The sequence below is a fragment of the Roseateles toxinivorans genome, from assembly GCF_004362525.1.
Classification (GTDB): Bacteria; Pseudomonadota; Gammaproteobacteria; order Burkholderiales; family Burkholderiaceae_C; genus Paucibacter; species Paucibacter toxinivorans.
The window spans coordinates 1-56233 of record NZ_SNXS01000016.1 but is presented as its reverse complement, the minus strand read 5'-3'; the positions used below and the strand labels follow the sequence as shown (position 1 = coordinate 56233).

Genomic DNA, 56233 nt, shown 5'->3' with positions numbered 1-56233 from the left:
AGCAAACGCCCGTAACTCGACTGCGCCGCCCTGGCTATGGGTCTATGGCCTAGTGGTGCTTTGCGCCGTCGTGGTGTTGGGCATCGCCGCCAGTTATCTAGTGACGCTGTTGGTGCAGCCATTGCGTGTCGACTTGAAACTCACCGATTCGCATATCGGTCAACTGCAAGGCTCGGTGATCGCGGTGGCCGCCGCACTGGCTGCGTTTCCGATCGGTTGGCTGTCCGACAGGCTGGACCGGCGCTGGGTGCTGGCCGGCTGCGTGGTGGTGTGGTCCGCAGCGACCTGTGCCGCGGGCCTGGCACCCAACTTCGATGCCCTGATGTGGGCGATGGTCGTGCTTTCGGTGGGCGAAGCCGCGCTGATTCCCATCATCTACGCTGTCACGCCGCGGGTGGTGCCGGCGCGTCGGCTGGCGATGGCCAACCTATTGGTCTACTCGTCGATCGTGTTGAGCGGCGGTGCCGCCCTGGCACTGGGCGGCGCACTCTACGAATGGGTATCTGCCAACCGGGCTGCGCTGCCCTGGCGCGATGCCGGTGAATCGTGGCGCTTGATCTTTTTCATCGCCGGGCTGGCCGGGCCCGTCGTGGCGGTGATGCTGCTGCTGGTCAGGCTGCGCCCGATTGCCGCAGTCGCGACGTTGGCAACTTCGCCATCGACCCCCGCTTCACCGATCGCCGCCCCACAGACCTACGTCGACTTCCTGCGCTCCCACGGCGGATCCATCGTGTTGATCTTTACCGCCCTCGGAGCCATGAACATGGGTTGGTTCACCTTGGTGATCTGGATCCCGGCCGTGCTCAGCCGCAGCTTCGGCACCGAGGTCGGCGCCGCCGGTGTGGCCTTCGGCAGCGCGAGTATGGCCGCCACCGCCGTGGGCGTCGCAGCGGGTCTGTGGTGGGCGGCCCGCACCAAGGGGCCACCCGATCCCGTGGCTGGCCTTCGCATGGTTCGCAACGGCTCCCTGGCGGTGATCCCCGTGATCGTGCTGATGGCCTGGGCGCCGAACCAGACCGTCCTGCTGGCATTGACGGCGATAGCCATTGCCGTCCTCGTCGTGGCCGCGGCCCAGGCGCCCACCATGATGCAGGGCATCGCGCCGATGTCGTTCGTCGGCCGCACGATCGCACTCTTTGTGATCGTGATCCTTCCGGTGCGAGCCGGAGCGCCTGTCGCCGTGGGCATGCTGTCAGACCACTTCGGCGCCGACACGCCTACCGGCTTGCTGCATGCCGTGGTGCTGGTGAGCTTGGCGATGCTTCTGTTGGCTGTCTTGCTGCTCTTCATCAGCGAACGCCACTACGCGCGGCTGGTGGAGTCGAATCGTCGAGCCGATGGCCTGGACCCGTCGCCTGCAGTTGCAGCACCTTGAAGGGCTTGAATGACATGCGCAACCGCAACCACCAAGACTCGATTCGCGACAGTGGCACTGCAGTGAGCCCTGACCTGGCCCAATTCATCGACGAGGCGCTGTCGCGCAGCCGTGCGCCCGTGGACCCGTCGGACGCAGTGCTGGACATCGCGCCCTTGATGATGGAGTTGAGTGCGCGCGCCAACGAGATGCTGCAGAAGGCGCACTTGCGCAGCGATCCAGCGCACTACACCCGCAACCTGGTCTACTGCGCGCCGGACAGTTGCCTGTCGCTCTACGCCCTGGTGTGGCTGCCCGGCCAGTGGACGCCGGTGCACGACCACGGCAGTTGGGGCGTCGTCGGCGTGGTCGAAGGCGTGCTCGAGGAGCGCAGCTTTGTGCGCCAGTCGGCCGACGATGGTCGCGACGAGGGCATCGCGCTGGCGCGCGGCGGCGTCGTTCTGCTGCCGCCGCGCGCCGTGAGCACCTTTGTGCCCAACCCGGACCACATCCACATCACCGGCGTACCTGCCGGGCGGCCGCGTGCGGTCAGCCTGCATCTGTACGGCCGCACGATGAGCGACTTCAACCTCTACGACGTCGAAGCCGGCACGCGCCGGCGCATCGCCGTCGCTCACAACGAAAGCTGAACCCATGAGTCTTCCAATCACGATGCGCGCCGCTGTTGTGCGGGCCCACGGCGGCCCCGAGGCCACCGCCTTCGAGCCCACGTACCCGCGGCCATCGGTCAGGCCAGGCCACGTGCTGCTCCGCGTGCGCGCCTGCTCGCTGAACTACCACGACATCTTTACCCGCCGCAGCATGCCTGGCATCAAGGTGCCGCTGCCGATCATCATCGGCTCGGACATCGCGGGCGAGATTGCCGAAATCGGCACCGGCGTTAGCGGTTTTTCGGTCGGCGAGCGCGTGATGGTCGATCCGCTGCCGCTCTCGGGCGAAGGCGCCCCCAAAGGCATGATCGGCGAGATGTACGACGGCGGCCGCGCAGAGTACTGCGTGGTCTACGCGCCGCAGTTGGTGAAGCTGCCCAACGATGTGAGCTTCGAAGTCGCCGCCAGCCTGCCCTTGGCCTATGCAACGGCGCACCGAATGATGGTCACCATCGGCCAGGTCAAGGCCGGCGAGACCGTGCTCGTGCTCGGCGCCTCCGGCGGTGTCGGCACGGCCTGCGTATTGCTGGCCAAGCTGGCTGGCGCCACCGTGATTGCCTGTGCCGGCTCCGACGAAAAAGCCGCGCGGCTCAAGGGTCTCGGTGCTGACCACGTCATCAACTACCGAACGGCCAAGCTGATGGAGGCCACCCACGCCCTGGTCGGCAAGCCGCGCATCAGCGGCAGCGGTGGCGTGGACGTGGTGGTCAACTTTACCGGCGGCAACTCCTGGCAGGAGGGCATCCGCTGCCTGAAGGTGGGCGGCCGGCTGCTGACCTGCGGCGCCACAGCGGGCTACGACGAACACATCGACGTGCGCTATGTCTGGACCTTCGAGCTGAAGCTGATGGGCAGCAACGGCTGGCGCCGCGACGACATCACGGCCTTGATCGAACTCGCGCGCAGCCATCGCATGCAACCGGTGGTCGACAAGGTGCTGCCGTTGGAGCAGATTCGCGAGGCCGAGCGCCTAATGGAAGAGCGCGAGGTGTTTGGGAAGATCGTGGTGACGCCATGAGTGCCGACCAGGATCTTGTAGCCGCACTTCAGGCGCAGTGCGACGCCTCGCCCTTCATCAAGTTCGCGGGCGTGCATGTGACGGCTCTGGACCGCGAGGCGATGCGGGTGAGCTTTCGCATGCCCTTCAAGCCCGAGTTCGAACGTGGTGCCGGCACGGGCCAATGGCATGGTGGGCCGATCGCGTCGCTGATTGACACGGCGGGCTGCATGGCGCTCATCGCCGTCGCCGGGCGCGGCGCCGGAACGATCGACTTCCGCACCGACTACCTGCGCCCTGCTGGCGGCCCATTCCTCGATGCGGTGGGCATGGTGCGTCGCACTGGACGCACCATGGGTGTGGCCGACGTGGACGTGTTCGACAGCGCCGGCAAGCTGGTGGCCACTGGCCGCGGCAGCTTTTTCGTGGAGGCGGGGAAGTGATGAGCGAGATACCGCTGGACCAGCGCACCGACTTGCCCGCCAACCTGGGCCTTACGCTCGATGGGTCGCGCGACCCACAGGCCACCGCGCTGATCGATCTGCGCGACCCCGCTGAACCACGCAGCTGGAGCTACGGCGAACTCGATGCACTGTGCAACGCCGTGGCGCGCGGCCTGCTGGCAGCCGGCCTGCAACGCGGCGCCAGCGTCGGCGTGATGGCGGCCAACTCCGCGCACGCCCTGGCCGTGATGCTGGGCACGATGCGCGCCGGTTTGGTGAGCGTGCCGCTGAACCCGCGCGCGGGCGGCGAGACCCTGGCCTACATGGTTGCCAACTCGGCCGTGAAGTTGATGTTTGCCGACGCGGCCGCGATGCCGGTGGCCACGGGCCTGCCGGGGCTTGACCGCGTGGTGGCCTTGCACGGCTCTGACTTCACGGCCTTCACCAGCCCGGGTCCCTTCACATCGGTTGTGCCGGCGGCCGACGAGACGGCACTCGTGCTCTACACCTCGGGCTCCACCGGGCGGCCCAAGGGTGTGCTGCTGTCGCACCGCAGCCAGGTGCTGATCGCGGCGGGTTATGCCACGCCGTTCATGGCCGAATGCCTTGCCAGCGGGCCGACTATCGTCGCCGCGCCACTGTTCCACATGAATGCCACCGTCAACACGACGCATGTCTTCATGCTACAGGGCGCCATCGTGTTGATGCCGCGCTTCGAGGTGCGTGGCTTCATCGACGCCGTGTCGCGTTATCGCGTCAGCGTGCTGTCCGGCGTGCCAACGATGACGGCGATGATGGCGCAGGAGCAGACCGCGCTGGCCGCGGCCGACTTCAGCAATGTGAAGCTGGTGGTCATCGGCTCGGCGCCGCTGTCGGCCACGGTGCTGGCGCAGGTGCAGCAGTTGTTTGCGAAGGCTGCCGTCATCAACAGTTACGGCACGACCGAGACTGGGGCGGGCTACTTCGGCGCGCATCCGCGAGGCAAACCGCGCCCGTTCATGTCGGTCGGCCACGCACAGCCGCACGCCAGGCTCCGGCTCGTGAACGGCCATGGCCAGGACGTCGACGAGCAGGGCGTGCTCGAAGTGCACTGCGCCACGCGCATGAGCGGCTACCAGAACCTGCCCGATCTCACCGCCGAGCGGTTGCGCGATGGCTGGATCCACACCGGCGACATCATGCGGCGCGACGCCGATGGCTGGTACTACTTCATCGGCCGAGACGACGACATGTTCGTCTGCGCCGGCGAGAACATCTATCCCGGCCAAGTCGAACGCCTGCTCGAGCGCCACCCCGATGTGCTGGAGGTCTGCGTCGTGCCGCTGGCCGACGAGCTCCGCGGGCACATGCCGGTGGCCTTTGTGGTGCCCCGGCCCGGTTCGGCGCCTACCGAGCAAGAACTGAAGGACCATGTGCTGGTGCTGGCCGCGCCCTACATGCACCCGCGCCGGGTTTGGTTCATCGAGCAGATGCCGCTGGCCGGCACCAACAAGATCGATCGGCATTCGCTGAAAGCGCGTGCTGTGCAGATGGCTGCGGCGATCTGAGTCGATCAGGCTTCGCCCCGACCCCAACGCTCGGACACCGACGATGCTTGCTTTGACACCGTCGCCCCTCCTCACCTGTCGTCACCACTGCCCATGACCACATCCCCTCCCCTGGCCATCGAACACACCCGAGTGGCCACGCTGCGCGGCAACGAGGTCCTGCACGACCACACGGTGCTCGTGCGCAACGGTCGCATCGAACGACTGGGCCCGAGCGCGCTGCTGCCGGCACCAGCCGACGCGACACGCATCGACGGCAGCGCTTGTACGCTGTTGCCTGGCCTGTGCGACATGCATGTCCACCTGCTGCCGAGCGGCATCGACCCGACCGAAGGCGTTCCCGACGAAGCCAGTGCCTGGGCGCAGGCCGAGGCTTACCTGAAGCGTCTGCTCGACGCCGGACTGACGACGGTGCGCAACATGGCCGGCACACCGTGGCATCTGAGGGTGCGCGACGCAGTCAACGCCGGCCGCATCCCCGGGCCGCGCATCGTCACCGCGGGGCCGATCCTCGAGACGCGCTTCAGCTTCGCCGCCATGGCGGCCTTCGGTAAGCTCGTCACGAGCGTCGAGCAAGGCCGTGCCGAAGTACACGCCCAGGCCGCTGCCGGCTACGACTTCATCAAGGTCTACAACGACCTCGACCCCGACATCTACGACGCAATCGTGGCCACCGCCCGCGAGCTGGGTCTGCCGGTGGCCGGGCATGTGCCTTTCGGCAAAGGCCTGTTCGGGGCACTGGCGGCGCGCCAGGACTCGATTGAGCACTTCCGCTCCTACGACTTCGCGCTCGATGTGCGTGAACCCGCGGGCAAGGAGCGTTTCGTCGGCTGGCTGCACAGCACGCCGGCGCGCATGCGCGAGCTGGCCGAGCGCACCGCCGAGGCGGGTAGTTGGAACGTACCCACGCTGGTGATTGAAGAAGCCTTGGCGCGCAGCATCAAGGGTGACAGCGCCGATGCGCCGTGGATTGAGGCGACGACCGATCAGACCGACTTGCGTTCGGTCTTCAGCCCGGCCGCTTTGGCAGCGATCGCTGAAGGCCTTCCGTTGCGCCAGCAGTTGCTCGCGGCGATGGATCACAGTGGCGCGCGGCTGCTTGCCGGCAGCGACTGCCCTGGCTGCGGACTGATCCCCGGCCAGTCCCTGCACCGCGAACTGCAGTTGATGGTGCAGGCTGGCCTGTCACCGTTGCGCGCGCTCCAGACGGCCACTGCCAATGCGGCCGAGTACCTTGGGCTGCGCGGGCAGCAGGGCCAGATCATTGAGGGCCAGCGCGCCGACCTGCTGTTGATCGAGGGCAACGCGACGAGCGATTTGGCGGCGCTTTCGAACGTACGTGGCGTCGCGACCGCTGGAACTTGGCACACCCCCGCAGGAGAAAGCTCATGAACCCAGACTCGGACAACAAGGTCTTTCGCGCTCGCGTGCGGTACGCCGAGTGCGATGCCCATGGCGAGTTGTCCATGGCGAGTTGCATGAACTACTTCAGCGAGGCCGCAGCAGCCGCCTTGCGCAGCGTCGATATCGATCTGCGAGCGATGACGGCCAAGGGCGGCCCATTGCGCGAGTGCGCCGTCACGACCCAGCTGCACCGGGCGCTGGGCTATGACGACGAGATCGAGGTGTCGGTACGCCTCGAAGATCAGAAGCCACAGGAGTTCACGCTCGCTTTTGAGATGAGTCTGCTGCGCGAGCAGCGGATGGTGGCGGAGGGGCGAATGCGGTACGTCGCGCGGCCTTCGCCATCAGGAGATGCCCGCGCGCTCGCGGACGACCTGCTGGCGCGACTTCCGCTTCTGAAGCATCAGACAACTTCTCTCGGTTGAGAACGTAGGCACCTGCCCTCGATTCGCAATCCGTCGTTCACGATCCGATGGAAACGCTATGACCAATCCGAGTTCGCCTGCAAAGACTCTGGGGTTAAAGGCGCTTGTCGCCGCGCTCATGCTTGCCGCTGGCGTGTGGTACTGGCTTGCCTTGAGCACGCCGCCAGCAGCGCAGACCCGCAATGAGGGTTGCGTGCCTGGGCACGAGGTACTGATTCCCAATGGCATGGCCGCGGCACAATTCGCGTACACCGGGACCGTGGGCTGCGAGCCCTTGCCCCCGATGGCGGTGAGTTGGGCTCAGGCCTTCCAAGCCGGCTTCCGATGACGGGCGGCAACAACCTGCATGTGCGGACCACCGACGCACCCGAAACGCCAGTTTTTGCCAGGCGATTCGTCGCGCTCTTCGTGGATGACGACGCTGTCTGGACGCTGATTGTCAAGGAGGCTGTGCGTCACAACACGGCTATCCAGCTGCGCGTGGCACGATCCGTGGCGGAGGCCGAAGCGTCGCTGAGGGATGTCATACCCGACGTGGTCCTTCTCGACATGCACTTGGGCGACGGCTACGGCATGGAAGCCTTCGGTCGTTTCAAGGCGATCCCGGGCATGAGCGCTGTGCCCATCATTGCGTTGACCGCAGACACAGTTGCTGAACGTAGCACCCAGGCCAAGGCGCTGGGCTTTGCCGAATACTGGTCCAAGCCGATCGACGTCTTGCGGATTGCCGATGACCTCGTTCGCGCGGCTGGCCTTTCACCTCACCGGAGTGCCCCATGAAGAAGCTTTTCGTTAGCGCCGACATCGAAGGCGTAGCCTGCATCAGCGCACCGGTCGAAGTCGACAAGGCCCATCAGGCGGAGTACACGCCATTTCGCGACCAGATGACGGCCGAGGTGGCAGCGGCTTGCAGCGGCGCCTATGCAGCGGGTGTTGAGGCCATCGTGGTCAAGGATGCCCACTGGACTGCACGCAACATCGATCCGCACAAGCTCTCGGCCCCATTGGGCAAAAGCCTGCAATTGATCCGCGGCTGGAGCGGGCACCCGTTCGCCATGGTTCAAGGCATCGACAAGACCTTCGATGGCGCGGCCTTCATCGGCTACCACTCGGCGGGGGGGGGCGGCGGCAACCCGCTGGCCCACACCGTCTCGAGCCGCGCCTTTGCTCGCGTCGAACTCAATGGGGCGGTCGCCTCTGAGTTCCTGATCTACGCCTACGCCGCCGCCAGCCTGGGCGTGCCGCTGGTCTTCCTGTCGGGCGACAAGCAGCTCTGCGACGAGGCCTCGCGAACCATCGATGGCTTGCAGACCGTCGCCACGCTGGAGGGCTTTGGCGCCTCGGTGCTCTCGCTGCTGCCGGCTGATGCGGTCCGCCTCATCGAGGCCGGCGTGCAACGTGCAGTCAGCGGCCCGGCCCCGGCGCCCTTGAAGTTGCCGAGCGACTTCGCCTTTAAGCTGACATTCAACAAGGCCAACGACGCATACGCCAAGTCCTTCTTCCCACAAGCCAGGATGGAATCCGACACCGAACTGCTGCTGGAAACGCGCAACTACTTCGACGTGCTCACCTTCCTCTGGTTTGCTGCGCAGTGAGGGTTGTCGTCGTCGGCGCCGGCCTGATCGGCCTGACCAGCGCCTACTACCTGCAACGGCAAGGCGCACAGGTCACGGTGCTGGAGCGCGAAGCGGGGCCGGGGTTGGGCACGAGCTTTGCGAACGGTGCTTTGCTCCACCCGAGCCTGGTCGATCCTTGGAATGCGCCCGGCGTGCTCGGGTTCCTGTTGCGCAACCTGGGTCGCGATGACTCGCCGATGCTGCTGCGCGCGCGTGCCCTGCCGTCGTTGGTGGGTTGGGGACTGCGCTTCGTGCGCGAGTCGCGCCCGCGGCGCTTCACCCGCAACACCCAGCGCAACTTGGTACTGGCGCGCCACAGCCTGGCGCAGATGGCGAAGCTGCGTGAGGACACCGGGCTGGAGTACCACCAGTACTTTCGCGGCTCGCTGTCGATCTACCGTGACGAAGCAGCGGCGGCCGCCGCACGCACCGCGGCCCAGGGCCACGGCATTGCATTCGAGTGGCTTGATCGCGACAAGCTGGTCGCGGCGGAACCCATGCTGGCCGACGTGGCCTCGCAACTGGCCGGTGGATTGCACTACCGCGAAGACGAAGGCGGCGATGCCCACGCGTTCTGCAACGCGTTAACCGAGGTGCTGCGCCAGCGAGGTGTGGGGATTGAACTGGGCTGCACGGTGACTGATTTCGAAACGGCTGGGGCCAACGTGCGCGCTGTTGTCGCGGCGGAGCGCAGGTTCGACGCGGATGTGGCGGTGCTTTGCGCAGGCGTGTGGTCAACCGCCTTGGCGCGGCGATTGCAACTGAGGTTGCCAGTCAGGCCTGCGAAGGGCTATTCGATCACGTTGCCTTTGGGCTTGGGCCCGGCCCCGCGCATGCCCTTGGTGGATCACGGCCTGCATGCTGCGGTAGTTCCGGTGGGCACCGACCGCCTGCGCGTTGCCGGCACGGCCGAGTTCACCGGCATGAATTTGGCGATTTCACCGGCGCGCGTGGCTAACCTCGAGTCTCTGCTGCGCCGCATCTACCCGGCGGTGGCGGCGCGCACTGCTCCTGCCGACATCCACGCATGGGCCGGCCTACGGCCGATGTGTGCCGATGGCGTGCCGCTCATTGGAGGTACACATTGGGAAAACCTGTTCATCAACACCGGGCACGGGCATCTCGGATGGACGCTCGCGGCAGGGTCGGGGCAACTCATCGCAGACATGGTGACCGGCCGCAGTGGCTCGATCGACGCGCGGGACTACGCGCCTGACCGCTTCTGAGACGAGTCGCTCCCACGAACGACGTCGACAACCAGCCTGGGCAGATCGACTGTCGGCTGTCCGGGAGCACGGGATGTCAGCGCGTGAAGGCGGACTCCCGGGTTGATGCGATCGCGCGCGTCCACAGTGGACAAGCCACCCACCCACAGCCGTTCATGCATGTAGTTACGATCACCTCGCATGGGAAGTCCTCAGGGTAGCTTCGATGACATCAGGACGAGCCGCTGGCGCAGTTGCTCCTGTGCTGCCGGGCTCGAGATGCCCACCTCACCGTCAAGCAGTAGCAGTTTGTCCCTGCACCAAGCTGGCCAACGATCGCCGTCATCATCAAGCGCAAGCCAGTCCAGCGGCTGCCGGCGCAGCACGTCCGCCCATATCTGCTCGCCTCGTGGGGTGTTTGCAAAGACCCACTCGGTTCCAGGATCGCTGCCGTGAATCCTTCGATGAAACGTCCCGCCCACAAATCGATGGCGCAGCTCTTTAGGCAGACGCTCCAGGGTGCGAGCGTAGCCGGGGCGCCGGCACCAACTCGAGCTCAGCACCAGCTGGATGTCTGGATACGGGTCCAGGAGCTCTACCAGTATGTCGACCCACTCGAATAGCACCCGGCCCGGGGCCTGCGACGGGTCGATGTAGATGCCTCGGGAAGGGGACACGTAAACGGCCTCGTGATGCACGACCCCGTCGAGGTCGACATAGACAAGCAATTGGCCATGGCCCCGTGTCATCGCCGGCCTCCCGCAATGCTGAAGACGCTGCGGCGGACTCGAACGCTGTAGCGCCCGGCTCCGCGCGGCCCGCGAGGGATTGGAGTGATCTCGATGGAGCCACTGACGACTTGGACAAAGACTCGTCGTCCCAGCCGCCACCATGCCGGCATCGCGTGACCTGGCTGCACGACCATTTCGAGATCGCCAGTGGTGCGCCGCTTGATGCGGCTGCCCAGCCTGGAATTCGTCACGCGTGACGAGGAGTGCGAGCTACGTCCTTTCAAAACGCATCCTCCGCATTGCACCGCATATTGCCGGCACATGCGCTGGCAGCGATCCGATCAAGAGGCCACCGGAATGTAGGGTCGGCCCGATCATTGGTTCGAACCTTTCGCGCCACGGGCACCAGCGGCCTCAGCGATTGCCTTCTCCACCTCCGCAGACACCTCGATGGGATCCTGCACGCGGAACAACTGCTGCCAACGAGCCCAGACGTATTGCGCATCCCCGTTCCAGCCCGCCGGCCCCCGCAGCGCATACACGCGCCCCGATTGCGTTTTGCAGCTCCGGGTCGCCGCATCGAAGGCCACGATCCGGCTGGTGACCCGGCCTTCCTGCTGATCCTCGCACCAGCCCACCAGATGCCGGTCGCCGTTGTCTAGCTGATGCACCTGCCAGTCATGCAGCACCGCATGGGGTTGCTCCCGCACCGGCGCCGCTCGCCACAGGCCGCCGGGGGTTACCACCAGGCGCAGCCCGTCAAAGCCTTCGTCGTGTTCTTCCATCTTTTCGATTCCTTTTCGTTGTTCCTGCTTCATGAGTCGCTGAGCACGTTTCGCTCAGTGGCCCTCAATGCAGCCGCGGCCCGTCGGGGTCGAGCGCAAGCGCAGCCCACACGTCCGATTCCGTCACTTCGGTGCGCTGGTCCCGCAGTGCCGCAGCAATCAGTCGCTCGGCCATGCGGTGCATCCGGCGCGGGCTCAGCCGGGCCAGCACGTACGCGCAGCGCCGATCGAACCCCATGCGGTCCTGGAGTCCCAGACGCTGCAACACCGCTTGAATCACCTGGCCCGCCACCTGGACCGCGTCACGCGCATCAGGCGGGCCGATGTCGAACACTTCGAAGCGGCTCACCAGTGGTGAGCCCATCCCCTGAATGGAGTTGGCCGTCGCGATGTAGGTGACCAGGCTGGCGTCGAACTCGATGTCGACCGAGATGTCCGTGATGCAGCGCGCTGTTTGCGGCTCCAGCACCCCGTGAAGCTGACTCAGCGGATCGATCTCCCGCCTGTTGCTCCCCAGGCAGCTCTTGTCCAGCTCGTCCAGCAGGATCACCGGATTGGCCGCCTCGCCCAGGCAGATCAGGTTGAACAGCAGCCCAGTCTCGGTGTTGCTCCAGAACTTGTCCGAGCCGCGCAGCTGACTGCCCGCGGACGGCTGATCGAAGGCAATGCTGGCGTGCGGCGCGCCCAACAGCTCAGCCACCCGGTGACTGAAATACGTCTTGCCCACCCCGGGCGGCCCCAGCAGCAGCATCGGCGGGATCCGCACCGAAGTACTCGCCGCATCGGCCAGCGCCAGCGTATCGCGCAGCAACTCGATGGGCGCCCGGAAGTTGGGCAAGGCCTGCTCCAGCTCGTCCATCGCCGCAGGCCAGTTGGCTGGGCGGGCGATCATCCGGTCCGGCCCACGCTGCAGCAGCTGACGCTGAATCTGATCCAGGCGCAATCGAACCTCTATGTCAGATGTCTTGCTGTTCAGGTCCTTGTTGGCCCGGGCGTCCTCCAGCTCGGCATATCGCGGCAACACACGGTGAAAACCTGGAGCCGCTTGTTCGGCCCGCCCCGGGGTTAGGGGAGGTGCCGGCGTGGCGTCGATCGTCTGCGCCGGCCCCTGTGCGTCTTCCGCTTGGCGTTGTGCAAGCTGCTCGTCAACCTTGCGTTGCCGAGCCAGCTCCAACGCGGCCTCCGCTTCCACGGCAACCGCGTGGGGCACCACCAGCAAGGCATGTTTCCCCACCCGAAAATACGCATAGCCATTCGGCAGACTGTCAGACATCGCAGGCCTCCAACGTCCAGGACTGCTTCACCGCGGCGTGCACAGCCCGTGTGACCCGATCAAGAGGCGCGGGCAGTGCGGCGACGTTGAGCTCGGACGCATTGAGCAGCAGCCGCAGCTCCTCGGCCATCGTGGCGTTCAGGCGCTCAATGCGTTGCAGCGGGCGCAGGAGTCGGTGGGTGCTCAGCCGGTGCGCCGTCAGGCCGGCGATGGCACGCGATCCGTCCCGGCTCAGCACCGGATCGAAGGTCTTTCCCAGGTCGAAGAACAGGGCCAGCAAGACGGCCAAACCGCGCTCTCGCTCGGTGGCTTGCGGATTGCCCTCCAGCGTGCCAAAGGCAAGCTCGGCCGCCCGCACGCTCTGATCGAACAGCCCACCCGGGTAGGTATGGTGGTCGGCCGCCGCCACGCGCCAGAAGAAGCGCCGCTGCAGTTGCGGGTCGGCCATGGCGATCATGAAGGCCGCCTGGACCTCCGGTTCAAGGCGCAGGAGCAGGCAGCGCAATGCCTGCATATGGGCGCCGCGGTGGTACAGCGAGCTCGGCACCCAAGCCATCTTGACGCCGGGCTCGGCGCGCTTGATGCTCAGCGGGCTGGGCGTCTCCTTGCCATGCGTTTGCAGCAGCCGCAGCTTGAGCCACTGGCCGGGCTTGACATCCTCTGGCAGCTGCTCGCGGTTGGTCTCGACACTCAGCGTGCCGATCGACAGCTGCAGCTGGCAGGTCCGGCGTCCGGCCCAGCCGTGTTCAACGCGCAGCACTTGGCCGAGCACCGAGGTGACTGTGCCGCGTCCGAGTACGCAGGCGACTTCACGGCTCGTGTCCAGCGTCTTGAATGGGAAATCTTTGGGCGAGATGTTCATGCGCGGCTCCCTTCGAGCGAGGTTTGAGTGCTGGTCTGGGCAGAGGGGGAGGGGATGGCGGAGATGGGGGACACGGTGGCCTTGCCCTCTTCGAGCGCCCGGCAGCACAGCATTTGCCAGTGCCAGGTCCCTCCATCGGTGTCCCGGCGCACGCGCAGCAGCACGACCTGGACCTGCGCGCTGCGATGCAGCTCGGGCAGGTGAACCATGGCGGCCGAGCTCAGCACGGTCAGCCGGCCCGTTGGCGTTTGCAAGATGCAGGAGACATGGCCCGAGGGCAGCAGCGTCAACGAGCGCACCGTGGCGGTTGCGGTCAGCAGACGTGAGGCGTTCTGATCGGGGCGGGGAAACTCTTGGCGGCGAGCCGAAGTGGTGAGTCGATTCATCGTGTGTCCTTGAAACGGTGTGTTGAGGCGTGGGTCGCCCTGCCATGCCACTGGGTGGCATTTGCATCTCGGGCGCGCAGTCCATTCAAGAAACTGCGGGCAAAGCGATCCCTGAGGCGGCTGCAGCGGGGCTGGCAGCCTCCTTGGATTCGGAAGAGGGGGTAGGGCGGGCCTAGTGCATCAGCACTGGCTGCACTGAGGGCGCGGGCGGAGGCTGCGCCGGGGGCGGCACCTCTGCGCCGTCAGGGCGGGCTGTGGGGCGCGGTGCCGAGTCTGCGGAGCCCTGCTCATGCGCGGGCACCTGGATCTGCCCGCTGCTGAAGCGAGAGGCCAGCAGGCGCTCGAACGCCGAGCCGTCGCGCCGAGTCAGGTTGGGTACATAGCGGCTGTAGACCCGGAACAGCATCTCGGTGCTGCTGTGGCCCAGCTGGCGCGCAATCCACTCCGGCGCCTCGCCGGCGGCAAGCCAGAGCGTGGCAGCCGTATGGCGCATCTGATAGGGCCGGCGCACCTTGAGGCCCAGGTGGCGCAGCAAGGGGTTCCACACCCGGTCGGTGAAGTTCTGGTTGTCCAGGCTGTTGCCCACCGTGTTGCAGAACACGTACTCGCTCACCCCGCTGGTGGCGGCATGCTGGCGCTGCAAGGCTTCGAACACCACCTGGCTCATCTGGATCTCGCGCTGCGAGCCGTCCGTCTTGGTGTATTCGTCCTCGCCGAGCACGACGGTTTCGCGGATCAGGATCAGGCGGCTGGCGAAGTCGACATACTTCCATTTGAGGCCATGGGCCTCACCGGTGCGCATGCCGGTCAGGAAGCGCACGGTGAAGTAGTCGCGGTAGTCGGCGCGCGCCGTTTTGAGGATCGCCTGCACCTCGTCCAGCGTGAACGGCTCGACGTCGGTCTTGCGGATCTTGAGCGGCTTGAGCGTGGTCATTGGCGACATGAAGCTGTGTTCCTCGGCGGCCTCGTTGAGGATCTGACGCAGCGGCGTCAAGATGCCGTTGATGCGCCGGTTGGACAGGCCCGCCTTGCCGGCACGGCCGGGCAGGGTGGCCAGTTGGCGGCGCAGTTCCAGAACCTGGTTGCGGGTGATCGTGTGCACCTGCTGGTCGCCGAAGAAGCCGCACAGGTGAGTCTCGACTGTCGACTGCATGGTCTCGCGATAGGAGCGGCGCCATTCGACTTCGTGGGCTTTGAGCCAGTGGGTGGCAGTGTCTCGGAAGCCTGGGGTGCTGCGAGAAGCGGACGCCGGACCGGATACCGAAGGCTGACCGTCCGCGGTTGCCATCGCGGCCGTACTGTGGGGCGGCGCTGCGGAGGCCACCTTTGGGGCGGCGCTGGATGGGAAGTAGGTTGCGTAGACAAACGTGCCGGCTGCGATCTCAGACTCGATGGCCAACAAGACTTTCTCGACACGCTTGCGGTTGGCAGGTGTGTCCACCAGTGCCGTGTATTCGCGGCATCGCTTGCCTGCGTACCGAAAGTCCAGAAACAGAGTGCCTCGGCTTGCGAGGGTTCGGACGCTACCCATGGAGCACGCCTCCATTTGCCATCGGAATGGCGGTCTTGGCCGATGCCGAAGCCAGAGCCATGTCCCGGCTGATCGCAGACCAGATGTACAGAATCTTCCTCCCACCAAACGGGCGGATGTAGTGAATGCCCTCAATGAGAACGCTGTCCTTGAGCCGTTCCCGAATCGTTCGCACGTCGTACTTGATTCGGCCGGACAACTCTTCCGTCGTTAGCAGTTCAGAATCCATCAGATCTCCTTGTCACTTTGTCACTCTGATAGACGATATTCTATAGACTGCTAGACATGTTGTCAACATGTCTAGCAGTCTATCTGCTGTGTGTGGGTACAATCGCCAGGTCTACGAGGTGCCCCGTGTCCAGAAATCAACTGAACGTTCGCGTGAGCGACGAGCTCGAGAAGCTCATCGACAAGAAGCGTATTCAGCTCAGCGAAGAGCTGGGTGCTATCCCGTCGCGGTCGGACGTCGTGCGCATTGCACTGGAGAGCTATCTCGGCGTTGACCTGAGCGACACCGATGCAGATCGCCGGAAGACGGATAGCAAGAAGTAGGCCTTTGGCAATTGGGCCGCCGCTTTCTTCGCTGCAACGCCTCCCACAGCGGCTTGGCCTGCATCTGCCGCATGGCCAAGCGTTCATCGGCTCCCATGCCGGAGAGTTCTCGTTCGACGCGGTAAATCTCCGCGAAGCGCCTGAGTGCCTTGGGCGCGGTGCCGCTGGCCTTGGCCTTCACCAGTTCGTCGAACTTCCTGCGGGCATGCGCGGCACATCCGGCTGCGATGCGCCCAGGATGTGCCTTGGCGTCGAGGACGCTATCGTAGGCGACGTATTCGTCGCGCACGAGCGTGCCCTGCCATTCGCGCACGCCCTCGCGTGGCGGCCCGAGGAACCTGATGGGGTACTGCGAGCCGCGCCCAGCGCAGAACTCGTACACGACACCTGGCGTGGGATCGAACGCACCCCGCGCGCAAGCCCACACGTAGGCCTTCTTCGTCTTTCCCGCACCCGGGTCCAGTACCGCCACCGGCGTCTCGTCGGCGTGCAGCACGCTACTTTCGAGCACGAAGCGCTTGTGCGCGTCGTACAGGGGCTGCAAACCAGCGCCGGCACGCCCTGACCATTGCGCCAGGGTCGAGCGCGGTATGTACACGCCGGAGCGGGAGTTGATGGCATCTTGTCGGTAGTACGGCAGGCGGTCGACGACGCGGCTGATCAGCGTGCGCGCCACCAGCCCGGAGGCCGGAATGCCGCCGTCGATGATCCGCGGCGCCACCGGCTCCTGAACGAGGCCCTGGCAACACCGGCAAACCCATTTGCCAGACACGTGGCGATGCACGAAGAACTCGGCCGGCACGATGTCCAGCCTCTCGCTGATGTCTTCGCCCACTCGAACCATTGGCCGCCCGCAGTCGGGCGTCGGACAGGTGGTGTCATCGGGTTCGTGTCGGTGTTCGACGCGGCGCAGATGCTCGGGCAAGGCCTGGCGCTTCGGGCGCTGGCGTTGATCCCTGGGCGGCTTGTCGTTCGTGCCCTGCAGTTGCGCCAGTTGCGCGAGCAGGCTCGCGTCGTCCTCGGTGAAGGTCTCTTCGAACAGGCGCCGCTGCTCAGCGCTCATGGCTTCGCTCTTGGCGCTGAACTTCCAGGCCTTCAGCCGAGCGAGCTCGAAGTTGACCTTCTCCAGCTTGGCGGTCTTGAACTGCAGCTCAGCGTCCTTGCGCTCGATCTCGCGGGCTTGGCTGGCGATGTGCTCGTCTCGCAGCTTCAGGTGGTGCTGCTGCGACCTGAGGTGGCGCTGCATCTGCCGAGCCAGCGTCGCGATGGCCTGGGGGCTCAAACCCGCAAGGTTGGCATCCACGATCTCGGTGATGTCGAGCATGGACCCAGATCGTGCGCCAAGCCGCGCACGGCGTCATCGGGACATCTGCCGATTGCCGCGCGGTGAGCGCCGAAGTGCCTGCTTCACAGCCGAGCTCAGACCCGCGTGATGACGCTCATCTGATCCAGGCGCTGCCAGGGCAGGCTCAGTACGAGGGCGTCGAATTGTGCTCGTGTCAGCGCTGCCGGCAGCGTGCCTGCTGCACTGGCGCTGGGCCACATGAAGCGCCCCTGGTTCAGACGCCGAGCAGCGCACCACAGGCCGAAGCCATCGTGCATGATCAGCTTCAGTCGCGTGCCCTTGGCGTTGGCGAACAAGTAGCCATGATGCGACTGCGCCGCTCCGAACACCTCGACCACGCGGGCCAGCAGCGTGTTCGAGCCCGCACGCATGTCCACCGGATTAACGGCCAACCACATCGCGTCGATCCGGATCACCGCAACCACTCCCGCAGCCAGGCTGCGCACTCGCTGGCGGCCTGACCGGGCCAGGTGATGTTCAACGTGGTGGCGCCACGGCGCAGTTCGATGCGGATGTCCTGCACTGGGGCCGCCGGCGCCGCCATCAGCGGCAGCGCGATGAACTCTGGGGCCGCAGCCGACGATCCGCTGACGTCCTGCGGCGTGCGCTTGTCGCGCTCTTGCCTGCGCCACGCATGGACCAAGTTTGCGTTGAGCCCGTGCTGCTGAGCAACCCCAGCCACCGAGGCACCGGGCCGCGCGCATTCGCTCAGTACCTGCTCGCGCAATTGCGCCGGGTGCTGCCGAACCTTCTTCCGTGTCGCGTGTTCCATCGCGTCCATGACAGAGTTGTCGTGGACACGAGACTCACCTGACAGCCGGCGATATTCAAGATGGGATCACCAGCCGCTTAGTGCGCCAGGAGACTGGCAGAGAGTAGTCGATGAAAGTTCGATACAGGAAAGGTATAGCGAACCACCCTGACCCCAACATGTTGTCGAAAGCGGGCACAGGACGGATGTGCTGGTAGGCACCCCGCAAGGGGTAGTGATCTCGCCGCTACTGGCGAACATCTACCTGCACTACGTCTTCGACCTGTGGGTGCAAGGCTGGCGGCGCCGCGACGCCAACGGTGACGGATCGTTGTGCGGTATGCCGACGACAGCGTGGCCGGGTTTGGGCGCAAGGCCGATGTCCACCGATTCCTTGAGGCGTTCAAGGAGCGACGCGCAAAGTTCGGGTTGGCGCTGAACGAGGAAAAGACGCGTGTGCTGGAATTCGGTCGCTTTGCGATCCAACACAGTGCACAGCGCGGCCTGCGAAGGCCAAAGACGTTCGACTTCCTGGGATTCACGCATATTTGTGCGACCAAGCGGGCGAATGGTCGATTCACTGTGAAGCGGCTGACCATTGCAAAGCGAATGTGCGCCACCCTCAAGGAGTTGCGACAGACGTTGAACCGCCGAAAGCACGAGTCGATCCCTGTGATCGGCAAGTGGTTGCGGAGCGTGGTTCAGGGATACTTCAACTACCACGCCGTACCTGGCAACGACCGACGCCTGAGCGCACTCCGAAGGGATGTTGCTCGGGTTTGGCTGCATGCTCTGCGACGGCGTGGCCAGCATGGACGAATGCCCTGGGTCCGGTTTCGGCGAATCGTCGCGCGCTACCTTCCACTCGTTTGGGTGCTTCACCCGTACCCGAGCGAGCGCTTCGCGTCATGACTCAAGGCAGGAGCCGTATGCGGTAGTTCCGCACGTACGGATCTGTGCGGGGGGCGAGGAGCAAGCCTAGTCCCTACCTCGACCATTCCAGGTGCAGTCGAAGGGTTTGTCGTAGTTGGCGCATGTGAATCCTGGGGGTGGGCATGAGGGACCGATAAATCGATCAGCACGCCCACGGCTCAGCTCACTTGCGCGCGCCCGGGGTGTCCGGGATCAGATTGAAACGCTGTCCGCGTTCCGCTGAAATGGGTGGCTTTGCGAACATAGGAACGCTTTGAAAGCACCCACAGGACAGAACAATGGAGAGGAGCCAGGGGAACGCTTGCGCCGCTTTGCTCGCTTGCGCGATGCAATCGCGCAGCGGTCTCAGGCACGCGGGGATTCGGGCACAGACCTTTCCCGCATCTTGGACATGTCGCGCGTCATTGGTAGCTTCGTCGAGCGGCTGCCGAACATTTATCCGACCGATGGGGGTAGCGATGGGGGAGTCGTGGGTGATGCTGTCCCTTTTGCTTGGGCTGCTGAACGTCAGGGGAGCGCAAAAGTGCTGGCTGGCGAGTTGGCTCCGCAGTGTCAGTGCAGTTGCAAGGACACGGAAAACGTCGAGCCCATGACGTGCCTTTGAGGCGGTTCAGTTATGCCCATCCATGTTGGGTGCCTTCGCGCCAATTGATGGTCTGGAATGCCTGCGCCGGCAGCGACACGGCCAGTGCCTTGACGCTCATCGGTTGACGCTTGGCCGTGGGCCGTGGCATCACAGGCGAGCGACCCGTGCCGCCATAGATGCCGGGCGCTGACGTGCATCGGAACAGCCCTCGCCGCGAACGTTCTCTCGCACCCATCGTTCCTCATGGGAAGCAAAGAGGCGCGTACAGAGCCATGATCTTATTGCCCCACAGTAGACTAGATTGATTCCAACCCGTTCAGCAGCAGCTTGGTCGTCAGCTCGGCGACATTGTCCAGCGACAGCGGCCCGTCAGCGTCGAACCAAGTGTAGGTCCAGTTGACGGCGCCGAAGGCAATCATCGTCAGAGCCATCGTCTGATGGCGGCCGCGGTCGATGCCCGGGTTCACCGCCAGCACCAAATCCCGCAGCACATGCGCGTAGGCGCGTTCCAGCACGCGAATCTCGGCGCGCTGATCGGGCGGCAGCAGGTTGATGTCCGAGAACAGCACCGCGTAGTTGATGCGGTACTCGGCATAGATTCTTAGGCACTCCAGCACGAAGGCGTGCAGGCGGTCGCGCGCACCGTCGCGTAGCGCAATGGCCTCGCGCACGCGAGTGCCGGCCAGCTCCAGAAAGTCGCGTAACAGCGTGAACAGCACCGCTTCCTTGTTCGGGAAGTAGTGGTAGATCCAGGCCTTGGACGAGGCGTTGCATGCCAAGGCGATCTCCGAGATCGACGTGCGATGGAATCCCTGCCTGGCGAACAGCTCGGCCGAGCGGTCCAGGATCAGCCGGCGCTTGTCTTCATGGTCTTTCGCACGCATCCCCACCATGTGCGGACTCCTTATTCGGTGCCGTGATTATCGACGATGATTTAAACGATCGTTCAAGGGGATACGCTGCCCCTTGGCGGGTTTCCCTTCGCCGTCCGTTGAAAGGGCAATGAACGAAGATCTCCCTGGCCGACACGAACCGCTGCATCGCGAGCGGCGCGGCCCGGTTTTGTGGCTGACCGGATGCAACGGCCCCGTGAATGCGCTGTCGCAGCCGGTGCGCCGGGGCTTGGCCGAGGGCGTGACCGCGGGTGACGCAGACCCGGCTGTCGAGGCCATTGTCGTGCACTGCGAAGGCCGCAGCTTCTTCGCCGGCGCCGATCTGGCCGAACTCGAGCTCGGGCTGCGCGCACCGGGTCTGCTGGAATTCGTCACCGCATGTGAGGACGCGCGCAAGCCGGTCATTGCGGCCGTGCACGGCACGGTGTTCGGCGGCGGGGTCGTGGTGGCGTATGCCTGCGACTACCGCATCGCGGCGGCCGGGACACGCTTTGCGATGCCCGAGGTCGGGCTGGGCCTATTGCCGGCCTTCGGCGGCACCCAGTACCTGCCACGCCTGCTGGGGGTCGAGGCGGCGCTGCAGTTGATCATCGATGGCGACCAGTGGGATGCGCAGCGCGCGCGGCAGGCCGGACTGGTGGACGAGATCGTGCCGGCGCCGGAGCTGCTTGCCACCGCCGCAGCATGGGCCAGGCGCCATCTGCCCAAGCGCCGGGTGCGCGACGCCACCGCACATCTGGCCGACGTGCCGGCCACCACGACCGCGTTCACCAAACGGCGCCAGACGATGGCGTCCCGCGCACCGGACTTCGAGGCGCCGCACATCTGTCTGCAGGTGATGGAGGCCGGCCTGCAGATGCCATTGGCCCAAGCCCTACTCTGCGAGCACGAGGCCTTCCTGTACTTGCTGCAGTCGCCTCAGTCGCGTCGTCTGCGGCAGCTGTTCTTCGCCGAGCGCAGGCTGCGGCGGGGCGGCTTCGACCGCGGGGCGATCGAGCAGCGGCTCCGCCTGGCAGGCCCCGCGCCGGACGATCTGCTGCGGGTCTCGCGCCGCTTGCTGCATGAAGGCGCGGTGCCCGACGTGGCCACGCTGGATGCCTTGCTGGTTGAGGTCACTGGTGCCCCGCGCCACGCGCCCAGCCTCATCGAAACCTTGCTAGGAGCGCCGCCTTGAACTTCGACATCCCCGACGACTGCCAGGCCATCGCCGCTGAGGTGCGCCGCGTGCTGGCGCAGACCTGTCCGATGGACGAGGTGCGCCGCTGCCTTGACGAGGCCGCCCCGAGCGCGGCCACCTGGCGCGCGCTGGCCGATCTGGGCGTGCTCGGCAGTGCGGTGCCCGAGCGCTGGGGCGGTAGCGGCGGCAGCGGCGGCAGCGCGCTGGCCCTGGCGGCTTGCGCCGCAGAGATCGGCTGGGCCTGCGCGCCGGTGCCGATGCTGGCCAGCGTCTACCTGGCCACCGAGGCCCTGCTGATGGCCGACGACGACGCGCTGCGCGAGCGCTGGCTGCCGGGCCTGGCCGGTGGCGACCTTGTCGGCAGCGTCGCGCTCGCGCCTGCGGCCCTGCACTGCCGCGACGGACGGCTGTCCGGCGCGTTGCCACTGGTGCCAGCGGGCGCGACGGCGGCTTTCGTGATCGTCGCCTGTGACGGCGTGCTGTGGTGCGTGGACCTTGATCACGTCGGCGTCGTGCGCCGGCCACTGCGCGTGCTGGACCCTGGCAGTCCTCTGGCGCAGATCGACCTCGACGGCGTGCCGGCCCTGGTGCTGGGCGAGGCGGCGCTGGAGGACACGCTGCACGACCGCGCCGCGGCGCTGCTGTCGATGGAGCAACTCGGTGGCGCCGATCGTGCGCTGGAGATGGCGCGCGCCTACGCACTGGAACGCCGCACCTTCGGCCGCGTCGTCGCGTCGTACCAGGCCATCAAGCACAAGCTGGCCGACATCTGGGTGAAGAACGAGATCGCGCGCGGCCACGCCTGGCATGCGGCCTGGGCCCTGGCCTGGAGCCCGCCCGCGCTGCCGCTGGCGGCCGCCAGCGCGCGCCTGGCCGCAAGTGCGGCCTACAGCTTCGCGGCCCAGGAAAACCTGCAGGTGCACGGCGGCATCGGCTTCACCTGGGAGGCCGATTGCCACCCGCTGTACAAGCGCGCGCGGTCCAGCTCGCTGGTCCTGGGTGCGCCCGCGGTGTGGCAGCGGCACCTCGTCAGCCGACTGGTCTCGACACGAGGAGGTAGCGATGAACTTTGACGACACGCCCGCCGAGGCCGCCTTCCGCTCCGAGGTGCGCACCTGGCTGGAAGCGAACGCCGAGCCCAAGCGGCATACGCGCGACTTCGTCGGCGACGGCCTGCCCCCGGCCGAGCGTCTGGCCGCCGCACGCGCCTGGCAGGCGAAGAAGGCAGCGGCAGGCTACGCCGCGGTGACCTGGCCGCGCGAGTTCGGCGGCCTGGGTGCGACGGTATTGCAGCAGCTCATCGTTCGCCAGGAGGAGAGCCGGTTTCGCAGCACCTTCGGCATCTTCGAGATCGGCCTGGGCATGTGCCTGCCGACCTTGATGGCCTATGGCAGCGAGGCCCACAAGGCAAGCCGCATCCGACCCGGACTGTACGGCCAGGAGATTTGGTGTCAGATGTTCAGTGAACCGGCTGCGGGCTCCGATGTCGCCGGCGTGCTGACGCGTGCACGGCGTGACGGCGACGGCGATGAATGGATCGTCAACGGCCAGAAGGTCTGGACCACCGGCGCGCAGTTCTCAGACTACGGCCTGCTGCTCGCCCGAACCGACCCCACGCTGCCCAAGCACGCCGGACTGACGATGTTCTTCGTCGACATGAAGAGCGCCGGCATCGAGGTGCGCCCGATCCGCCAGATGGCTGGCGAGAGCGAGTTCAACGAGGTGTTCTTCACCGACCTGCGCGTTCCCGACCACCAGCGCCTGGGCGCCGTGGGCGCCGGCTGGAAGGTGGCGCTGACGACGCTGATGCACGAGCGCCTGTCGGTCGGAGCCGAGATCGGCCTGCTGAACTTCGACGCGCTGTGGAGCGTGGTGCAGGACGCCGGTCAACTGCAGAACCCGCTGGCCATCGAGCAACTGGCCCAGGCCTGGGTGGCCGAGGAAGGCCTGCGCCTGCACCAGTGCCGCACGCTGACTGCGATGTCACGCGGCGGCGTGCCGGGGCCCGAGCAGTCGATCGCCAAACTGGTGAAGGCAACGCTCGCCCAGCGCATGGCCAACTTCGCGATTGAGCTGCAGGGCGAGGCCGGTCAGCTGGGCTGCGACGACCCCACTTCCAGCGGCCAGGCGGTCGAGCGCGCCTGGGCCTGGTCGGCCGCGATGCGCATCGCCGGCGGCACCGACGAGATCCTGCGCAACATCATTGCCGAGCGTGTGCTCGGCCTGCCTGAGGAGGCCCGGCAGGACAAGGGCATTCCGTTCAACGAGGTGCCACGATGAGAGTCTTCCTGTCCGCCGACATCGAGGGTGTGGCCGGCATCGCGCATTACCCGTCCACCGGTCCGGGCCGCTTCGACTTCGAGGCCGGCCGGCGCTGGATGACGCAGGAGGTGGCAGCCGCCTGCGACGCCGCGATCGAGGCCGGCGCCACCGAGGTGCTGGTCACCGACGGCCATGGCAGCGCGCACAACATCCTGTTCGACGAACTGCCCGACGCGGCGCGCTTGGTGCGCTCGTGGCCGCGGCCGCTGGTGCAGATGCAGGGCATAGACGACGGCCACTTCGACGCCGTCGTCTTCGTTGGCCACCACGCCAACGCGCCGAGCTGGGCTGGCATCCTGTCGCACACCTTCGTGCTGGCCTTCCGCGACGTGCGGCTTAATGGCGTATCGCAGTCCGAGACCTCGATGAACGCGCTGCTCGCCGCGCACTTTGGCGTGCCGGTTGTGTTCTCTTCGGGCGACGACGCCTACATCGCGCACTGCCGCGAACTGCTGCCCGAGATCGAGACCGTGGTCACCAAGAAGGTCTGCGGGCTGACCTCGATCGACAGCCTCAAGCCCGCCGTCGCGCAGCGGCTGATCCGCGAAGGCGTGAGCCGCGCGCTGGCGCGGCTGCCGTCGTTCAAGCCTCTGCCCCTTCCTGAGGCCTTCGAACTGGAGATCGATTTCGCCGAGCGCAGCCAGCCCGAGATGTGGCAATGGCTGCCCTGGTGCGAGCGCGTTGCGCCGTTCACGGTGCGCTGGCGGCTGCGCGACATGCCCGAGGTGATGCGCGTGATCGCCTTCGCGTCGTTCTACCAGAGCCACGGGGTGCCGCGCTATGGCGAAGGCAAGCCCTGACGGGCCTGCCGCCGCTGCCAACTACTGCGCCGAGATCGCCTGCAGCAGCAGGCGCTGGAAGTGCAGCACGCCGCCTTCCCAGTACGGCGAGAAGCGCGTGTCGATGCCCGCGGCGTCGCGGCTGGCTGCGACGCGCTGCACGTGCTGGACGAAACGGTCGTCCTGCCGCACGACCGTCTGCAGTCGCTCAGCACGGGCTGCGCGCCAGGCATCTTGCGCTGGTGTGCCGAAGGCCTGCGGCGAGGCGTACAAGCGGAACTCCAGGCGCGTGCGCAGCGGACCGTCCGGCGTGAACAGCGCCAGCAGCAGGCCAGATGCATTGAGCAGCACGATGCCGGTCGGAAACGTGTTCAGCACGTACGAGCAGCCCCGGTGCGCCTCGGTCATCGTCAGGCCCGGCGTCGCTGACAGGCCGGCCGGCGGCGGGGGCGGCGAGCTCCATTCGGGCTGACCGACGGTGCCGGCGTAGCAGCTTCCGGCGACCGTGCGCGCCGGGCGCTTGCCGATGCCGTCGAATAGCTACGGGTGCGCCAGCGGCAGGTGGTAGTCCTCGATGCCGCCTTCGACGGCCAGTCTTCAGTTGCCGGGGTAGTGGTGTTGCCAGGCGGCGATCAGTCGCAGGCCCTCGAGCTCGATGCCGTCGAGCAGGTCACAGAGCGGCGCGATGTGCTCGCGCAGCGGCGGTGCGCGGCCGTCGAGGTTGACGAGCACGAAGTCGTTCCAGCGCGCACTGCGCACTTCGACCAGGCCGAGTTCGCTGGCCTCGAACCCGGGACAGCGGTACTGCCCCTCGCCGACGACGTGGGTGGTGTGGCGCAGCGCGCCGTCCAGCGCATACGACCAGCCGTGCCGCGGACAGGTGATGCTGCGCAGCGCCTGGCGCGGTTCGGTGGCCAGCGCCATGCCGCGGTGCCGGCATACGTTGTGAAAGACGCGCAGGCTGCCGTCGGCCTGGCGCACCATTGGCAGCGCAGCGGCGTGCCGGCCAGTTCGGTGGGGACGAAATCACCAGGGTTCGGCACATCGCAGCCGAAGCCGATGGCGGCCCAAGTGCGCGGAAACAACTGCGACTGTTCCAGCGCGAAAAAGCCTTCGCTGTAGACGCGGCCGGGCAGGCCGCGGGCACTTTCGATGCGCTCGGCCAAGGCGCGGCGCTGGTGGTCGTCGATCCACGCGTCGAGTTCGGTGTCCGTGGTCTTCAGTCCCTTGTTTCGGTAGCAGTCAGCCGTTGCGGCGACAAGGCCCTGGCATCGAGGCTCAGGTTCTCGGGCCAGGGCACCCCGGCCACCAGCGCCTCGGTAGCCGCCGCCATCGCGGGCGCGGTCTGCAGCCCGTAGCCGCCTTGTCCGGCGAGCCAGAAGAACCCCGGCGCGTCCGCTGCGAAGCCGGCCACCGGCACACGGTCGGCCGCGAAGGTGCGCAGGCCGGCCCACTTGTGCAGCACCTGGCGCACGGTCATCGTCGTCACTTCTTCGATGCGCCAGGCAGCCAGTGCGATCTCGTACTCGTCGGGCTGCGCATCGCAGGGAAGCGAGGGCGTCTCGTCGGCCGGCGAGGCTAGCAGGTGGCCGGTCTCGGGCAGGAAGTAGAACTCGTTGGCCAGCGAGCGCACAAATGGCCAACCGCGCACGTCCACGCCTGGGGGTGGGTCGAAGGCGATGATGGTGCGCCTGAGCGGGGCCAGTCCCAGCGGCGCTACGCCGGCCCGGACGGCGATCTCGTCGGCCCAGGCACCGGCCGCGTTCACCAGCACCGGCGCTGCGTACTTGCCTTGCGCTGTGCCCACCTGCCAGGCATTGCCTACCCGTTCGATGGCCAGCACCTCGGCCCCCGTGACGAGTTGCCCACCCCGAGCGCGCAGCCCACGCAGGTATGCCGTCATCAGAGCATGGCCGTCCAGGCGCGCTGCGGCCGGGTCGAGCAGGCCGCGCGTGATACCCTCGCCACCGAGGCGCAGCACGGGCACGCGCGCTCGCATCTCAGCATGGCCGATCTCGTGCGCCGTGCCAGTGATGGCGGCCATCTCCAGCAGGTTCTGTTCGAACAGTGCGTCCTGCCCTTCACGCACCACCATCAGGGCCGGTGCCGGCGTGGCCAGTGGGACGTCGGTGAAGCCTGGTGGCGGGTCGGCGAAGAAGCTGCCGCTGGCCCGTGTAAGCATGCGCACCCGCAGGTTGCCGATGCCGAAGTGGTAGTAGGTGGCCGAGCGGCCTGACGAGTGGTAGCCGGTGACGCTCTCGCGTTCGAGCAAGATCACTCGACCATGGCCCGCCAGCCGCCAGGCCGCCGAGAGGCCGGCGATGCCGCCGCCGATGACCAGGATGTCGGCGCCTGTCGTGCCAATGCGTCCCGGGTCGATGCCCGACGTGCCAACCCCCGTCATGTCGGCGTCCCGCCAGCGCGCTGCATCAGCGCCTGCAGCTTGCGCAGCGGCAGCTCGTGTACCGTCGTCCCGCGCACACCACTCATCGTGGCGGCCATGGTCATCGAGTTGACGATGGCTTCCTCGGCCGCTTCGGCCGCCGCCGGCAGCAGCGGGTTCATGTCCTCGCCGGCCAGCATCGTCAAGCCCTGCACGATGCCGGTCTGTTCGAAGGGCAGCACGTTGGCGGTGGAGAAGGCCAGTGCGAAGTCGCCGCTCCGGTTATTGCCGAAGCCGCCGACGCGCGACAAGCCGGCATTGGCACGGCGTGCCAGCCGGTTGAGCTGCGGCGGCAGCAGCGGCGCGTCGGTGGCCACGACGATGACGATCGAACCCTTGGTCTCGTTCGCCTCGCCGTCGTCGCGCCGCTGCGGGCTCGGCGTAACGTCATAGCCCAGCTCGCGGCCTACCGGCACGCCGTCCACCGTCAGGTGGCGGCGGTTGCCGAAGTTCGACTGCACCAGCACGCCGACGGTGAAGGACTGCCCGGCGGCGCGCACGCACCGTGACGCGGTGCCGATGCCCGACTTGAACTCGAAGCTCATCATCCCCGTGCCGCCGCCGACCGCGCCTTCGGCCACCGGCCCGGTGGCGGCAGTGGCAATGGCGGCTTCGATGTGTTCGCGGCGCACCGGCGCGGCCAGGCCGTCGTTGAGCACGCCGTCGTAGGTCTCCGCCGCACAGGGCTGGTGCCAGCGCTCTGGCACGCCGTGACGGAAGGGCAGCGCCAGCAGCGTGTCGCGCGCCACACCGATCGAGAAGGCGGAGGTCAGCACAATCGGCGACGACAGCAGTCCTGCCTCGGAGATCCAGTGCGTGCCGGTGACCTCGCCGAAGCCGTTGTAGCGGTCGAAGCCGGCAAAGCAGCCGGACTTCCAGAGCTGGCCCAGCATTGGCACGATGGCGGTCACGCCACTGCGGATCACATGCGGCTGATCCTCGATCAGCGTGACATGGCCGACGCCGACACCCGCCACATCGGTGATCGCATTGAGGGGTCCGCAGGGCAGCGTGCCGACGGCTAGGCCGAGATCGCGGAGGCGAGCGCGCCCGAGAGGCTGAAGTGGATCCATGCAAGAAACTCCGTAGTTGCCTGTTTCAACGTCTGCCGGCACCCCAGACCGACACGCGTTGTCGGGGTTCGCACCCGGGCGCCGTTGATCCGTTGAGCCGCTGGGAGCCCACACCATGTCCGACCTGATCCGCCGCCGTCCATTGCTCACGTTCTACGTGCTGGCCTTCGTGCTGGGCGCGATCGTGACTTCGATCCGTCTGCTGGACCCTGGCGCGATGGGCGCGATGTTCAAGGACATGCGCACCAATCCCTGGCACCCGAACATGATCAGCGTGTTCCCCAAGGTGCTCGAGAGCCCGATCCTGTGGACCGGCTACCTCTTCCCGTTTGCACCGACGGCTGCGGCGCTCATCATCGTGGCCCTGGGTTGGGGCCGCAAGGGTCTGCGCGAGCTGTTTGACCGGTTCCGCTTCTGGCGCGATGGCGTCACCTGGCGGCAAGGCATGATGGTTTATGCGACGCTGTTTGCCGTTTACCTGGCAGCGGTCGCTTTTCTTCTGATCGTGCTTGTGCTGCGCGAGCCCAACTCGGGCTTGATTCCCATGCTGCAGCGCTATGGAAGCATGCCCTTTGCCATCTTCGGGTTCATGATCGTCGCACCGTTTCTTGGGCCGGGCGGGTTGCTGGAGGAATTGGGCTGGCGGGGTTTCATGTTTCCCCTGCTCGTGGAGAAACTTGCCAACCCGTTGCTGGCCTGCGTCGTCATCGGCGTGTTGTGGGGGCTGTGGCATTTCCCCCGCGAGATACCGTCCATCGTCTCGGGCAACCCAGCCATGCTCAAGGGCGGCAGCTGGGGTGGATTTGCGCTGAACCAGTTGCAGTTCCTGGCTGGCACCATCGTTGCCAGCATCCTCATCGCCTATGTCTACTTCAAGACCGGTGGCAGCGTCTGGGCAGCCATCCTCACCCACAACATCGGCAATGAATTCGCGGTCGGCCTGACGATCTTCACGAAGTCTCAGTTGCAGATCGCCGGGGTGGCGATGGACGTCGAAACCCCGTTCAAGGTGGCCATTGCCGTGCTCATCGTGGCCACCACGGGTACGCAGCTGGGGCGGCGGCGTGAAGGCACCTGAAGACATTGTGCAGGCCCAAATCGAGGCCTACAACGCTCAAGACATCGAGGCCTTCCTCGCCTGCTACCACCCCGAGTGCGAGTTCGTGCCCTGGAACGGCGAGGTGGATCTGCGCGGGCACGCTGCATTTCGCGAGGCCTACTCGCAGCTGTGGCGCCGCTCGCCCCGGCTGCAGGCGCGCATCCTGCAGCGCATCGTGGTGGGCCGCCACGTGATCGATCTGGAGCTGATGCTGCACCACGTGGCTGGCCCACGCGACCCCTTGGTGGTGATCTACGAGACCGAAGGCGTGTACATCCGCCGCGTGCACGTGCTGACGCACAAGGACTGAAGCAAGTCGCAGAACAGCGCCCTCCGCGCATCAGCACGGCCGCTGTTCGGGACATGCGCGCGTGGTTACCGGTCGCCGTTGCCGCGGCAGCGGCGGGCCTTCACAGGTGGTAGCGCCGCAGCACCCACGCGCCCGCCACAACAAGAGCCGCCGGTACGAGCGAAAACGCCAGCCCGGTGCCGACCAGCGCCGAAGGGGGCTGCAGGGCCATGCCATCGGCAGATGGCACGAATCCCGACACACTCAAGACGGCCGCCGTGATCAGGGGCCCCAGTGCAAGACCAGCCTTTTCGCCGGCGATGAAAAGGCCCGTGAAGCTGCCCTCGCACCGCAGGCCACTGTGCTGCGCATCGCGCTCGATGACGTCGGTGAGCATCGAGAAGGGCAGCAACTGTGTGCCGGCAAAGCCGACGCCCGCCACGGCGCATAGCGCATAGAACAGTTGTGACGGCGAGGTGCGGTCGATCACTGCCATCAGGGCCACTCCCGCGCCGAACACCAGCGCCGCGGCGATGGCGCAGCCGGGCTTGCCGAAGCGGCGGGCCGCCGCCACCCATATCGGCATGGCCGCGATCGCCGCCAGCAACAGGCAGCCGAAAGCCAGACCCACCGTGTCAGGCTTGCCGCCCAACACGTGAACGCAGAAGTAAGGTGCGGCGGCGGCCATGGCGCCATTGCCAGCCAGCACAAGGACATAGGCCAGCAACAGCACGAAGTAGGGCCTGTTGGCCAGCGTCAGGCGCAACTGCTCGCCAGCGGGCATGGTGTGGGCGCTGGCAGGACGCAGCGGGAAACTGCGTGCGCTGATTGCGGTGGTCAGCATCGCCAGCGCGATCAGCACCGCGAGCGCCGTGCCCATCGTGCGGTAACCCTCGCGGCCGCCGCCGGCGGCCTGCACCACCATCGGTCCGGCCACGGCGCCGGCGATGGTGCCTAGCAGCACGAATCCCATGCGTCAGGACATGATCACGGTGCGCTCGTGCGGGTCGTCGCTCATCTCGGCCGGCATGGCGGCATAGGGCACGGCGAAGAGTGTGTACGCGCTCATGCCGACGAAGAAGACGACGCCCACCCAAAGCGCGCGTGCTTGGGCCGAGCCCAGGTCAGGCACGCTGAGCAGGGCAAAGAAGGCAATCGCCGAGAGTGTGCCGTCTACCAGCAGGTAGGGCTGGCGGCGGCCCTAGCGGCTGTGGGTGCGGTCGGAGGCGACACCGACCATGGGGTCGAATACCACGTCCCAGAACTTCGGGATGAACAGCACCACACCGGCCATAGCAGCTGCAATGCCCAGCGTGTCGGTCATGAAGGAGAGCAGCAGGACGCCGGTGACCGACGAGAACAGAGCCGTTCCCACCGACCCCGCGGCGTACAGCAGCAGCGTCCCGCGCTTCAGCGTCGTGCCTCTGGGGACAGCGTGGCCAGCGCGGCGTCCAGCCCGGCCGCCAGCTTGTCGACGATCTCGCCCACCTGCGCGTCGTCGATGATGAAGGGCGGCGCCAGCAGGATGTGGTCGCCGTTCATGCCGTCGGCGGTGCCGCCCATCGGGTAGCAGATGAGTCCGCGGTCCATGGCCTCGCGCTGGACGCTGCCCCACAGCATCAGTTGCGGGTCGAAGGTGGCCTTGGTTTCGCGGTCGCGCACCAGTTCCAGGCCCAGCAGCAAGCCGCGGCCGCGGATGTCGCCGACATGCGGATGGTTGGCGAATCGCTCGGCCAGGGCAGCGCGCAGCCGCTGACCCATCGTTTGCACGCGTTCGAGCAGGTGACGTTCGCGGATGGCCGTGATGACGGCCAGGGCCGCGGCACAGGGTGTGGCGCTGGCGTTGTAGGTGTGTCCGTGTATGAAGTAGCCGCGCTTGTCGGCAATGGTGTCGAAGACACGGCCCGAAACGACGATGGCCGAGATGGGCTGGTAGCCCGCGCCCAGGCCCTTGGCCAGCGTGACGATGTCGGGCGTGACGCAATCCTGCTCGATGGACAGGTAGGTGCCCGTGCGGCCGGCACCGGTCAGAATTTCGTCGGCGATGAACAGAATGCCGTAGCGGTCGAGCACGGCCTTCACGGCCTTGAAGTAGCCGGGCAACGCGGGCACGGCGCCATTCGTGGCACCGACCACGGGCTCGGCAATGAAAGCAGCCACCGTGTGGGGCCCGACACGCTGGATGGTGGCCTCGAGCTCTTGCGCCAGGCGCGCCACATAGGCTGCGTCGGTCTCGCCGGCTTGCTGGTCACGGTAGGCGTAGCAGGGCGACACGAAATCGGCCGGCATCAGCACGTCCTCGAACAGCATGCGCCGAACCACGTTGCCTGAAACCGCCAGTCCGCCCATCGCGCAGCCGTGATAGCTCTGGCGGCGGGCGATGAAGCGGCGGCGCGCGTTCTGGCCGTTGTCCAGGTGGAACTGCAACGCCATCTTCAGCGCGCCGTCCATCGACTCGCTGCCACCCGAGCCGAAGAAGACCCAGTCGAGCCCCTTGGGCGTCATCTCGACCAGTGCGTCAGCCAGGCGTTCCGACGCCTCGGTGGTGAAGTAGGCGTTATAGACGTAGGCCAGCTCATGCGCCTGCTTCGCGATGGCATCAGCCACACCGGTGTCGCTGTAGCCAAGGCTGGAAACACCGGCGCCACTGGCAGCGTCGAGGTAGCGTTTGCCGCTGCTGTCGACGATGTAAGGCCCATCGCCGCGCACGGCCACCGGGTAGGGCTTGCGCATGTAGCGCTGGAAAACGTGGCTCATGTTGCAGCCTTCATTTGCAGCCTCAGGGTCTTCTTGTCCAGCTTGCCCAGCGGCGTCATGGGCAGCGACTCGACAAAGCGCACCAACTTGGGCGCCTGCATCGCGCCCTTGCGCTCTCGCACCGCTGCTATCAGCGCCTGGGCGTCCAGCGCCACACCGGGTTTCGGTACGACCAGCGCGGTGACGGCCTCGCCCCAACTCTCGTCCGGCAAGCCGACGACGGCGACCTGGGCGACACCTGGCATGGCAGCGATGACGTCTTCGAGTTCACGCGGAAAGACGTTGAGTCCCCCGCTGATGATCATGTCCTTCTTGCGGTCGACGATGTAGAGATAACCGTCGGCATCAAAGCGTCCCATGTCACCGGTGTGCAGCCAGCCGCCTGCAAGGGCCGCATCGGTTTCCTCGGGCCGCTTCCAATAGCCGGCCATCACATGCGGGCCTCGGACGCAGATCTCGCCCACTTCTGCGCTGGGTACGGGCTGCAGTTGTTCGTCCAGCAGGGCCACTTCGATGTCGGCAAAGGGCACGCCGCAGGACGCCAGCCGCTCGGGGTGTCGCAGGTCGTGTTGCTGTTTGCCCAGCCACGCAATGCAGGTTGGGGCCTCGCTCTGTCCATAGAGCTGCATGAAGACCGGCCCAAAGGTGTCCAGCCCCTCGGCCAGACGCGATGGCAGCATTGGCGCCGCACCATAGAAGATGGTCTTCAGCGAGGACAGATCGCGTGGCTTGGTTCGGGCGGCTTCGATCAGGCGGTAGATCATCACCGGCACCAGAAAGGTGGCGCTGATGCGCTCGCGCTCGACATAGCCGAGAAGCGCGTCGGCATCGAAACCCCCCAGCATGTGGAAACTGCCGCCGCGCAGCGCCACGGGCAGCGCCATGACGCCAGCGGCATGCGACACCGGGGTGGCGGCCAGCATGCGCAGATCGTCGGGCCATTCCCACTCCGCGGCCATCATCGTCACCGAGGCCAGCAGCGTGGCATGCGTGTGCACCACGCCCTTGGGCCGCCCCGTGGTGCCGCCGGTGTAGCCGATGACGGCGATGTCCTGCGGCCGGGCACGGACGTCCAGCGGGGCCGGTGCGGCCACGGCGGCGGCCGCCATGACGTCGAAGGCACCCTCCAGCGGCCCCAGCGAGAGCAGGTGCTTCAGTGTGGGCACACGTTCACGCATGGCCCGGCCGCGCTCGGCGAACAGCTTGTCGTCGACCAGCAGCGCGTCTATCTCGGCATCGGCCAGCATGAAGGCCAGGTCGTCTTCCGACGTGAGCGCCGAAAGTGGTGTCAGCCGCAGACCGGCGATGTAGGCCGCGTAGGAGGCCGACAGCACGTCGATCCTGTTGCGCGACAACAGTGCCAGGCTGCTGCCCGGCACCAGGCCCAAGGACTGCAGCACCGTGACCATGCGCGCGGTGCGGTCGGCCATCTGGGTGTAGCTCAGGCGTTCGCCATCGCCCACCAGCATCTCCGCGTCGCCACGACGCTGGAAGGCCCGCGCCAGCAAGTGGCCGATGGTGCCTCCTCGGCGCAGGGTGTTTTCTGTGCTGTCGCTCATGGTCTGGCAGTTTTTTTGCTGGTGACTACTCAACGGCGCGGGCCGTGCGTTCCCGACATCTGTCGGGTTCAACCCCTGCCGCCCGTTTCAAGCGTTCAGGACAGCCTGAAAGTGAGGAGATGCGATGTTACATTTTGATGGCAAGGTGGCGTTGATCACAGGCGCAGGGCGGGGCCTGGGTCGTGCCCATGCGCTGCTGCTCGCGTCGCGCGGCGCCCGGGTGGTGGTGAATGACCTGGGAACCAGCGGTGCCGGCACGGGCGCCGATGCATCCCCCGCGCAGAGCGTGGTGGACGAGATCCGTGCTGCCGGTGGCGAAGCAGTGGTCAACGGTGATTCGGTGGTTGACGGCGGACGCATCGTGGAGGCGGCGCTTGACCACTTCGGCCGCATCGACCTGGTTGTGAACAATGCGGGCTTCCTGCGCGACGTGGCCTTCCACAAGATGACCGCAGCCGACTGGGACGACCTGTACCAGGTGCACCTGCTCGGTGCCTTCCGCATCGTGCACGCGGCCTGGCCGCGCATGCGCGAGCAGGGCTACGGGCGCGTCGTGAACACGTCCTCGGCCGCCGGCATCTATGGCAACTTCGGACAGGTCAACTACGGCAGCTTCAAGCTGGCGCTGCATGGCATGACGCAGCCGCTGGCGGTGGAGGGCAAGGCGAAGAACATTCATGTGAACACTATTGCGCCTGCGGCGGACTCGCGGCTCACGCGCACCGTGATGACGGCCGAACAACTGGCGCCGATGCGTGCCGAACTGGTCAGCCCGTTGGTGGCCTGGCTCTGCCACGAGACCTGCACGGAGACCGGGGGTCTCTTCGAGGTCGGCGGAGGTTTCATCGCCAAGCTCCGCTGGGAGCGCTCGGGCGGCGCTTACCTCGACCTGACCGGCGGCAACGCGGTGGAGCAAGTGGCCGAAGCCTGGGGCACGATCACCGACTTCTCGAAGTGTGATCACCCGGCGGGCTTCGGCGAAGCCATGGCGCCCTTCGTCAAGCTGATGGGGGGTGCATGAGAGCGCAGCACATCGGACACGCCTGGCCTTCGTTCGACGTCGTCATCGAGCGCGGCGCGGCCATCGCCTTCGCGCGCGGCCTCGACGAGACCAACCCGGTCTACTTGGACGAGGCGGCGGCGCGCGCGGCGGGCCTGCGCGGCATTGCGGTGCTGCCGACCTTTCCGATCGCGATGAGCACCGAGCGTGTCGACCTGATCTACGACATGCTGCACCGCCTGTCCGTCGACCCGGCGAAGATCCTGCATGCCAACCAGCGTTTCGTTCACCACCAACCCATGGTGGTGGGTGACCGGCTGACAGGCACCAAGCGCATCGCCAACATTGCCGATCGCAAGAACGGCACTTTGACCTTCATCGACACCGTGATCGAATACCGCAACGCCGCCGGCGAGCCGGTCTGCGAAGATCACTGCAGCCTGGTGGCCCGCAACACATGAACGCCCTGGATCTGACCGTCGGCTCAACGCTGCCGCCCTTGCACACCGGCCCCATCACGCGCCACCGGGTGGCGATGTACGCCCACGGCTCCGGTGACCTCAATCCGATCCATGTCGATCCCGACTTTGCGCGCGACAAGGCCCATCTGCCCGACGTCATCGTGCATGGCATGTACTCGATGGGCGTGCTGTCTCGCCTGCTCACGCAATGGGCCGGGGCGGGCAGCGTGCGCTCGATCGAGACCCGCTTCGCCGCCATGCTGCCCGTGAAGGCCAGCCTGCACTGCGACGGCGTGATCGAGGCCGTTGAGGCCACTGACGGCGGCTCGCTCGTGACCGTGAAGCTGACAGCCACGCAGGGCGATGGCACGGCCGTGGCCACCGGCTCGGCGCAGGTCTTCGTCGCGGCGGCCCAATGATCGAGACCACCCTTGAGGACGGCATCGCCACCGTGCGGCTGGCGTCGCCATCGACCGCGAATGCGCTGACGCCGGCGGCGTTTGCCGAGCTCAGCGCGCGCATCGCCGAGCTGCAGCAGCCGGGCAGCGGCGCCCGCGTGCTGGTGCTAACCGGTAGCGGCAAGGTGTTCTCGGCGGGCGCCAATCTTGATGTGCTGGGTGACACCGACGCCAAGACCCTGGCCCGCGACATCACCGACGCTCTGCTGCCATTGCAGCGCGTGCTGCACGACGGGCGGCTGCCTACGGTGGCGGCCGTAAACGGCGCGGCGGTCGGTGGCGCGGTCGGCCTGGCGCTGCTGTGCGACATCGTGGTCGCGGCGCGTTCGGCGCGCTTCTCGATGGTCTTTGCGCGGCTGGGCCTGGTGCCCGACACCGGCCTAACGCACACGCTGCCGCGCCTGGTGGGCGAGGCCCGCGCGCGGGCGCTGCTGATGACCGGGGCCGACATCGGCGCCGACGAGGCCGCCGCTATCGGCATGATCCACCGCTGCTTCGACGACGAGACCTTCGCCGCGCAGACGCAGGCCCTGGCCGCACAACTCGCGCAGCTGCCGTCCGCCGGCCACCGCCTGACGCGCGGCGCCCTGGCCACCGGCCGGCACAGCTGCCTGGAGGCGCAGATGCAGCACGAGGCCCGCCTGCAGGCCGAGCGAGTGCTGAGCGACGATTTCCGCGCTGCGATGGCCGCCTTCGCGGCGCGGCGCAAGGCTTGAGATGGCCAGGATCCTGCTCCGCCGCCTGATGATGCTGGTGCTGGTGACCACCGGCGTCACGGTGATCTGTTTCGTCATCTCGCGCATGATTCCCGGCGACCCGGCGCAGATGATGCTGGGCCCGCGCGCCACGCCGCAGGCCATTGCCGAACTGCGCGGCCGCCTCGGGCTGGACCAGCCCGTGACCAAGCAATACCTGACCTATGTGCACGACCTCGCCCGCGGCGACTTCGGTACCTCCATCACCACCCGCAACCCCGTGCTACCCGAATTGGTCGGCTATATCCCGGCCACGCTGGAGCTGATGCTGATGGCGATGCTGCTGTCGATCGCCATCGGCGTGCCGTTGGGCGTGCTGACCGCCGTGCGGCGCGACACTTGGATAGACAACCTGGGCAGGGGCGTCGCCATCCTGGGCATCTCCACGCCCACTTTCTGGCTCGGCCTGATGCTGATGCTGCTTTTCTATGCGCAGCTGGGCTGGCTGCCCGGCTCGGGCCGGCTGGACCTGGGCGTCAGCCCCCCACCCGACCGCACCGGCCTGTACCTGGTCGACGCGGCGCTGGCCGGCGACAGCCTGGCTTGGCGCAGCGCCTTCAACCACCTGCTGCTGCCGGCCGGCACGCTGGCGCTGGCGTCGATCGGCACCGTGGTGCGGCTGATCCGCAGCTCGATGATCGAGGTGCTGGGCGAGGACTACATCCGCACCGCGCGCGCCTACGGCATCTCGCGCGGCCGCCTGCTGTTCGTCTATGCGCTGAAGAACGCGCTGATTCCCTTCGTCACCGTGCTTGGGCTCGAGCTGTCGGCGCTGCTGTTTGGCTCGGTCGTGATCGAGAGCGTGTTCGCGTGGCCGGGCGTGGGCGGCCACGTGCTGGGCGCCATCCTCAACCTCGACTTTCCCGTCATCATGGCCTTCACGGTCGTGGCTTCGGTCGTGTACGTGGCGGCCAATCTACTGGTGGACCTGTCCTACCTGGTGCTGGATCCGCGCATCCAGGCGGTGGGCTGAAGCGCGATGCGGACCGTCTCCATCGCCGCGCAGTTGCCCCGCGCCTTGCGCGCCCCGTTGACACTGCTGGCCGCCGTGATCGTCGCCCTGGTCTGTGCCGCCGCGCTTGCAGCGCCCTGGTTGACGCCCTACAACCCCAATACAATGGACCTGCACAGCGTGCTGCAGCCGCCGAGCTGGTGGCACTGGGCCGGCACCGACGAACTGGGCCGCGACCTGCTGACGCGCATCCTGTACGGGGCGCGGCCATCGGTGGCGGCGGCTTTCGGCATCGTCGGCATCGGGACGGTCTTCGGCCTGTTGATCGGCACGCTCTCGGGCCTGCTGGCGGGCTGGTTCGACACCGTCGTGATGCGCCTGACAGACGTGGTCATGGCCTTGCCCGGCCTGGTGGTGGCGCTTGCGCTGACGGCCGCACTCGGGCCCAGCCTGTTCAATGCCGTGATCGCTTTAGGCGTGCTGTCCATCCCGGCCTACGTGCGCGTCGCGCGCGGGCAGGCACTCGCGCTGCGTGAGCGCGAGTACGTGCTGGCCGCGCGTTCGATGGGCGCCGGCACCTGGCACCTGATGCGCGCCCATGTGCTGCCCAACGTGATGCCGGCGGTGGGCGTGTTCGTGACCTTCCACCTCGGCGCTGCCATCCTGGCCTCGTCGGCGCTGAGCTTCATCGGCCTGGGTGCGCAGCCGCCCGATGCCGAATGGGGCTCGATGATCGGCGCCGGGCGTGAGTACGTGCTGGGGCACTGGTGGTATGTGACCATCCCCGGCACCGTGATCATCCTCACCGCCGCGTCCTTCAACCTGCTTGGCGACGCGCTGCGCGATTGGCTGGACCCGAGGTTGGCGCGCGAAGGCGCTTGAGACGGCTTTGTGTGGGCTCGTCAGCCGCCGACGACGCCTGGTGCCGATGATCGCGATGTGGCCGGCACTAAGGCGATGAATGCATCGATGGATGGCCGGAACGGCGTGCCTCGAGCACCATTGCCGCTCCCAAGCAAGCCAGGTGACGCCGCGCAGGAGTGCGGTGATCGGCGGACCGAGATGCCCTGACCCCTCCCTCGTCTTAAGCATGATGCGCACTCCTCGACCGCGCAAGCGGATAAGAGCGCCATCATGAATCACCAGTATGGCGAGGCGGCTGTGCCCCACAACCGGTCGTTGGGTATGGAAATTGCCTGATCGAAGCTACGAAGGCGTCGTCAGCCGTCTTTGAGATCCTGCGCTCGAACGGTCGCCGCAGTCAGACCTTCCAGGGGTCTTCGTCCCACGGCCACAGGGGCCTGGGCAGGCGTTTGAACGGTAGCTTGGTCACATCGGCGACGCACACGCCGGGCGAGTCCAGCGTGATGCTGTGCGGCGCAATCGCAGAGAAGTGCGCCTTGAAATGCTGCGCCGACTTGACCAGGATCACGCGGCACTTCGACAGTTCGATCCCGAGGTCGGCAAAGATCGACGGCCCGTAGGTCTGTTGCCGGTTCTCGGCCAACAGCAGTTCGCCCTGCGCGAAGCGCAGGGCGACCGCACGGCCCATCGGGATAACGGTGCCGCCGGCCAGTACGATCTTCGATTCGAGGTCGATCGCCGTAACGGTGACGTCCATGTCCAGCGGCGGCCCCGACAAGGGGCAGGCCTTGCCGCCGATGCGCATCGTCAGCTGCGCGCCGATGCCGGCGTCGATGGCGCAGCGCACCGCCAGCGGGTCGATCAGCACGCCGGCCGCGATGCGGTCGATGCCGGCCTCGATCAGCGCGCTCAGCACGTAGGTGGCATCGCCGGGCGATCCGCCGCCGGGGTTGTCGGCCAGTTCGGCCAGCACCAGCGGGCCTTGCGCCGCAGCGTCCCAGCCGCGCGCCGCGGCCACCGCTTCGTCCAGCGGCTGCGTCGGGTCGGCGCACTGGCCGCGCAGCGCAAACAGCTCGCGCCCAAGGCACTCGGCCAGCGCCGCGCCATGCGCGCTGCTGCCAGCGACACGTTCGTCGGTGATGACGATGACATGCGTGCCCAGCAGCGGAATGTCGGCACGCCGGAAGCCGTGCACGATGCTGATCGACAGCACGCCGTCGTGCCCTTCGAGCGCCCGCATCCGCGCGACGAAGCTCTTCATCGGCTCGCGCTGGGTCTGGAAGACATCCGCCATGCGGCAGTCGAACACCGAGGTGACGGGCCGCACCTCGCGCCGCGCGATGCGCAGCAGCAGGTCCACCAGCTCGCGGCCGCGCGCATCGATGTCGATGTGCGGGTTCTCGCGGTAGCACATTAGGAGGGCGTTGCGGTGCATCGCCGGCGAGAGGTGCGAGTGCGGGTCAAGCTCGCAGCCGATCACGACGTCGGGTCCGACGATGGCGCGCACGCGCTCGATGATGTCGCCCTCGCAGTCGTCGTAACCCTGGGCCACCATGCCGCCATGCATGTCCAGCGCCACGATGTCCACCGGCAGCGCGGCGCGCAGGCGGTCGAGCAGTTCGTCGCGCAGTGCCTCATAGGCATCGCGGCGCACTGCGGCGCCCGGGTGGGCGTCGCAGAACAGGCCACCGATCACTTCAACGCCCAGCTTGCGGGCGTAGCGCGCCATCTCCTTGCCGTGGTCCGGGTCGAACACCTCGTCGCCGCGCAGCAGCCCGCCATCGGTGAAGTTCTGCAGACCCACGGGGATCGGCGAGAAGGTGTTGGTCTCGGTCATGATGCCGCCGAAGAACATACGCATGGACTACCTTTCGATGTTGGGTCAGGGGGCCGGGGACAGCCAGTCGCGCAGCACGGCCGCGTGGTCGGCGCCGGGCGCTCGCGGTGCATTGCCGGTGGCGCCGGGCGTGCGTGAGAAGCGCGGCACCGGCGCCGGTTGCGGGACGCCGAAAGCGCTGTGCATGGCACCGCGTGCCGCGTTGTGGGGGTGTGCAGCGACCTCGTCGAGTTCCAGTACCGGGCTCACGCAGGCATCACTGCCGTCGAAGTGTTTGCACCAGGCATCCCGATCCCGCGTCGCGAAGATCGCGGCCAGACGCGCCTTCTGTTGCGGCCACTGCAGGGTGTCGTGCTGCGCGTCGAAAAGCGCATCGTCGAGCAGGTCGAGCCGGTCACGCAGCGCGCGGTAGAAGGCCGGCTCGATGGCGCCGACGGCCAGCCAGCGCCCGTCGGCGCAGGCGTAGCAGCCGTAGAAGTGCGCGCCGCCGTCGAGCCAGTTGCCTCCGCGTGGCCCGTTCCAGCGGCCCTGCGAACGCATCCACTGGAAGATGCCCATCAGCGCGATGCTGCCGTCGACCATCGCGGCGTCCACGACCTGGCCGCGGCCCGACTGCCGCGCCTCGTGAAGCGCGGCCAGCAGACCGAACAGCAGCAGCATCGCGCCGCCGCCGAAGTCGCCCACCAGGTTCAACGGCGGCACCGGCGGACCGCCCGCCGTGCCGATGCTGGCCAGGGCGCCAGACAGCGCGATGTAGTTGATGTCGTGTCCGACGTCGGCCGCCAGCGGCCCGTGTTGGCCCCAGCCCGTCATGCGGCCGATGACCAGCCGCGGGTTCCGCTGCAGCAGTTCGTCCGGGCCTAGACCCAGGCGTTCGATGACGCCGGGGCGGAATCCCTCGACGAAGAGGTCGGCTCTCGCGGCCAGCGCCAGAGCCGTCTGTACATCCGCCGGCCGCTTGAGATCCAGCGCCACCGAGCGCCGGCCGCGCGCCAGGATGTCGGAGGCTTCGACTGGCACACCGGGCCGGTCGATGCGCACCACCTCGGCGCCTGCGTCGGCCAGCAGAGCGCAAGCGAAGGGTGCTGGCCCGAGCCCTGCGAGTTCCAGCACGCGCAGGCCGGCCAGCGGTCCTTGCGTCATGGCGCGGGGTTCAGGCGGCCTTGCGGTACATGGTGACAACGCAGGCACCGCCCAGCCCCAGGTTGTGCTGGAGCGCGATGCGTGCGCCTTCCACCTGCCGCGCTTCGGCCTGGCCCCGCAGTTGCCAGGTGAGTTCGGCGCATTGGGCCAGCCCGGTCGCACCGAGCGGATGACCCTTCGACAGCAGTCCGCCCGAAGGGTTGGTGACCACGCGGCCACCGTAGGTGTTGTTACCGTCCATGATGAACTTCTCGCCGCCGCCCTCAGGGGCCAGGCCCAGGGCTTCATAGGTCAGGAGTTCGTTGGTGGTGAAGCAATCGTGCAACTCGCACACGTCGACTTCTTGCGGCCCGATGCCCGCCTGTTCATAGGTCTGGGCGGCGGCGTTGCGCGCCATCTCGAAGCCGACCACGCGCATCATGCTGTGGCCCTGGATGGACTCCAGCGGGTCGGTGGTCATGGCCTGGGCCACGATCTCCACGGCACGGCTGCTCAGACCCTTGCGCCGGGCATAGGCCTCGGAAACGATCACTGCTGCCGCAGCGCCGCAGGTGGGCGGGCAGCATTGGTAGCGTGTAAGCGGACCATAGATCTGCTTGGAAGACATCACCTCTTCCAGCGTGAGCTTGTCGCGGAAAATGGCGTGCGGGTTGCGTGAGGCGTGATCGCGCGCCTTCACCGAGATCCGGCCGAAGGCTTCGTTGCTGGTGCCGTACTTGTGCTGATGCTCCTGCCCCGCGCTGCCGAACAGCAGCGCGGCCATGGGCACCTGGTCGTTCCATTCGATGGTCTCGTGGGCGTAGGCGAGTTGCTGCCCCATGATGCTCGGCCGGTCGGTGGCCGTGACCCCGAGAGCGCCGGGATTCATCTGCTCGAAGCCCACAGCCAAGGCGACGTCGCACACGCCGTGCGCCACCGCCTGGCGCGCCAGGAACAGGGCAGTCGAGCCCGTCGCGCAGGCGTTGTTGACGTTGACGATGGGGATGCCCGTGAGCCCCACCTTGTACAGCGCCTGCTGGCCGCTGGTGGAGTCGCCATAGACAAAGCCGGCGTAGGCCTGCTGCACATCGGTGTAGTCCAGACCGGCGTCCTTCAGTGCCAGGCGGGCGGCCTCGGCGCCCATGGCGTCGTAGGGTTCACTGGCGCCCGGCTTCTTGAACGGTACCATGCCGACCCCGGCCACCCAGGCTGCGTTTTGGCTCATCGTCAATCTCCTTGTTTGTTCAGGTCGTTGTTTCAACGGCGCCGGTGTCTTGCCCCGACAGCGCGCTGTGCATCAGTTCCTGCGTGTAGGCGTGGCGCGGGGCGTCCAGCACCTCCGCGGTGCTGCCCTGTTCGACGACCTGGCCGCGGAACATCACGGCCACCGTGTCGGCCAGATGCCGCACCACCGCCATATCGTGGCTGATGAACAGGTAGGCGAAGCCGTGCTCGCGCTGCAGGTCCAGCACCAGGTTGAGGATCTGCGCCTGCACCGACAGGTCCAGGGCTGACGTCGGCTCGTCCAGCACCAGCAGGCGCGGGCGCGCGGCCAGCGCGCGGGCGATGGCGATGCGCTGGCGCTGCCCGCCCGAGAACTCGTGCGGCCGGCTGGCCAGCGCGTCGCGCGGCAGCCCCACCTGGTCGGCCAGGGCCTCGGCCACGCCGGCGGTGGCCCCGCCTGCGATGCGCAGCGGCTCGATGATCAGATCGCGAACACGCATGCGCGGGTCGAGCGAGCTCTGCGGGTCCTGGAACACGATCTGCATCGAAATGCCGGCGCGCAGGCGCTGCCGCGGCGTCAGGCGCGTGATGTCGCGGCCGCCGAAGCGCAGCGTGCCGGCCGTGACGGGCACCAGCCCCATCACGGCCTTGGCCAGAGTGCTCTTGCCGCACCCCGATTCGCCCACCACGCCGAGTGTGCGGCCGGCCTCGATGGACAGTGACACGCCTTCGACGGCGGCCGTGCGGCGCGACGCGTAGCGCACCGCGACGCCATCGAGTTCGAGCAGCGGCGCGTTCACTGGGGTACCTTCGTGCTGCGCACTGCGGTGTGAGCCCGCTTCGGGGCGGCCGGGCGCTGGCTCATTCGGTTGTGCCTTCATGGGATGCGCTTTCGCTGCGGTGATTCAGCCAGCAGGCGGCGGCGCCGGTGGCGGATGTCGCGCCCAATGGCGGCTCCTGCTCACAGCGCTCGAAGGCCGCCGGGCAGCGCGCGCGGAAGGCACAGCCCGGCATGGCAGCGCCGGCCGGCGGCAGTGCGGTCAGCCGCGCCTTGGGCTGCGCCCGACCGGGCAGGCAGTCCAGCAGCGCCCGCGTGTACGGGTGTCGGGGGGCGCCCAGCACGGCCGCTGTCGGTCCGCGTTCGACGATGCGGCCGGCGTACATCACGTGAACCGTCTCGCAAGCGCGGCGGATGACGCTGATGTCGTGCGATATCAGCAGCACGGCGGTACCGTGTTCGCGGGCCAGCGCCAGCAGCAGCGTCAGCACCTGGGCCTGCACGGTCACGTCCAGCGCGGTGGTCGGCTCGTCGGCGACGATCAGCGCCGGCCTGCAGGAAAAGGCCATCGCGATCAGCACTCGCTGGCGCATGCCGCCGCTGAGCTGGTGCGGCCAGGCGTCGAAGACCTGCTGCGGGTCTTCGATGCGCACGTCGGCCAGCAGCTTGAGCGCGGTGGCTGTCGCGTCGGCGCCCGTGCCGTGGCGGCGGATCACGTCGGTGAGCTGGCGGCCGAGGCGCAAGGTCGGGTTCAACGCCGTCATCGGCTCCTGAAAGACATAGGCGATCTGCGCGCCGCGCAGGGCTGCCAATTCGACCTCTGCGGCCTGCAACAGGTCCCGCCCGCGCCAAAGCACACGCCCTGATGTCGGCGCGCAGGCACGGGGCAGCAAGCCGCCGATGGCGCTGCCGAGCATGGACTTGCCCGAACCGGATTCGCCCACCAGCCCAGCGATTTCGCCCGCGGCGATGTCCAGCGAGACGTCGCGCAGCAGTTCCCGCCGTGCGCCGTCGCGACGCGCTGCGACATGAAGGCTATCGATCACGAGTAGCGGGTTAGTCATGAGTTGATTATCTATTGACCGAACGGTCGTTCAATCATAGCATAAGGCCATCGCATCGCCAAAGCCTCGTTCCCCGCAAAGGTTTCGACGGCACGGCGGGCGGGCTAGTCAGCTGCTTTGAGGGACCTCCAACCATGTTCGAACCGTCCAATGCCCAAGCCCTTGCCGACTCCGACGGCGGCCCGTCCGGCGCGCTACCTGCGCTGCGTGGGCTGGACGGCCCGGGCCGCGGTGCGGAACGGGAGCGCTACATCGCGGAGACCTTCGCTGCGCACCAGCGGCCGCTGCGATCCTTCCTGGGTCGGTTCCTGCGCAACGAGGACGACATCGCCGACACCGTGCAAGAAGTGTTCCTGCGCATCGCGCAACTGCCCGACCCGTCCAAGCTCGATATCAACCCGCGCGCCTATCTCTTCCGCACTGCCGAGCATCTGGTGATCGACCGCGTGCGGCGCGACAGCTTCCGGCAGGTGCACTTGCACGGCCCGCTGGACGACGTCGATGTGGCGCAGCCCAGCCCGTCGGTGGAGAGCCAGGTGCACTGGCGTCGTGCCATGGGCCAGATCGCTCAAGCGCTGCAGGCCGACGGCCCGCGCACGGCGCAGGTGGTCGAGATGAGCTGCCTGCAGGACCTGACGCACCCCGAGATCGCCGACCGCCTGGGCGTGACCACGCGCACGGTCGAGCGGTGCATGCAGCGCGCCCGACAAGTCTGCACACCCTTCTACATCGCGGCCTGAAGCCGACTAACCGGAGAACCCATGAAGCAGAGCGAATTCACCCAAACCCCCTTGGCCGCCGCGATGGGGGTCACTTTCGGGACCATCTTCCTGCTGATGGCGGGTGGCGCTAGCAGCCCCGCGCTGGCGCAAACGCAAGTGCAAGTGCAACCCGACGCCGTGCTGCCGCAGATAACGATCACCGCGCGCAAACGCACCGAACGCGCCATCGACGTCCCGCTGTCGATCAGCGTGCTCAGCGGGGACGAGCTGGCCGACCGCGGTGCGATTCGCCTGTCCGAGGCTGCGGTGCCCAACGTCGTCTTCCTCGGCCCCGAGAACAACGCGCTGCCCAGCTTCTCGGTACGCGGCGTGCAGAGCCAGAACCGCTCGAACATCGGCTTCGACAGCGGCGTCGGTGTCTACGTCGACGGCATCTACATGGGCCGCAGTGCCGCCTTCAACCTTGAGACCTTCGACATCGAACGGGTCGAGTTCTTGCGCGGGCCGCAAGGCACGCTGTTCGGCAAGAACTCGATAGCGGGTGCGATCAGCGTCGTCACGCGCGAGCCTTCCAAGCGCTTGGAAGGCAGTGCCAGCGTCGACCTGGGCACCGATAACCTGCGCCGGCTGAGCGGCTACGTCAGCGCCCCGTTGGGCTCCGAGGCGGTGCGCGGCAGCTTGGCCGTGTATTCGGGCAAGCGCGATGGCTACATGAACAACCTGGCCACCGGCAGCCGCGCTGGCGACGAGGACATGAGCAGCGCGCGCGCCAAGGTGCTGCTCAAGCCGAGCGCGAATCTCGAAATCACCATCGCCGCCGACTACCTGAAGGACAAGTCGGTGGCGCCGTCGTCGCACATCGTCTCGGGCTACGGCTTCGTGGCCGGCAGCGATGATTTCAGTTCCAACGTCGACCTGCAGGCACTGGCCAATCGCACGGTGCAGGGGGTCGGTGGCATCGTCAACTACGACTTCGGCAACGGGTTGGCGCTGACCTCCATCACCAGCGTCCGCAAGGTCGACACCAATCGCACCAGCGACACCGATGCCGGGCCAATCAACATCGTGGCATCGGCGAACACCTCGAGCCAGGAACAGTGGAGCCAGGAGTTCCGCATTGCCAGCACCGGCAAGTCGGCCGTGGACTTCGTGGCCGGCGTCTATCTCTACGAACAGAAGGCCAAAGGCAGTTCGAAGAGCACCTTTGGCCCGGCAGCGCCGGTGTTCGCGCCGATCCGTTCGACCACCGGCAATACCTTCGGCGACATCAACTCCAAGACCGCCGCCGTGTTCGGCAATGTCGACTGGAACGTCAGCAAGAGCCTGACGCTGACCGGCGGCCTGCGCTACACGCGCGAAAAGAAGGACCTGGCCTACCAGCAGGTGGTTACCTTTCCGGCCTTCCTAGGCTCGTCGATCCCGCTCGAGCACGACAGCCTGAGTACCAACAACGTGACGCCACTGGTCAGCGCGCGTTGGCGGCTGGACCGCGATGCGATCGTCTACGCCACCTACAGCAAGGGCTTCCGCAGCGGCGGCTGGAACGTCGACAACATCACCGCCGGTGGGCCGACGAACTTCAGGCAGACGCGCTTCACCGACGAGAGCATGGCCAACTATGAAATCGGCGCCAAGGGCTCACTGATGGGCGGCAACCTCAACCTCGGCGCCGCCGTGTACCGCATGGACTACGACGACATCCAGGTCACCCAGCAGGTGGCGGTGCTGGGCGGCGGCGGCGCGGTCGTGGGTATCGTGACCAATGGCGGCAAGGCGCGTAGCCAGGGCTTCGAGCTCGAGGCGACGATGAGGCCGGTGAGCGGGCTGCGCCTGTCGGGCGGCGTCGGCTACGCCGATGCCAAGTACACCGACTACGTTGACACGCGCAGCGGCGCGCCGGTCAGCTTCAACGGCAACAAGCTGAACAACGCGCCGCGGCTGACTTCCAACGCTTCGGTGGCCTACACGCTGCCGCTGGCCATCGGCGCGCTGACGCTGCGCGTCGACGCCAGGCACACCGATGGCTACTTCACCGGGCGCGAGAACCTGGCCACGGACCGGGTGCCGGGCTACGACCTGTTCGGCGCCCGCGTCAGCCTAGCCAGCGAGAGCGGGCGCTGGGAAGTCACGCTGTACTCGAACAACTTGTTCGACAAGCGCTACATCGTCGCGCAAGGTTCGGCCGGCTTTGCTGCGCCGGTCGGCGCGGGCACCAATCAAACCGTCAGCTACGGCCGGCCGCGAGCCTTTGGCATCGTCGGCACCCTGGCGTTCTGACCGTTCTTGCCAAAGAGGACTTGTATGCGGGTGTTCACCGCCACCTTAGGCACCGAGACCGACACCGGCTCGCCGATACCGACCGGCTGGCAGGCCTTCGCTGACACCATGCTATGGCGGCCCGGCGAACACCCCGACCAGCCCACCGAGGCCACAGGTGCGCTGTGGGCCTGCCGCCGCCGCGCGCGCGAGCGGGGCTGGTCGGTGGTCGAGGGCACTTGTGCCTATGCGATGCCGGGCGGGCCGGTGCCGCAGCCCGTGTACGAGGCCCTGCGCGACGAGATCCTGGACCAGCTGCGCGCGGCGCTGCCGGTGGACATCGTCGCGCTGGGGCTGCACGGCGCGATGGTGGCCGACCGTATGGATGACTGCGAGGGTGACCTGCTGGCCCAGGTGCGCGCGCTGGTCGGCCCTGATGTGGCGGTCGGCGCCGAGCTCGACTGCCACGCCCACCTGACGCAGCAAATGCAGGACGCGGCCGACGTGCTGGTTTTCTTCAAGGAGTACCCGCACACCGACTACGTCGAGTGCGGCGAACAGCTGCTCGAGCTGCTGGAGCGTACACGGAAGGGCACCATCCGCCCGGTGATGCGGGCCTTCCACTGCCACATGCTCGCGGCGCTGCCGACCCGGGTGGAGCCGGTGCGCGGCCTGCTGCAGGCGGTGCGCGAGCGCGAAGCGGGCACCGTGCTGTCGATCTCGGTCGTGCACGGCTTTCCGCGCGGCGACGTGCCCGAGATGGGCGCTCAGATCCTCGTCGTCACCGACGACGACGCGCCGCTGGCAGAGCGCACTGCGCGCGAGTTCGGGCACCGGCTGTTCGACCTGCGCGAGCAGTTGCGTTCGTCGCGGCCCGCCATGATCAACACGCTGGCCCAGGCGCTGGACAGCACCGAGCGCCCGCTGATCCTGGTCGATGCCGACGACAACCCCGGCGCTGGCGCCGCCGGTGACAATACCGAACTGCTGCGCCTGCTGCTGGAGCGCCGCGTCACCGAGGTCTGCGCCGGCCCGCTGTGGGACCCGATCGCGGCGCGCTTCTGCTTCGAAGCCGGTGTCGGCGCAAGGCTGCGGCTGCGGGTGGGCGGCAAGGTCGGGCCTGACTCGGGCTGGCCACTGGACGTGCAGGCCGAGGTGCTGGCGCTCAAGCGCCAGCACCACCAGCGCATCGGCGGCACCGACGCGCCGCTGGGCGACGCGGCGGCGATCTCGTTCGACGGCATCACGCTGGTGCTGGTCAGCGTGCGCGACCAGGCCTACGACCCGAGCCTGTTCAGCGGCCTGGGCATCGACTGCGCCGCGCACCGCTTCATCGTGTTGAAGTCCTCGCAGCAGTTCCACCTGGGTTTCGACGCCATCACCGAGCGCGTGTTTATGCTGCGCCTACCATCACGCCAGACATCGAGCGGACAGGAGGGCCTGCGCCATGTGCAGCGCCCGCTGTGGCCACTGGACAAGGACTTCACGTTGTCATGAACAAGAGACCCGTCATCGGCGTCACGCCCGACATCGAATTCTGCCCCGAAGGCAGCCCCCCGCGCGACTTCTATTTCGTCGACGCGCGCAACGTCGACGGGCTGCGCGAGGCCGGTGCCACCGCAGTCCTCTTGCCCCACGAGGCCGATGACATCGACGCCTATCTGAACCTCCTCGACGGCCTGCTCGTCACCGGCGGCGGCTACCAGTTCCAGGTGCCTGGCCTGTTCCGCCACGACGGCACCGAGCCGCCCGAGAAGGAGCGCCGCACTCGCTTCGAGGCCGCCTTGCTGCGCCGCGCGATCGAGCGCGACCTGGCCGTGCTGGCGGTGTGTGGCGGCTTCCAGACCCTGAACATGGTGACCGGGGGCGACCTGGTCGTCACGCTCGGCGATGTGCGCGCCGAGTGGTCGCGCCACAGCGGCCCCAGCTACACGCAGACCGTGCATCCGGTGCAGGTCGTGCCGGGTACCCGGCTGGCCGCCGTCACCGGTGCCTCATCCTTCGACGTCAACACGCGCCACCGCCAGGGCGTGCTTGCGGCCGGCGCCGGCGCGGTGGTCAGCGCCTGGTCCGACGACGGCGTGGTCGAGGCCATCGAGGTGCCCGGCCAGCGCTTCTGCATCGGCACCCAGTGGCACCCGGAGTTTCTGCTCAGCGAGCCCGAGCGGCGGCTGATGCAGGCCTTCGTACGGGCGAGCGCGGCGTGAGGCGCTCGGCGCCGGCCGTGGTCAGGGCGGTCGGGCTGGCGCTGGCGCTGGCGCTGGCACTGACGGCCTGCGATGTCTCCGACATCCCGCGCGACCCGCAGCGCGTGACGATGGCGGTCGGCCGCGACATCACGTCGCTCGACCCGGCCGCCACCTTCGTGTCGGCCAACCAGCTGGCGATGAACCTGGCCTACGAGAAGCTGGTGGTCGCCGAAGTGGCCGACGGCCGGCCCACCGGGCGCATGCTGGGCCAGCTGGCTGAGCGCTGGGAGACCTCGGCTGACGGGCTGCAGTGGACCTTCTTCCTGCGCCCGGGCCACCGCTTCGACGACGGCAGCGAGGTCACCGCCGAAGCGGTCAAGTTCTCGTTCGAGCGTACGCTGAAGTTGAAGGCGCCGCCGGCGCAGTTCCTGTTCTTCCTGCGCAGTGTCGGGGCGCCGGCGCCGCACGAGGTGCGCTTCACGCTGCGAACGCCGGTGCCCTTCTTCCTGCAGGTGCTGGCGGTGCCGACGGCCAGCATCGTCAATCCGAAGGTGATGGCGCAGGCCCACGGCAGCGACCTCGGCAGCCGCTGGCTCGCCACGCACACGGCCGGCAGCGGCCCATACCGTGTGGCGCGCTTCGAGAAGGGGCAGCAGGTCATGCTGGAACTGAACCCGCACGCCGACCGGCAGCCCGAGTACTTCAAGGAAGTGAGCTTCCTGATCGTGAAGGACGACGCCACGCGCGCGATCCAGCTCGCCAAGGGCGCGATCGACATCGTCGACCCGGTCTCGGGCACGGTCGACGACTGGATGGCTGCGCAGCCGGGCGTGCAGGTCGTCACCGGCCTGTCGCCCACGGTCAGCTTCCTGCACCTGAACAACGAGCGGCCGCTGTTGCGCGACGTGCGCGTGCGCCGCGCCATTTCACTGGCCATCGATCGCGAACTGATCGGCAAGGCGCTCTACAGTGGCCGCACCAGCCTGCTGCGGGGTGTGCTGCCGGCAGGTGTGCCGGGCCACGATGCCAGCCTGCCGCTGCCGCGCTACGACCCGCAGGCGGCGCGTGCGCTGCTGCGCGAGGCCGGCGTTGCGCCCGGCACACCGCTGCGCTTCACGGTGGTGGGTGACGGCAGCGGCGCGTCGCCGCTGGCGCTGGCCATCAGCAGCCAACTCGAGGCGGTCGGCCTGAAAGTGGTGATCGAGCGCATCTCCGTCGCCGCGCGGACCAAGATCATGAAGGGCGACTTCGACATCACGACACAGTCGATCAACCTCGACTTCCCCGACCCGTCGATCATCTTCAACTTCGTCTACAACTCGGCCATGATCGGCGGCGCCAATTTCCCGCGCTACCGCAATGCCGTCGTCGACAAGCTGATCACTCAGGCCGACCGCAGCCTGGACCCGACCGAGCGAGTCGACCTGTACCAGCAGGCCCAGCGCATCGTGCTGGACGAGATGCCTACCGTGGTGCTGTTCCAACTCGATTGGCAGCGTGCGGCGCGCAGCGACATTGCCGGCGTGAACTACAACTTTTCTCAGCCGACCTTCTACAATTTCGACACCATGCGCCGCGCAGAAGCCCGCTGAACCCTTGTTTGACGCAGCAGTGGACGCAGCCCGGCACGCTCAGAGCCCGGCTGCGCCGCCCATGCCAGGTGCGCTGTCTCACTTTCGAGGGGGAGGGACATGGCTTGAGTGGCTCCGTGGCGTTCAGCAAGCGCTCGAGGCCGAACTGAAATTTTTTGCACAGGTGCTGGGCCTCCAGCCGGTGCTTGACTTTGAACCCTAGGATTTCCGACACGAGCACAGCCTCAGGCCAACGCCGCTTTGCGCGCATTGAAAGTGCCGAGCGCCAAGTGCATCGCGGTCGAGTTCTAGGCAAAAGCTACAACATGGCCGGCTGGCGCATCGGTTTCTTGGTCGGCAACCCCAGCATGGTGGCGGCACTTGCGGGCATGAAGAGCTATCACGACTACGGCACCTTCACGCCCTTGCAGATGGCGGCGATCGCGGCGCTCGAGGGCGACAAGTAATGCGTCAAGGGCATCGCAGCCAAGTAACAGCGTCGTCGCGATGTTCTCTACAGGGGTCTGCAGGAAATCGGCTGGGACGTCGAATGCCCCAAGGCATCGATGTACATCTGGGCGCGGGTCCCCGAGGCCTACAGGGCGCTGGGATCATTGGAATTCGCCCGCCAGATGCTGGCCAAAGCTAGGGTCTGCGTTTCACCCGGCATCGGCTTCGGAGACCACGGAGATGACTACGTGCGCTTCGCGCTGATCGAAAACGAACTGTGTATCCGCCAAGCTGTACGTGGTATCAAGGCGATGTTCAAAGCCGACACAGCAACCGTACAAAGCGCATAGCAAGCGGGCTGCTATTGGCGGGCGTTTGATGCGCGTCTCGACCCGCCTATGGTGGTGCCGCTGCGGCGGCATGAAACCTCGCTGCTGCCAGCGCACTTGTCTTGGCCAAGAAACTCACGTGCTGGACGACTTGGCGGTGCATGCATGCTCTTTCAATTGATCAAGGGAAGCCGCCAATGACCATCACCAGCAAGACATCCGCAGGCGTTTGGAAGCGACCGCGATGCGTGCAGGCGCCCGATGCCGTCGTGATGATTCGCCCCCATCACTTTTGTCCGAATCCTCAGACAGCCGCCGACAACAGCTTTCAGCGCAGCGGCTCCGAAGAGCCCACTGGGTTGCTCGCCAAGCGAGCCTACGACGAGGTGAGCGTCGCGGCCGCGGCACTGGAAGATGCTGGAGTGATAGTGCATCTGTTCGAGGACATGCAGGCCAACGAGACGCCTGACTCGGTCTTCCCGAACAACTGGTTTTCGACCCACGCTGGAGGGCATGTGGCGATCTATCCGATGTACACGCCGAACCGCAGGCGCGAGCGCCGCAGCGATGTGATCGAGATGCTGAAAGCGCAATACAAGGCGCAGGATGTAATCGACTACTAGGGGCTGGAGACGATGGACTATTCCTTGAAGGTGCCGCCGCCATGGTGCTGGACCATGTCGAGCGAGTTGCGTATCCCGCCCGCTCGAACCGCGCCAACGCTGTGGCGCTGGAGCGCTTTTGCACACACTTTGGTTTCGAGCCCATGGCGTTCGGATCGGCTGACTCGGCTGGTCGCGAGATTTATCACACCAATGTCCTGATGTGCATCGGCTCCGCATTTGCCATTGTTGGCCTGGACCTGATCCCTGAAATCCGGCGTCGCGACGAAATAGCAGTGAGGCTTCGTCAGTCCGGTCGGGAACTGATTGTGCTTGGCGAGGAACAGATTAGCGAGCTCGCCGGCAATGCGATGGAGCTCGCGGGATCGGCGGGGCCGTTGCTGGCAATCTCCACGCGCGCGAAAGCTGCCCTGAGCAACGATCAACGGGCACAGCTTCGGCATCATGCAACCCTCTTGCCCTTGTCCGTCTCATCCATCGAACTGGCGGGCGGATCCGTGCGCCGCATGCTTGCTGGGGTTCACCTGACGCGCCGCACAGCTTAGGACACAAACCTATGAGCGACTCTTTCGATCCACATCATCTCGAACAGCTGACCGGGCTGGACAGCGACCTGCAAGAGAGCGCCGAATGGCGTGACGCACTCCACTCGGTTCTTCAGGCGGCCGGCCCGGCACGTGTCCGTGAATTGATGGATATGCTGTCAGCTGAGGCTCGCGCCCCTTCCGTCGGATGGCAGCCGGTGCGCGGTACACCCTATATCAACTCGATACCGGTCTCACAGCAACCGGTGTTTCCGGGAGATCTCGCGGTCGAGGAGCGTTTGGCCTCGCTGATGCGATGGAACGCGCTGGCGATGGTCGTGCGCGCCAACCAAGCCTACGGCGAGCTAGGCGGCCACATCGCCAGCAACGCCAGCGCGGCGGATTTGTTCGAAGTTGGCTTCAACCACTTCTTCCGGGCCGGTGACCTGGCCGACCTGGTGTTCTTCCAACCGCACTCGGCTCCTGGCGTGTACGCACGCGCCTTCCTGGAAGGCCGCCTGGGCGAAGCCGACATCGCGTACTACCGGCAGGAGATCGGCGCGCGCCGCCGGTGCACGTGGGCTGTCCAGCTATCCGCACCCGTGGCTGATGTCCGACTTCTGGCAATTCCCCACCGGCTCGATGGGCCTGGGGCCGATCAGCTCGATCTACCACGCGCGCTTCATTCGCTACCTGCAGCACCGGGGCCTGCACAACACCGCTGGGCGCCGTGTCTGGGGCGTGTTCGGCGACGGCGAGATGGACGAGCCGGAGAGCATGTGCGCGCTCACGCTGGCGGCGCGCGAAAAGCTCGATAACTTGACCTGGGTCATCAACTGCAATCTGCAGCGGCTGGACGGCCCGGTGCGTGGAAACGGCCGGATCATTGACGAGCTCGAGGCGCTTTTCACCGGCGCCGGCTGGCGAGTGATCAAGCTGGTGTGGGGCTCGGACTGGGACGGCCTCTTCGCGCGCGACCTCAGCGGAGCGTTGGCGCGCGTGTTCTCGCAGACAGTGGACGGTCAGTTCCAGACCTTCGCCGCCAAGGACGGGCGCTACAACCGCGAGCATTTCTTCGGCCAGGACCCAGCGCTCGCCGCGCTCGCGCAAGGCCTGAGCGACGAACAGATCGACCGCCTCAAACGCGGCGGCCACGACCTGGTGAAGATCTATGCCGCCTATCACGCGGCGGCGCACACCGTGGGCCAGCCCGTCGTCATCCTTGCTCAGACCAAGAAGGGCTATGGCATGGGCGATGCCGGACAGGGGCGCATGACCGCGCACCAGCAGAAGAAGCTCGAACGCGAGGAGCTGTTGACCTTCCGCAACCGCTTCAACTTGCCGCTCACCGACGAACAGGCGGCCGCATTGAAATTCGTCAAGCCCGCTGATGACAGCCCCGAGATGCGCTACCTGCACGCGCGCCGTACGGCGCTGGGCGGGACCATGCCGAGCCGGCGCCGGCAAGCCGACGCTCTGGCGGTTCCGCCGCTGGCGCAATACGGCGATTTTGCGCTGAAGGCCGACGGCAAGGAGATGAGCACGACGATGGCATTCGTTCGCATGCTGGGAGGCCTACTCAAGGACGCTCAGTTGGGTCCGCGCGTGGTGCCTATCGTCGCCGATGAGGCGCGCACCTTCGGCATGGCCAGTCTGTTCAAGCAGATCGGCATCTATTCCTGTGCGGCCCAGAACTACGAGCCCGAGGATATCGGCTCACTGATGAGTTATCGCGAGGCGACCAACGGACAGATTCTGGAAGAGGGCATCAGCGAAGCCGGCGCGCTCAGCAGCTGGACCGCCGTCGCCACCAGCTACAGCGTGCACAACCTGCCGATGCTGCCGTTCTACATCTACTACTCGATGTTCGGCTTCCAGCGCGTGGGCGACCTGATCTGGGCTGCGGCCGATCAGCGCGCGCGCGGATTTCTGCTGGGAGCCACGGCGGGGCGCACGACGCTCGGAGGTGAGGGTCTGCAGCACCAGGATGGCTCCAGCCTCGTGCAGGCGGCGCAGATCCCCAACTGCCGCGCCTATGATCCCTGCTTCGTCGGCGAATTCGCCGTGATCTTGGACTACGGCATGCGGCAGATGCTGCAGGAGCAGCAGGACGTCTTCTACTACGTCACGCTGAAGAATGAGAACTACGCGCAGCCTTCGTTGCCGGAGGGCGCGCAAGCCGACGTGATCCGCGGCCTCTACCGCTTTGCCAATGTGGCGGTGGAGAAGCCGGTGGCCGGCGCACCGATGCGGCTTATCGGCTCGGGCACGATCCTGCGCGAGATCATCGCCGCCTCCGAACTACTGCGCGACGACTGGCAGATTGCCAGCGAGGTCTGGAGCGCCACCAGCTTCAGCGAATTGGCCCGCGAGGCGCGCGAGGTGGAGCGCTTCAACCGCCTGCATCCCGAACAGCCGCAGCGACTGAGCCATGTAGCACGTTGCCTAACAGGGAATGCGCCGGTGATCGCCGCCAGCGACTACGTGCGCGCCTGGCCCCAGGCGATCGCCGGCAGCTTCGAAGCACCGTTTACCGTGCTCGGCACCGATGGCTTCGGACGCAGCGACACCCGGGCCGCCCTACGCAACCTCTTCGAAGTGAACCGCCACCACATCGTTCTGGCTGCGCTCGACGCGCTGGCCCGCGCCGGGGCTATTGATCGAGCGCTGTGTATGCAGGCAATCCAGCGCTATGACATCGATACAGAGGGCGAGGCGTCGTGGACCTGCTGAAGTATGAGGTAGGGGCGGTTGCCGGCATTCAAGCGTGCAGAGTTATCTTCTCAATGACGGCTAAATCAAAGTCCACCCGCTGCAGCTCGGCCTCGGCGGCCTCGTTCTGGTAGACGACGCGATGGTCGCCTTCGTTGCCGAACCGGAAGGGTCACACGCGGGTCCGGCTACAAGATCCCGAAGCGCTCAGAAAATCAGCCTAGGGCGCATGCATTCCGCAATGCCAGGCCGCTCGCAACGGGCCGGTTCCGAGCAAGTCGGCTACCGCGTCTTGCCGGTCATGTTTCCTCGGGCGCACGTCCGACATCGACGTGTACGGCTGCCCGCATGCACTTTGACGCCTGTCGGATTCTTTTGCATCCCACCATCAAGTGAACTTGGGGCGCAAGGCTGTCGGCTTGTAAGTAATTGATAGGGCTAATGTTTTCCACCCACCCCCCCCCCCCCCCCCCCCCCCCCCCCCCCCCCCCCCCCCCCCCCCCCCCCCCCCCCCCCCCCGCCCCCCCAGTGAGCCCCTTTCGTCTCATCTCTGC

At 66.9% G+C, this 56233-nt stretch carries 50 protein-coding genes and 5 pseudogenes (1 of these 55 cut by a window edge); 31 read left to right on the top strand and 24 right to left on the bottom strand.

Annotation, left to right across the window (positions count from 1 at the left end):
- From DES47_RS27320 to DES47_RS27275, 10 genes are all read left to right on the top strand, one after another.
- On the top strand, positions 1-1375 hold the 3' portion of the coding sequence (locus tag DES47_RS27320) for an MFS transporter (RefSeq protein WP_166652206.1). It extends 8 nt beyond the left edge of the window; only the last 1375 of its 1383 coding nucleotides appear in the window; the start codon falls outside the window, past its left edge; the stop codon is at positions 1373-1375.
- Entirely contained in the window at positions 1372-2004 is a 633-nt protein-coding gene (locus DES47_RS27315) for a cysteine dioxygenase family protein (protein WP_243748485.1), read from the top strand. Before DES47_RS27320 ends, DES47_RS27315 begins: the two co-directional genes overlap by 4 nt.
- Before the next feature lie 22 nt (positions 2005-2026).
- On the top strand, positions 2027-3043 hold the full coding sequence (locus DES47_RS27310; RefSeq protein WP_133703978.1) for a zinc-binding dehydrogenase: 1017 nt from the start codon (positions 2027-2029) through the stop codon (positions 3041-3043).
- A complete protein-coding gene (locus DES47_RS27305) occupies positions 3040-3465 on the top strand; it encodes a PaaI family thioesterase (RefSeq protein ID WP_133703950.1) in 426 nt (141 codons plus the stop codon). Before DES47_RS27310 ends, DES47_RS27305 begins: the two co-directional genes overlap by 4 nt.
- A complete protein-coding gene (locus DES47_RS27300) occupies positions 3465-5012 on the top strand; it encodes a class I adenylate-forming enzyme family protein (RefSeq protein WP_133703949.1) in 1548 nt (515 codons plus the stop codon). The genes DES47_RS27305 and DES47_RS27300 overlap by 1 nt, the downstream gene beginning before the upstream one ends.
- A gap of 93 nt (positions 5013-5105) precedes the next feature.
- The gene (locus tag DES47_RS27295; protein WP_133703948.1) at positions 5106-6404 is read left to right on the top strand and encodes an amidohydrolase family protein; all 1299 of its coding nucleotides are present in this window, start codon (positions 5106-5108) and stop codon (positions 6402-6404) included.
- On the top strand, positions 6401-6841 hold the full coding sequence (locus DES47_RS27290; RefSeq protein ID WP_133703947.1) for an acyl-CoA thioesterase: 441 nt from the start codon (positions 6401-6403) through the stop codon (positions 6839-6841). Before DES47_RS27295 ends, DES47_RS27290 begins: the two co-directional genes overlap by 4 nt.
- A gap of 324 nt (positions 6842-7165) precedes the next feature.
- Positions 7166-7621, top strand: coding sequence for a response regulator (locus tag DES47_RS27285; protein WP_133703946.1), 456 nt, complete (start codon positions 7166-7168; stop codon positions 7619-7621).
- The gene (locus DES47_RS27280) at positions 7618-8436 is read left to right on the top strand and encodes a M55 family metallopeptidase (RefSeq protein WP_133703945.1); all 819 of its coding nucleotides are present in this window, start codon (positions 7618-7620) and stop codon (positions 8434-8436) included. Before DES47_RS27285 ends, DES47_RS27280 begins: the two co-directional genes overlap by 4 nt.
- Positions 8325-9683, top strand: a complete 1359-nt coding sequence (locus DES47_RS27275; RefSeq protein ID WP_341800728.1) for a D-amino acid dehydrogenase — start codon at positions 8325-8327, stop codon at positions 9681-9683. The genes DES47_RS27280 and DES47_RS27275 overlap by 112 nt, the downstream gene beginning before the upstream one ends.
- A gap of 191 nt (positions 9684-9874) precedes the next feature.
- Here DES47_RS27275 and DES47_RS27270 read toward each other — a convergent pair whose 3' ends face one another.
- The 10 genes from DES47_RS27270 to tnpA form a co-directional block, all read right to left on the bottom strand.
- Positions 9875-10411, bottom strand: a complete 537-nt coding sequence (locus tag DES47_RS27270) for an HAD domain-containing protein (protein WP_166652204.1) — start codon at positions 10409-10411, stop codon at positions 9875-9877.
- A gap of 356 nt (positions 10412-10767) precedes the next feature.
- Positions 10768-11211 (bottom strand): hypothetical protein, encoded by a 444-nt coding sequence (locus DES47_RS27265; RefSeq protein ID WP_133703943.1) that lies wholly within the window; start codon positions 11209-11211, stop codon positions 10768-10770.
- A gap of 31 nt (positions 11212-11242) precedes the next feature.
- Complete coding sequence (locus tag DES47_RS27260; RefSeq protein ID WP_133703942.1) at positions 11243-12451, bottom strand: AAA family ATPase; 1209 nt, start codon at positions 12449-12451, stop codon at positions 11243-11245.
- Positions 12444-13313, bottom strand: coding sequence for a hypothetical protein (locus tag DES47_RS27255; protein WP_133703941.1), 870 nt, complete (start codon positions 13311-13313; stop codon positions 12444-12446). The genes DES47_RS27260 and DES47_RS27255 overlap by 8 nt, the downstream gene beginning before the upstream one ends.
- Complete coding sequence (locus tag DES47_RS27250; protein WP_133703940.1) at positions 13310-13699, bottom strand: hypothetical protein; 390 nt, start codon at positions 13697-13699, stop codon at positions 13310-13312. Before DES47_RS27250 ends, DES47_RS27255 begins: the two co-directional genes overlap by 4 nt.
- 172 nt (positions 13700-13871) lie before the next feature.
- Entirely contained in the window at positions 13872-15230 is a 1359-nt protein-coding gene (locus DES47_RS27245) for a site-specific integrase (RefSeq protein WP_133703976.1), read from the bottom strand.
- Positions 15223-15459 (bottom strand): hypothetical protein, encoded by a 237-nt coding sequence (locus tag DES47_RS27240; protein WP_133703939.1) that lies wholly within the window; start codon positions 15457-15459, stop codon positions 15223-15225. Before DES47_RS27240 ends, DES47_RS27245 begins: the two co-directional genes overlap by 8 nt.
- A 216-nt stretch (positions 15460-15675) precedes the next feature.
- Positions 15676-17106, bottom strand: coding sequence for an IS66 family transposase (gene tnpC / locus DES47_RS27235; protein ID WP_133703938.1), 1431 nt, complete (start codon positions 17104-17106; stop codon positions 15676-15678).
- Between the two features lie 95 nt (positions 17107-17201).
- Entirely contained in the window at positions 17202-17525 is a 324-nt protein-coding gene (gene tnpB / locus DES47_RS27230; protein ID WP_133703937.1) for an IS66 family insertion sequence element accessory protein TnpB, read from the bottom strand.
- A gap of 14 nt (positions 17526-17539) precedes the next feature.
- Positions 17540-17908, bottom strand: coding sequence for an IS66-like element accessory protein TnpA (gene tnpA / locus DES47_RS27225; protein WP_133703936.1), 369 nt, complete (start codon positions 17906-17908; stop codon positions 17540-17542).
- A 303-nt stretch (positions 17909-18211) separates the two neighbouring features.
- On the opposite strand from tnpA, the gene DES47_RS27220 reads away from it, so the two are divergent.
- Positions 18212-18790, top strand: a complete 579-nt coding sequence (locus DES47_RS27220; RefSeq protein WP_243748484.1) for an RNA-dependent RNA polymerase family protein — start codon at positions 18212-18214, stop codon at positions 18788-18790.
- Positions 18791-19443: 653 nt separating this feature from the next.
- On the opposite strand, the pseudogene DES47_RS27215 reads toward DES47_RS27220, so the two are convergent.
- A pseudogene (locus DES47_RS27215) lies at positions 19444-19572 on the bottom strand (IS701 family transposase); the annotation flags it as partial.
- Between the two features lie 121 nt (positions 19573-19693).
- Positions 19694-20290 (bottom strand): TetR/AcrR family transcriptional regulator, encoded by a 597-nt coding sequence (locus tag DES47_RS27210; protein ID WP_133703935.1) that lies wholly within the window; start codon positions 20288-20290, stop codon positions 19694-19696.
- Between the two features lie 109 nt (positions 20291-20399).
- Here DES47_RS27210 and DES47_RS27205 point away from each other — a divergent pair, with 109 nt between their 5' ends.
- From DES47_RS27205 to DES47_RS27190, 4 genes are read left to right on the top strand one after another with little or no spacing between them, the layout of a single operon-like run.
- Positions 20400-21464, top strand: coding sequence for an enoyl-CoA hydratase/isomerase family protein (locus DES47_RS27205; RefSeq protein WP_133703934.1), 1065 nt, complete (start codon positions 20400-20402; stop codon positions 21462-21464).
- Positions 21461-22540 carry an acyl-CoA dehydrogenase family protein gene (locus tag DES47_RS29475; protein WP_133703933.1) on the top strand — a complete coding sequence of 360 codons (1080 nt, stop codon included), beginning with the start codon at positions 21461-21463 and terminating at the stop codon, positions 22538-22540. The genes DES47_RS27205 and DES47_RS29475 overlap by 4 nt, the downstream gene beginning before the upstream one ends.
- The gene (locus DES47_RS29470; RefSeq protein ID WP_133703932.1) at positions 22530-23747 is read left to right on the top strand and encodes an acyl-CoA dehydrogenase family protein; all 1218 of its coding nucleotides are present in this window, start codon (positions 22530-22532) and stop codon (positions 23745-23747) included. Before DES47_RS29475 ends, DES47_RS29470 begins: the two co-directional genes overlap by 11 nt.
- On the top strand, positions 23744-24589 hold the full coding sequence (locus tag DES47_RS27190) for a M55 family metallopeptidase (protein ID WP_133703931.1): 846 nt from the start codon (positions 23744-23746) through the stop codon (positions 24587-24589). Before DES47_RS29470 ends, DES47_RS27190 begins: the two co-directional genes overlap by 4 nt.
- A gap of 21 nt (positions 24590-24610) precedes the next feature.
- On the opposite strand, the gene DES47_RS27185 is transcribed toward DES47_RS27190, so the two are convergent.
- The 4 genes from DES47_RS27185 to DES47_RS27170 all read right to left on the bottom strand — a co-directional run bounded on the left by DES47_RS27185 (position 24611) and on the right by DES47_RS27170 (position 28084).
- A complete protein-coding gene (locus DES47_RS27185) occupies positions 24611-24976 on the bottom strand; it encodes an SRPBCC family protein (protein ID WP_243748483.1) in 366 nt (121 codons plus the stop codon).
- Between the two features lie 189 nt (positions 24977-25165).
- On the bottom strand, positions 25166-25552 hold the full coding sequence (locus tag DES47_RS27180) for an aromatic ring-hydroxylating oxygenase subunit alpha (RefSeq protein WP_133703929.1): 387 nt from the start codon (positions 25550-25552) through the stop codon (positions 25166-25168).
- 235 nt (positions 25553-25787) lie between these two features.
- The gene (locus DES47_RS27175; protein ID WP_133703928.1) at positions 25788-26972 is read right to left on the bottom strand and encodes an NAD(P)/FAD-dependent oxidoreductase; all 1185 of its coding nucleotides are present in this window, start codon (positions 26970-26972) and stop codon (positions 25788-25790) included.
- The gene (locus tag DES47_RS27170) at positions 26969-28084 is read right to left on the bottom strand and encodes a P1 family peptidase (RefSeq protein WP_133703927.1); all 1116 of its coding nucleotides are present in this window, start codon (positions 28082-28084) and stop codon (positions 26969-26971) included. The genes DES47_RS27175 and DES47_RS27170 overlap by 4 nt, the downstream gene beginning before the upstream one ends.
- A gap of 115 nt (positions 28085-28199) precedes the next feature.
- Here DES47_RS27170 and DES47_RS27165 point away from each other — a divergent pair, with 115 nt between their 5' ends.
- Entirely contained in the window at positions 28200-29162 is a 963-nt protein-coding gene (locus DES47_RS27165; protein ID WP_133703926.1) for a CPBP family intramembrane glutamic endopeptidase, read from the top strand.
- Entirely contained in the window at positions 29149-29493 is a 345-nt protein-coding gene (locus DES47_RS27160; protein WP_166652203.1) for a nuclear transport factor 2 family protein, read from the top strand. The genes DES47_RS27165 and DES47_RS27160 overlap by 14 nt, the downstream gene beginning before the upstream one ends.
- Before the next feature lie 100 nt (positions 29494-29593).
- Here the strand turns inward: DES47_RS27160 and DES47_RS27155 are convergent.
- From DES47_RS27155 to DES47_RS27135, 3 genes and pseudogenes are all read right to left on the bottom strand, one after another.
- Positions 29594-30865: pseudogene (locus DES47_RS27155) on the bottom strand (MFS transporter).
- A gap of 17 nt (positions 30866-30882) precedes the next feature.
- On the bottom strand, positions 30883-32229 hold the full coding sequence (locus DES47_RS27140; protein ID WP_133703921.1) for an aspartate aminotransferase family protein: 1347 nt from the start codon (positions 32227-32229) through the stop codon (positions 30883-30885).
- Positions 32226-33788, bottom strand: coding sequence for an AMP-binding protein (locus DES47_RS27135; RefSeq protein ID WP_133703920.1), 1563 nt, complete (start codon positions 33786-33788; stop codon positions 32226-32228). The genes DES47_RS27140 and DES47_RS27135 overlap by 4 nt, the downstream gene beginning before the upstream one ends.
- 145 nt (positions 33789-33933) lie before the next feature.
- Here DES47_RS27135 and DES47_RS27130 point away from each other — a divergent pair, with 145 nt between their 5' ends.
- The 6 genes from DES47_RS27130 to DES47_RS27105 are packed head-to-tail and all read left to right on the top strand — an operon-like array spanning position 33934 to position 38296.
- Positions 33934-34809, top strand: coding sequence for an SDR family oxidoreductase (locus DES47_RS27130; RefSeq protein ID WP_243748482.1), 876 nt, complete (start codon positions 33934-33936; stop codon positions 34807-34809).
- Complete coding sequence (locus tag DES47_RS27125; RefSeq protein WP_133703918.1) at positions 34806-35249, top strand: FAS1-like dehydratase domain-containing protein; 444 nt, start codon at positions 34806-34808, stop codon at positions 35247-35249. Before DES47_RS27130 ends, DES47_RS27125 begins: the two co-directional genes overlap by 4 nt.
- Positions 35246-35668, top strand: coding sequence for a MaoC/PaaZ C-terminal domain-containing protein (locus DES47_RS27120; RefSeq protein ID WP_133703917.1), 423 nt, complete (start codon positions 35246-35248; stop codon positions 35666-35668). Before DES47_RS27125 ends, DES47_RS27120 begins: the two co-directional genes overlap by 4 nt.
- Positions 35665-36423 carry an enoyl-CoA hydratase/isomerase family protein gene (locus tag DES47_RS27115; RefSeq protein ID WP_133703916.1) on the top strand — a complete coding sequence of 253 codons (759 nt, stop codon included), beginning with the start codon at positions 35665-35667 and terminating at the stop codon, positions 36421-36423. Before DES47_RS27120 ends, DES47_RS27115 begins: the two co-directional genes overlap by 4 nt.
- 1 nt (position 36424) lies before the next feature.
- The gene (locus DES47_RS27110; RefSeq protein ID WP_133703915.1) at positions 36425-37435 is read left to right on the top strand and encodes an ABC transporter permease; all 1011 of its coding nucleotides are present in this window, start codon (positions 36425-36427) and stop codon (positions 37433-37435) included.
- A gap of 6 nt (positions 37436-37441) precedes the next feature.
- Positions 37442-38296, top strand: coding sequence for an ABC transporter permease (locus DES47_RS27105; RefSeq protein WP_133703914.1), 855 nt, complete (start codon positions 37442-37444; stop codon positions 38294-38296).
- A 379-nt stretch (positions 38297-38675) separates the two neighbouring features.
- Here DES47_RS27105 and DES47_RS27100 read toward each other — a convergent pair whose 3' ends face one another.
- The 5 genes from DES47_RS27100 to DES47_RS27080 form a co-directional block, all read right to left on the bottom strand.
- Complete coding sequence (locus tag DES47_RS27100; protein WP_133703913.1) at positions 38676-40139, bottom strand: M81 family metallopeptidase; 1464 nt, start codon at positions 40137-40139, stop codon at positions 38676-38678.
- 21 nt (positions 40140-40160) lie between these two features.
- A complete protein-coding gene (locus DES47_RS27095; RefSeq protein WP_133703912.1) occupies positions 40161-41258 on the bottom strand; it encodes a CaiB/BaiF CoA transferase family protein in 1098 nt (365 codons plus the stop codon).
- 10 nt (positions 41259-41268) lie between these two features.
- Positions 41269-42462: a lipid-transfer protein gene (locus DES47_RS27090; RefSeq protein WP_133703911.1), complete on the bottom strand. Its 1194-nt coding sequence runs from the start codon at positions 42460-42462 to the stop codon at positions 41269-41271.
- Positions 42463-42481: 19 nt separating this feature from the next.
- Entirely contained in the window at positions 42482-43261 is a 780-nt protein-coding gene (locus DES47_RS27085; protein ID WP_133703910.1) for an ATP-binding cassette domain-containing protein, read from the bottom strand.
- Between the two features lie 61 nt (positions 43262-43322).
- Complete coding sequence (locus DES47_RS27080; protein WP_133703909.1) at positions 43323-44303, bottom strand: ABC transporter ATP-binding protein; 981 nt, start codon at positions 44301-44303, stop codon at positions 43323-43325.
- A 134-nt stretch (positions 44304-44437) separates the two neighbouring features.
- Here DES47_RS27080 and DES47_RS27075 point away from each other — a divergent pair, with 134 nt between their 5' ends.
- The 8 genes and pseudogenes from DES47_RS27075 (at position 44438) to mdeB (ending at position 55700) form a co-directional block, all read left to right on the top strand.
- A complete protein-coding gene (locus tag DES47_RS27075; protein ID WP_133703908.1) occupies positions 44438-45043 on the top strand; it encodes an RNA polymerase sigma factor in 606 nt (201 codons plus the stop codon).
- 21 nt (positions 45044-45064) lie between these two features.
- Complete coding sequence (locus DES47_RS27070; RefSeq protein ID WP_133703907.1) at positions 45065-47302, top strand: TonB-dependent receptor; 2238 nt, start codon at positions 45065-45067, stop codon at positions 47300-47302.
- A gap of 24 nt (positions 47303-47326) precedes the next feature.
- Positions 47327-48778: a M81 family metallopeptidase gene (locus DES47_RS27065; RefSeq protein WP_133703906.1), complete on the top strand. Its 1452-nt coding sequence runs from the start codon at positions 47327-47329 to the stop codon at positions 48776-48778.
- Positions 48775-49488, top strand: coding sequence for a gamma-glutamyl-gamma-aminobutyrate hydrolase family protein (locus DES47_RS27060; RefSeq protein ID WP_133703905.1), 714 nt, complete (start codon positions 48775-48777; stop codon positions 49486-49488). The genes DES47_RS27065 and DES47_RS27060 overlap by 4 nt, the downstream gene beginning before the upstream one ends.
- Positions 49485-51062 carry an ABC transporter substrate-binding protein gene (locus DES47_RS27055; RefSeq protein ID WP_133703904.1) on the top strand — a complete coding sequence of 526 codons (1578 nt, stop codon included), beginning with the start codon at positions 49485-49487 and terminating at the stop codon, positions 51060-51062. Before DES47_RS27060 ends, DES47_RS27055 begins: the two co-directional genes overlap by 4 nt.
- A 249-nt stretch (positions 51063-51311) precedes the next feature.
- Positions 51312-51841, top strand: a pseudogene (locus tag DES47_RS27050) (aminotransferase class I/II-fold pyridoxal phosphate-dependent enzyme); the annotation flags it as partial.
- 176 nt (positions 51842-52017) lie between these two features.
- Positions 52018-52988: pseudogene (gene ctlX / locus DES47_RS27045) on the top strand (citrulline utilization hydrolase CtlX).
- Positions 52989-52999: 11 nt separating this feature from the next.
- Positions 53000-55700: pseudogene (gene mdeB, locus DES47_RS27040) on the top strand (alpha-ketoglutarate dehydrogenase).
- Positions 55701-56233: the final 533 nt, after the last annotated feature.

What these genes read in the sequence shown, in the direction of transcription:
- DES47_RS29470 (WP_133703932.1), top strand. Translation starts at nt 22,530, where the DNA reads ATGAACTTTGACGACACGCCCGCCGAGGCCGCCTTCCGCTCCGAGGTG.
- DES47_RS27090 (WP_133703911.1), bottom strand. Translation starts at nt 42,462, where the DNA reads ATGAGCCAAAACGCAGCCTGGGTGGCCGGGGTCGGCATGGTACCGTTC.
- DES47_RS27250 (WP_133703940.1), bottom strand. Translation starts at nt 13,699, where the DNA reads ATGAATCGACTCACCACTTCGGCTCGCCGCCAAGAGTTTCCCCGCCCC.
- DES47_RS27135 (WP_133703920.1), bottom strand. Translation starts at nt 33,788, where the DNA reads ATGAGCGACAGCACAGAAAACACCCTGCGCCGAGGAGGCACCATCGGC.
- tnpA (WP_133703936.1), bottom strand. Translation starts at nt 17,908, where the DNA reads ATGGACGCGATGGAACACGCGACACGGAAGAAGGTTCGGCAGCACCCG.
- DES47_RS27120 (WP_133703917.1), top strand. Translation starts at nt 35,246, where the DNA reads ATGAACGCCCTGGATCTGACCGTCGGCTCAACGCTGCCGCCCTTGCAC.
- DES47_RS27115 (WP_133703916.1), top strand. Translation starts at nt 35,665, where the DNA reads ATGATCGAGACCACCCTTGAGGACGGCATCGCCACCGTGCGGCTGGCG.
- DES47_RS27240 (WP_133703939.1), bottom strand. Translation starts at nt 15,459, where the DNA reads ATGGATTCTGAACTGCTAACGACGGAAGAGTTGTCCGGCCGAATCAAG.
- DES47_RS27180 (WP_133703929.1), bottom strand. Translation starts at nt 25,552, where the DNA reads ATGGTGCGCCAGGCCGACGGCAGCCTGCGCGTCTTTCACAACGTATGC.
- DES47_RS27245 (WP_133703976.1), bottom strand. Translation starts at nt 15,230, where the DNA reads ATGGGTAGCGTCCGAACCCTCGCAAGCCGAGGCACTCTGTTTCTGGAC.
- DES47_RS27165 (WP_133703926.1), top strand. Translation starts at nt 28,200, where the DNA reads ATGTCCGACCTGATCCGCCGCCGTCCATTGCTCACGTTCTACGTGCTG.
- DES47_RS27260 (WP_133703942.1), bottom strand. Translation starts at nt 12,451, where the DNA reads ATGTCTGACAGTCTGCCGAATGGCTATGCGTATTTTCGGGTGGGGAAA.
- DES47_RS27185 (WP_243748483.1), bottom strand. Translation starts at nt 24,976, where the DNA reads ATGACCGAGGCGCACCGGGGCTGCTCGTACGTGCTGAACACGTTTCCG.
- DES47_RS27170 (WP_133703927.1), bottom strand. Translation starts at nt 28,084, where the DNA reads ATGGATCCACTTCAGCCTCTCGGGCGCGCTCGCCTCCGCGATCTCGGC.
- DES47_RS27205 (WP_133703934.1), top strand. Translation starts at nt 20,400, where the DNA reads ATGAACGAAGATCTCCCTGGCCGACACGAACCGCTGCATCGCGAGCGG.
- DES47_RS27140 (WP_133703921.1), bottom strand. Translation starts at nt 32,229, where the DNA reads ATGAGCCACGTTTTCCAGCGCTACATGCGCAAGCCCTACCCGGTGGCC.
- DES47_RS27060 (WP_133703905.1), top strand. Translation starts at nt 48,775, where the DNA reads ATGAACAAGAGACCCGTCATCGGCGTCACGCCCGACATCGAATTCTGC.
- DES47_RS27080 (WP_133703909.1), bottom strand. Translation starts at nt 44,303, where the DNA reads ATGACTAACCCGCTACTCGTGATCGATAGCCTTCATGTCGCAGCGCGT.
- DES47_RS27310 (WP_133703978.1), top strand. Translation starts at nt 2,027, where the DNA reads ATGCGCGCCGCTGTTGTGCGGGCCCACGGCGGCCCCGAGGCCACCGCC.
- DES47_RS27125 (WP_133703918.1), top strand. Translation starts at nt 34,806, where the DNA reads ATGAGAGCGCAGCACATCGGACACGCCTGGCCTTCGTTCGACGTCGTC.
- DES47_RS27070 (WP_133703907.1), top strand. Translation starts at nt 45,065, where the DNA reads ATGAAGCAGAGCGAATTCACCCAAACCCCCTTGGCCGCCGCGATGGGG.
- DES47_RS27065 (WP_133703906.1), top strand. Translation starts at nt 47,327, where the DNA reads ATGCGGGTGTTCACCGCCACCTTAGGCACCGAGACCGACACCGGCTCG.
- DES47_RS27095 (WP_133703912.1), bottom strand. Translation starts at nt 41,258, where the DNA reads ATGACGCAAGGACCGCTGGCCGGCCTGCGCGTGCTGGAACTCGCAGGG.
- DES47_RS27290 (WP_133703947.1), top strand. Translation starts at nt 6,401, where the DNA reads ATGAACCCAGACTCGGACAACAAGGTCTTTCGCGCTCGCGTGCGGTAC.
- DES47_RS27190 (WP_133703931.1), top strand. Translation starts at nt 23,744, where the DNA reads ATGAGAGTCTTCCTGTCCGCCGACATCGAGGGTGTGGCCGGCATCGCG.
- DES47_RS27285 (WP_133703946.1), top strand. Translation starts at nt 7,166, where the DNA reads ATGACGGGCGGCAACAACCTGCATGTGCGGACCACCGACGCACCCGAA.
- DES47_RS27300 (WP_133703949.1), top strand. Translation starts at nt 3,465, where the DNA reads ATGAGCGAGATACCGCTGGACCAGCGCACCGACTTGCCCGCCAACCTG.
- DES47_RS27210 (WP_133703935.1), bottom strand. Translation starts at nt 20,290, where the DNA reads ATGGTGGGGATGCGTGCGAAAGACCATGAAGACAAGCGCCGGCTGATC.
- DES47_RS27280 (WP_133703945.1), top strand. Translation starts at nt 7,618, where the DNA reads ATGAAGAAGCTTTTCGTTAGCGCCGACATCGAAGGCGTAGCCTGCATC.
- DES47_RS27110 (WP_133703915.1), top strand. Translation starts at nt 36,425, where the DNA reads ATGGCCAGGATCCTGCTCCGCCGCCTGATGATGCTGGTGCTGGTGACC.
- DES47_RS27075 (WP_133703908.1), top strand. Translation starts at nt 44,438, where the DNA reads ATGTTCGAACCGTCCAATGCCCAAGCCCTTGCCGACTCCGACGGCGGC.
- DES47_RS27265 (WP_133703943.1), bottom strand. Translation starts at nt 11,211, where the DNA reads ATGAAGCAGGAACAACGAAAAGGAATCGAAAAGATGGAAGAACACGAC.
- DES47_RS27105 (WP_133703914.1), top strand. Translation starts at nt 37,442, where the DNA reads ATGCGGACCGTCTCCATCGCCGCGCAGTTGCCCCGCGCCTTGCGCGCC.
- tnpC (WP_133703938.1), bottom strand. Translation starts at nt 17,106, where the DNA reads ATGCTCGACATCACCGAGATCGTGGATGCCAACCTTGCGGGTTTGAGC.
- DES47_RS27100 (WP_133703913.1), bottom strand. Translation starts at nt 40,139, where the DNA reads ATGCGTATGTTCTTCGGCGGCATCATGACCGAGACCAACACCTTCTCG.
- DES47_RS27175 (WP_133703928.1), bottom strand. Translation starts at nt 26,972, where the DNA reads ATGACGGGGGTTGGCACGTCGGGCATCGACCCGGGACGCATTGGCACG.
- DES47_RS27295 (WP_133703948.1), top strand. Translation starts at nt 5,106, where the DNA reads ATGACCACATCCCCTCCCCTGGCCATCGAACACACCCGAGTGGCCACG.
- DES47_RS27305 (WP_133703950.1), top strand. Translation starts at nt 3,040, where the DNA reads ATGAGTGCCGACCAGGATCTTGTAGCCGCACTTCAGGCGCAGTGCGAC.
- DES47_RS27270 (WP_166652204.1), bottom strand. Translation starts at nt 10,411, where the DNA reads ATGACACGGGGCCATGGCCAATTGCTTGTCTATGTCGACCTCGACGGG.
- tnpB (WP_133703937.1), bottom strand. Translation starts at nt 17,525, where the DNA reads ATGTGGTTGGCCGTTAATCCGGTGGACATGCGTGCGGGCTCGAACACG.
- DES47_RS27255 (WP_133703941.1), bottom strand. Translation starts at nt 13,313, where the DNA reads ATGAACATCTCGCCCAAAGATTTCCCATTCAAGACGCTGGACACGAGC.